The following is a 57,671-nucleotide window of genomic DNA, read 5'->3' as shown; positions in this document are numbered from 1 at the left end:
ACGATGGGCGGGAACATGGTGTGGCGTTCGAGCATCAGCTCCTCGTACGCGTCGAGGGCGTTCTTGGCCATGCCCACGGCGAGCGCCGCGTCCTCGAGGATCATGAAGCTCAGCGGTCCGCCGCCGTACGTCGGGTTGCCGTGCAGGACCCGGCCCGGAGTGCCGCCGCTGACGTCCACCTGGCTCATGTGGGTGTCCAGCGTCAGGTGGGCGGGGACACGGCCGTTCTCGATCCGGATGCTGTGCGAGCCGCTGCCGCGCAGGCCCAGCGTCCCGCTCCAGTCGTCGAGCCGGGTGAACTCGCTGCGAGGGGCCACGAACAGCATCGGGCGCGGCTCCCCGGCACCGTCGTCCACCAGGGTGTGGCCGATGAAGTGCGTGGCGTACGGCGAACCCGAGCAGTACTTCCAGGTGCCGTTCAGCACCCACTGCCCGTCCTCGCCGAGCTCGGCGGTGCCGCTCGGCGCGACCGTCGCCGGGGCGATGAAGTCGCCGCCGGCGAAGACCTCCGCCTGGGCCCGCTCGTCGAACAGCGTCGCCACCGCGTGGGAGTGCGCCGCGCCCAGGCAGAACATCCATCCCGTCGACGGACACCCGCGGGTCAGGGCGACCACCACGCGCATGAACGTGTCGACGCCGAACTCGTAGCCGCCGTAACGCCGTGGCACCAGGATCCGGTAGAAGCCGGCCCGCCGGAACGCCTCGTGGGTGTCCTCGGCGTAGAAGCCGCGCTGCTCCGTCTCGGCCTGGCGGCCGATCAGGTCCCGGGCCAGCGCCTCGGCCCTGGCCACGACCTCGTCCGCGGTCAGTCCGGGCTCGGGAGGCAGGACGATGGTCCGTTCGGGAGCACTCGCGGTGACTGTCATTGCTGCGCGGATTCCTTTGCTTCGGATGATGCCGCTGCGCGGGGCCACACCACCCGCGCCGCCGGCGCGCTGCGGCCGCGGCCCAACGGCCGACGGTGGCAGAGTCGCACCGCCCCGGGGCGGGCGCATCTCCTGGTTTGCGGCACCGGGCCGGTCCCGCCGGCCCGCGGCGACGGGGTTCGGCGAACAGCACACGGGAAGATGCCGGCCCGCGGCGGCGGATGCGATCGTCGGACCGCCTGGTCCGGTCCGCCGGCCGTACGGATCCTGCCAACCGACGCTCCTGGAGTTTCGTTGAGAACCGCGCACCGCACTTGCCCCATCTGTGACGCCGTCTGCGGCCTCAAGATCGAACTCGACGACGCCGGGAAGGTGCTCGGCGTCCGCGGCGACGCGGACGACCCGCTGTCCAAGGGCTACATCTGCCCCAAGGGCGCGAGCCTGGGCCGCATCGACGAGGACCCCGACCGGCTGCGCGTACCGATGATCCGCACCGGCGACCAGTGGCGCGAGGCGAGCTGGGACGAGGCCTTCGAAGCCGTCGAGCGGGGCCTCATGGGCGTCATCGACCGGCACGGCCGCCAGTCCGTCGCCGCCTACTTCGGCAACCCGACCTTCCACACCATGGGCGGGATCTTCTACCGCGGACCGCTCTCGCAGTCGCTGGGCACCACCAACCTGTACAGCGCCGGGACCATCGACCAGCTGCCCAAGCACGTGGCCGTCGGCCTCATGTTCGGCAGCGGCACGGCCATCTCGGTACCGGACCTGGACCGCACCGAGTACCTGCTCATCCTCGGCGCCAACCCGGCCGAGTCCCACGGCTCGCTCTGCGCCGCCCCCGACTTCCCCGGCCGCCTCAAGGCCCTGCGCGCCCGCGGCGGCAAGATCGTCGTGGTCGACCCGCGCCGCACCCGCACCGCGGACCTCGCCGACGAGCACCTGTTCGTGCGCCCCGGCACCGACTCCCTCCTGCTCTTCGCGATCGTGCACACCCTGCTCGCCGAGGACCTCGTCACCCTGCGCGTCGAGGCCGAGGGCCTGGAGGAACTGCGGGAACACGCCCGGCCGTTCACCCCCCAGGCCGTCGCACCCGTGTGCGGGGTGCCCGCCGGGGAGATCGTCCGCCTCGCCCGCGAACTGGCCGCCGCGCCCGCCGCCGCCGTCTACACCCGCATGGGCACCAGCACCGCGGACTTCGGCACCCTCACCCAGTGGCTCGTCGACGTCGTCAACACCCTCACCGGCAACCTCGACCGGCCCGGCGGGGTCATGTTCCCCAAGCCCGCCACCCTCGAAATGCCCTGGGGCCCCCGCCCCTTCACCTCGGGCCGCTGGCACAGCCGCGTGAAGAACTACCCCGAGGCCATGGGCGAGCTGCCCGTCGCCACGCTCGCCGACGAGATCGAGACCCCGGGGGAGGGCCAGGTACGGGCCCTGATCTCCATCGCGGGGAACCTCGCCCTGTCCGCGCCGAACGGCCCCCGGCTCGCGAACGCCCTCGGCGACCTGGAGTTCATGGTCTGCGTCGACCCCTACCTGAACGAGACCACCAAGTACGCCGATGTCATCCTGCCGCCCCCGCGCATGATGCAGATGCCGCACTACGACCTGCTGCTCCTGACCGTCACGGTCCGCAACTACACCCGCTTCTCGCCGCCCGTGCTGCCCCTGGAACCCGGACAGCTCTCCGAGGCCGAGATCATGGCCCGCCTCAGCCTCATCGCCGCCGGCGCCGGCGCACAGGCGGACCCCGCCCAGCTCGACGAGGCCGTCATCGGCCAGCTGCTCGGCATCGGCGCGCAGATACCCGGCTCGCCCTTCCACGGCATGGAGCCGGCCGAGGCCCGCGCGCTCCTCGACGGCGACAGCGGACCCGAGCTGATGCTCGACGCGATGCTGCGGCTCGGCCCCTACGGGCTCTCCCTGCCGGAGCTGCGCCGCAACCCCAACGGCATCGACCTCGGCCCGCTGGAGCCCCGCCTGTCCGAGGTCATCGACACCGAATCCGGCGCGGTACGCCTCGCCCCCGTCGAGCTCCGCCCCGAGATCGAACGCCTCGGCGTCCGGCTGGCCGCGCCCACCGCGCCGATGCTGCTCATCGGGCGCCGCCAGCTGCGCTCCAACAACAGCTGGCTGCACAACGTCCCGTCGCTGGTCGGCGGCAGCAACCGCTGCACCCTCCACGTCCACCCCGACGACGTGGCCCGGCTCGGCCTCGACACCCACGCCCGCGTCACCTCGGCGACCGGCGAGCTCGTGGTCCCGATCGAGCCCAACGAGGCGATCATGCCGGGCGTCGTCAGCCTGCCCCACGGCTGGGGACACGCCGGCTCCGCCCAGCGCACCGCCGCCGCCCACCCGGGCTTCAACGCCAACGCCCTGACCGACGACTCGACGATCGACGCCCTCTCCGGCAACGCCGTCTTCAACGGCGCCCCGGTCGTCGTCGTCCCGGCGCCCGCGCCCGAAGGCGGGGAGCCCCCCGTCCACGAGCCCGTCCTGCTGCCGGTCTTCGCCGCCTAGGCCGTCTCTTTCGGATCTTGCCTGGCCCGCGCCGCCCGGCACCGCACCTCGCCGCGCTGCCGGGGCACCCGGGTACGTCCAGTACGCGGGAGCCCCGGCAGCGTGGCGAGGCACGGCACCGGACGACGCGGGCCTGACCGGCAAGATCCGAAAGACACGCCTGAGCCGTCCCGGCCCTGCGAGAAGCAGCGCCGACCGCACCACAGCCCGCCCCCCCAATGGAGGACCCATGAACCCCGGCGCCCCGGACGAAGTCGTCGTCATCGAGGCCTGGCTCTCCGAGTTCCCGTTCCCCGACTTCCTGGAGCCGATCCGGGAACGCGCCCGGGAGTTCGAGAAGGCCCACCCCGGGTACCGGATCGACATGCGCGGCTACTCCTACGAGAAGCTCCCCGAGGCCGTCGCCGAGGCAGCGGCCCGGGGCGCCGCCCCGGCCATCGCCACCTACTACGCGGGCGCCTCGCAGCTGGCCCGGGACGCCCGCGCCCAGGACGGGTCGCCGCTGTTCGTCTCCGTCGAGAAGGCGGTCGCCGGCCGCACCGAGATCCTGGGCGAGCAGGTGGTCCTCGACGACTTCCTGCCGGGCGTGCGCGAGTACTACAACGTCGACGGCGACTTCGCGACCGTGCCGCTGACCCTCTCGACGATGCTGCTGTACGCCAACACCACCGTCCTGCGGCAGGCCGGCATCGAGTCCCTTCCCCGGACCTGGCAGGAGACCACGGCCGCGTGCGAGGCCGTGGCCCGGCTGGAGGACGGACCCGGCCACGGCATCGCCTGGCCGGTCGACGGCAAGTTCATGCAGCACGCCCTCGCCCAGCAGGGCGCCCTCCTCGCCGACGCGGGCAACGGACGCTACGGCCGGGCCACGGAGCTCGACCTGGACTCCGCGGCCCTCGCGGCCTACGTGGACTGGTGGCGGAGCCTGCACCGCAGCGGCCACTACCTGCACACCGGCGTACCGGAGGACTGGGCGGGCACCTTCAAGGCCCTGGTGAACCAGGAGGTGGCGCTGCGCTTCAGCTCCTCCTTCGACGCCAACTACATGGTGCGGGCCGCCGCGGAGGCCGGCTTCGACCTGGAGGTGGGCGTGCTCCCCCGCAACGGCGACATGCCCTGCGCGGGAAACTGGATCGGCGGCGACTCCCTCTGGCTCACCGACGGCCTCGACGAGGCGGTCCGGGACGGCGCGCTCGCCTTCATGCAGTACTTGAACAGCCCGCGGGCCGCGGCCGCATGGCACAAGGCGAGCGGCTCGGCCCCGGCGACGTACGGCGTGATCGCCCTGCTGGAGGAGGAGGGCTGGTTCGACCTGCACCCCCACCACCGCGTGACCGGCGAACAGCTCGAACTGCGCAGCGGGCCGCCGGAGGCGCACGGGGCGGTCCTGGGCGGCTTCCACGCCATCCAGATCGTGATGATGGAGGCCATGGCGGACGTCCTGGACGGAGCGGACCCGCGCGAGCGGTTCGCACGCGCCCAGAGGCGGGCCCAGAAGCTGCTGGACGACTACAACGCCTACGCGCAGGGCACCGGCCCGCTGACACCGGACTGCCTGACCGTCCGCATCTGACGCGGCCGGGGGCACCGCCCGGGCGGAGCCCCCACCCGCGAAGAGCACGGCGGGAGAAGACAGCCCGGCCCGTGCTCGTACAGGCTGATGGCGGCTCAGCACCGACCAGGGCACGGCCCGCCCCGAGGGGCAGCCCGCCCCTCCATGGAGGAATGACGTGACCGAGACGGACACCGCGGGCTTGGGACCCGCCACCATCACCGCCGACGACCCGCGCTATCCGAGCATGGTCCTCGGTACCAACCACAGGTACCCGGGCCGGCCCGACTACGTCCGCGTGGTGACCACGACCGAGCACGTGGTGGACGCGGTGACCGAGGCGGTGGCCGCGGGCAAGCGGATCTCCGTACGCAGCGGCGGACACGGCTTCGAGGACCTCACCGCCGCCGGCGTCGAGGTCCTCCTCGACATGTCCGAGATGACGGACGTCCGCTACGACGCCGACCGGCGGGCCTTCGCCATCGAGGCGGGCGCCACCCTGGGCCACGTCTACCGGGTGCTGTTCAAGGGCTGGGGCGTGACCATACCGGCCGGTGAATGCCCCGAAGTCGGCGTCGGAGGCCACATCGTCGGCGGCGGCTACGGGCCGCTCTCGCGCAGTCTCGGCGCGGTGGTCGACTACCTGTACGCGGTGGAGGTCGTGGTCGTCGGCGAGGACGGAACCGCCCGCGCGGTGGTGGCCACCCGCGAGTCCGACGACCCGCACCGCGACCTGTGGTGGGCGCACACCGGCGGCGGCGGCGGCACCTTCGGCGTGGTGACGCGCTACTGGATGCGGGCCCCGGGCGCGGACTCGCAGGACCCGGCCGAACTGCTGCCCAAGGCCCCCGGCCAGTGGCGCAGCGGCATGGTCGTCTGGTCCTGGGAGACGATGACCGAGGAGGCCTTCACCACCCTCCAGCGCAACTTCGGCTCCTGGTTCGAGCGCAACAGCGGCGCCGACTCGCCGTTCGCGCCCCTGGCGGGCTTCTTCCACGGCACGCACCGCTCCGGTTTCGGCCTGACGGTCGGCGCGCACGTCGACGACGCGGTGCCGGACGCCGAGAAGCTGATGGACGCCTTCTTCGACGAGGTCACGGCCGGCGTGGACGCCGCTCCGCTGTTCCGGAACCAGCAGCTCAGGCCCTGGCTGTACGCCTCCGCGTACCCGGGCTGGGGCGACCCCGGCGACCCCTTCACCCGCCGGATCAAGATCAAGGCCGCATACCTGCGCAAGGGCTACTCGGACCGTCAGGTGGCGGCCCTGTACCACCACCTGACCCAGACCGAGGACAACCCCGCCCAGCTCATCCTCATCGGCTACGGCGGCCGCGTGAACACCGTCGCCCCCGACGCCACGGCCGCCGCGCAGCGCGACTCGGTGCTGAAGGCGGCGTTCATGTCGGTGTGGCCCGGCGAGGACGCGGACGACACCAACATCAGGCTGCTGCGGGAGATGTACCGCGACGTCTACGCCGAGACCGGCGGGGTCCCCGTCCCGAACGAGGCCAACGACGGCTCGTACGTCAACTACGCGGACAAGGACCTGGCCGACCCCGAGTGGAACACCTCGGGCGTGCCCTGGCACGCGCTGTACTACAAGGACAACTACCCGCGCCTCCAGCGCATCAAGGCCCAGTACGACCCGCGGGACGTCTTCCGTCACGCCCTGTCCGTCCGGCTGCCCTGACCCGAGCTCCGGAACACGCCGGTGCCCGGCCCCCGCATCAGGGGGGCCGGGCACCGGCGTTCGCGTGCGGGGCCGTCAGGCGTCGGAGACCGAGGCCAGCACCCGCTCGCCGATCAGGTCGACCTGGCGCGGCTGGTCCGAGCCCTCGAGAATGCCGATCACCCGCTGCACACCGAGGCCGCCGAGGCCGCGCAGGACCCCGGCCAGCTCGTCCGCCGACGCCGCGTCGGACACCGAGAACGGCATGATGCAGGTCTTCTCGATGGCGTCGTAGTCCCGGCCCTCCGTCTCGCAGTGCCGGCGCAGCACGTCGAGCTTCCCGGGCAGGTCGGGGCCCGGGTACAGGTTGCAGGCGTCCGCGTGGCGGGCGACGAGGCGCAGGGTCTTCTTCTCGCCGCCGCCACCGATCATGATCTTCGGGCGGGTGAGGTTCTGGGGCACGTTCAGCGGCCGGTCGAGGCGGTAGTGCTCGCCGGTGAAGGGCTTCTCGTCGCCGCGCTCTCCGTCCCACATGCTCAGACAGATGCGCACCGTCTCCTCGAGCCGCTCGAAGCGCTCCGCCAGGGGCGGGAAGTCGATGCCGAGGCCGCGCGCCTCGTCCTCGTACCAGCCGGCGCCGATGCCGAGGTCGGCACGCCCGCCGGAGAGGACGTTGAGGGTGGTCACCGACTTGGCCAGCAGACCGGGGGAGCGGAAGTGGACCCCGGCCACCAGCGGCATGACGCGGATGGAGCGGGTCTGGGCGGCGATGGTCGCGAGCGTCGTGAAGCACTCCAGCATGGGCTGCTCGGGGCCGCCCATGTGGGGTCCCTGCCAGACGTGGTCGGCGACGCCGATGACGTCGAATCCCGCGTCGTCGGCGGAGCGCGATATCGACGCGAGGGTCTCTGCCATGCGGGGCGCTCCGCCTTCCCAGGCGAAGTCCGCGACGGCCAGGCCGATCTTCATGGCAGGTCTCCCAACAGGTGCTTGATGACAGGGACGGAGGAGGTGGTGACGGCCGGTCAGGCGGGGACGGAGCTGGTCAGGCCGCCGTCGATGACGAACTCCTGGCCGGTGATGTACGCGGAACGGGGCGACAGCAGGAAGAGCACCGCCTCGGCGATGTCCTGCGGGGCGCCCAGCTTGCCGAGGGCGACCTGGCCGCGGAAGAACTCGCGGATCTGCTCGACCGGGGCGACGGCGTCGAACATCTCGGTGCGGATGTGGCCCGGGGTGACGGCGTTGACACGGATGCCGTGCTCGGCCAGGTCCGGGGCGAGGGTGCGCGGAAGGTTGAGGACGGCGGCCTTGCTCGCCGCGTAGACCGAGCCCGCGCCCATGCCGCGGTGCACGAGCCAGGAGGCGTTCAGCACGATCGAGGAGCCCTCCGCCAGCAGCGGCAGAGCCTTCTGGACGGTGAAGAACGAACCCTTGAAGTTGGTGCCGACCACCTGGTCGAAGTCGGCCTCCGTGACGTCCGCGGTACGGGAGTTGAGGCCGATCCCGGCGTTCGCGAAGACGCCGTCCAGGCTGCCGAAGCGCACGCGGACCTGCTCGATGACCGCGTCGAGGTCGGTGGGACGCGCCACGTCGGCGGTCACGGCCAGCACCCGGTCGCCGCCGTCCAGCTCCTTGGCCGCCGTCTCGAGGCGGTCGGCGCTGCGGCCGACGATCACGACGTTCGCGCCCTCGTCGAGCAGGCGGCGGGCGGTGGCGAAACCGATGCCGCTGCCGCCACCGGTGATGAGGTAGGTCTTGTTCTCGAAGTCAGTCATGCGGTCAGGGTCGTGGCTGCGCTCGGCCCGGCGCATCTCCCGGATTGCGAAGTGGTCCGCCCTTCCGGCGAGGGCGGCCCGTCAGCTCGTCCACCGGCGTCCACTTCCGAAGTGCAGCAATCTGGAAGATGCGGCTCCGGGTCCCCGCGAGGAAGAGTGGCCGGGTGGACTTCACGACGGCCATGACCCGGCCGGCCGTGGCAGTGCGCGGACGAAGCCTGACAGGACGATGGAAGGAGAGCCACCATGGCTCAGTACGCGGTATTCATTTACGAGGCTGAGATCCCCGGCGGCTGGGAGAACGCCCCCGCGGAGCTGCTCGCGGCCCACGAGGCCTTCCCGGGCAAGGTCGAGGAGCTCGGCGGCAAGATCCTCAACGGTCTCGCCCTCCAGCCGGCCGGTACGGCCAAGGCCCTGCGCGGCGGCGTCGTCACCGACGGCCCGTTCGGCGACAGCAAGGAGTCGCTCGGCGGCACCTTCGTCCTGGAGGCCAAGGACATCGACCACGCGCTGGAGATCGCCAAGGTCGTTCCGGTCAACGACGGTGGCGTCGAGGTCCGTCCGCTGTTCGAGATCCCCGAGGCCTGATCGGGCCCACAGCCTTACCGTCCCCGCGCCATGGGGGAACGCCGCCGCGTCAGGGACGCGCCGTTCGCCGGGGACCGTGCAGGGGGAAACGACGGGGGACCCGGGGCCACGGCCTGCCCGACGACGGACGCGTCGCGGGGCGGGGTGGGGCGGGCGCGTGCGGCGCCCGACGAGGGCAGCGGGTACGACGGGGAGCGGGACGGGCCTGGAAAGGTCCCGTCCCGCTCCCGTCGTATGTCCGGACGGGCGCGTCCGGCAACACCGCAATCCGAGAGATGCAGCCGCCGAGCGGCCACCACGAAGCTGATCACGTCTCTTCGCTGACAGGCCGGCACGTCCCGTTCGCGTCCCGCCCGGTTCGTGAGCCGGGCGGCACCCGGGAACGCCGCGGAGACCTCGCTTGCGGCCTCCGGGCAGCTCACGGGCGCCACGGAGCCGCACCGGCATCCGGTGCCCCTCCCTTCTGAAAGGACGCGCACATGACCCACCCGACGACTTCCCCGGCCGTCACCGACCTCCTGGACGTCTTCGTGAAGGCGCCGGCCGACCGGCTGGAGGCGGAATTCGTCCGCCTGGCCGCAGCGGTGTGGGGCGGGGACGGACCGGCGGACGCCGCGACGGACGCGCTGCCCGCCCTCCTGGCCCTGCTGGACTCGGTGGACGACCAGCGCAAGGGTTACATCGCCGTCCTGCTCGGCCTGCTCGCCGAGTCCGAGTACCCCGTCACGGACGGCCCGCTGCTCACCGGCGTCCGCGCGGGCCTGGACCGCTACCTGGAGCTCCTGGGCTCCAGCGGCCAGGACACGCCCCTGACCTTCGCGCTGATCTACCTCCTGTCGCACTTCCCGGACGACCGCGAGCGCGTCCTGGCCGCGGCCGCAGTCGAGGAACTGGCGCTGGGGGAGAACGACCTCACCCGCCTGGAGCGGACGCTGCGCCGCCTGGACCTGGACAACCCCGACCTCGGCCGGTGCTGGCCCTCCCCGGCCGCCTGGCAGCTCAACGAGGACGAGCGCGGCTTCGACGCCGAGTGGATCCGCGACCTCTCCGTCGAACAGGCCACCACCAACTGGGACAACGACACCCGCACGGTGCTCGCGTACTCCGGCATGAAGGCGTACTTCGCCGTGCGCAACGGCGAGGCGCTGGAGACGGCCTACCCGATGCCCTCGGCCGAGTCGCAGGCCGCGGAGGTTCCCGGCCTCGACGGCGCGGCCTTCGCCCGGCACGCCGACGCGCTGCGCTGCCCCTCCTGCGCCGGACGCCTCGGCTTCGACGGCGGCGTCCGCTGCACCGAATGCGCCACCGCCTTCCCGCTCTCCCAGGGCCTGCTCGACCTGTCCGGCGGAGCGACCGGCTCCCAGGCGACCGACGAGGACGACACCGCCGACCTGCTGCAGAAGCTCGCCGCCATGCCGAGCATGGGCGTCTACTACGAGTCCGTCCTGCGTCCGGCGTTCCTCCGCGTCGCCGGTGTGAACTGGGACGACGCCCTGACCCCGGCCGACGAGGACGCGTACCTGGCCTCCCGCACCAGCCCGGTCGACGGCCCGGTGCTCGACCTCTGCGCGGGGGCCGGCCGGTGGACGGCCGTCCTGGAGCGGACCGTCGGCACCGATCGGCTGATCGCCCAGGACCTGGGCCTGCCGATGCTCACCGCTCTGCGCCGCGCCCTGCCCGAGGTCCCCGGCGTCATAGCCAGCGCCCTCACCCTCCCCTTCGGCGACGCCACCCTCGGTGCGGTCAACTGCTGGAACGCCCTGCAGGCCTTCCCCGAGCAGGCGGACATCGCCATCGCCGAGATCGGCCGTGTCCTCAAGCCCGGCGGCACCTTCACCCTCATGACCTTCCGCTGGGCCGACGACCCGATCGACCGCCACTTCCAGGGCTCCCACTTCTTCCCGAGCCGGCCCGCGGGCATGCTCCTGTTCGAACTGGACGAGGTGAAGAAGTGGCTCGCCGACGCCGGTCTGACGGTGCGTGAGGAGTCCGGCAGCGGCTCCACCATCTTCATCACCGCCGAACGCGCCGCGTAACGGCCCGCCGGCGACAGGCCCGGACCCCGCCCGACGACCCGTCGGCGGCGTCCGGGCCCGCGCGTTTTCCGGACCCGCCCCGCGGTGCCGGTCCCGCACGCCAGGAGATGCCCGCGCGGACACCCCCGTACGACGCTGGTCGGACGCCCGGGCCTCCGTGAAGGGTCCGGACGCCCGGGCGCCCGCACCGATCAGCGCGTTGGAGGAACACCACCCATGACCACGGTCCACGAACGCCCCGCGGACACCGCACCGAACCAGGACGCGTCCTACGAGGCCGCCACCCAGGTGTTCAACCTGTTCGCGCCCGTGGCCCCCGCGGCCGCCGTGGTGGCGCGCTCCGTCGAGGACGTACGCGCCGCCATCGCCCGGGCCGCCGCACAGGGCCTGGGCGTACGGGTGCTCGCGACCGGGCACGCCGCCGCCACCGCCCGGCCCATGGACGACGCGCTCCTGATCCGTACGGAACTGGACGGGGGCGTCGAGATCGACGCGGAGCGCCGGGTGGCACGGGTGCCCGCCGGCACCCGGTGGGGCGCCGTCGTGGAGGCGGCCGCCCCCCACGGGCTCGCCGCCGCACACGGATCCTCGCCCACCGTGGGCGTCGTCGGCTATCTGCTCAACGGCGGCCTGAGCATGTACGCGCGGTACTCGGGCCTCTCGGCCAACACCCTGCGGGCCGTCGAACTGGTCACCGCCGACGGCGAGCTGCGGCGCGTGGACGCGGCCACGGACCCGGAGCTCTTCTGGGCGCTGCGCGGAGGAGGCGGCGGTCTCGGCGTCGTCACCGCCGTCGAGGTGGAGCTGTTCCCCGCCGCCGGTGTGGTCACCGGCGCCTCGTTCTGGTCCGCCGAGCACGCCGCCCGGCTGCTGCCGCTGTGGCGCCGGTGGGCCGCCGACGCGCCGCGGGAAGCCACGACGTCGATCCGCGTGATGAACCTGCCCCGGCTCCCGGAGATCCCGGCCGTCCTGACGGCCGGGCCCGTGCTCTGCCTCGACGGGGTGTTCCTGGCACCGCGGGAGGAGGACCTGGACGCCGCCCGGCGGCAGGCGGACGAACTTCTGGTTCAGCTGCGCGCGGCGGCCGAGCCGCTGATGGACACCTGGCAGGAGGCCGGGCCGACGGCAGTGCCGGAGACCCACATGGACCCGCCCGACCCGGTTCCCGTCCTCGGCGACCACATGCTCCTGGACGAACTGGGCGACGAGGGCATCGAGGCGTTCCTGCGGGTGACCGTCGACCGGCCCGGCTCGGCCCTGACCGTCGCCGAACTGCGCCAGCTGGGCGGCGCCCTGGGGGAGCAGAACCCGAACGCCGGCGCCCTCGGGCACCTGGACGCCCGCTACGCCTACTCCGGCGCGGGCGTGCCCGGCGGTGGCGCCACCGAGCAGGAGATCCTCGAACACTGCGCCCTGGTGCGCCGCACGCTCGGCCCCTGGGACACCGGCCGCACCGCGCCCACGTTCGTGGCGAGCCTGGAGCAGCCCCAGGGCCACCTCGACCCCGAGTCCGTCCGCTCCCTCGACCTGGTCCGCGCGCGCGTCGACCCGTCCGGACTGTTCCGCGGCGACATCGCCCCGGGCTGCTCCGCCGGGAAGCCGGCCTGACCCCTCGGCGGCGGTACGCGGCCGCGAGCGCGTCGGGACCTGCCGGCCGGTCGACCGTGAGCCAGGACGGCGCGTTCCCGACGAAGCGGTCCTCGGCCTCCTGGTACCTGGCCCGGTAGGCCTCCTCGCCCTCCTTCTCGATGAGCCGCTGCTCCTCGGAGGGGGTGAAGAAGATCCAGGGCTCGGGGTCGGTCAGCCCCGGGGGCGGCTCGATCTCGGCGCCGGGGTGGGTGTAGCCGACGAGGAGGGCGTCGTCGAGCACGGCACCGAAGCGGTCGTACACGGCCGACAGACGCTCGGCCTGGCCGGTGAAGTCGACGAGCACCACGGGTCCGTCGACCTCGGCGGTAGCCAGCTCGTCGTAGGTGATGACGGTGTCGTAGTGGCCGAGCCCGCGGACGAAGCCGAGATTGCGGGAGGCGGTCACGCCGAGGGTGGTGACGTCCTGCCGGGGGGCCAGCAGGGCGGCCAGGCCCAGTGCGGTCTTGCTGGAGGCGCTCGTGATCAGCACGGTGCGCGGGGTGGTCTCGCGGCCCAGGAACTCGGCGAGGTTGAACGAGGCCGGGTAGAGCGGGCGCAGGAGGAGGCGGTGGTCGTCCAGCTCGTCCTGCTCGTCCTGCTCGTCCGGCTCGCCGGCGAGGAGGTACTCGCGGTACCAGGGGTGCAGGTACTCCCGTTCGGGAGCGGTGTCCGCGAATCCCCGGACCGTCGGCTCCGCGGTGAGGGTGACGTGGGTGGAGAGCGGCAGGAAGCCGAAGTAGCGGGTGCCGACGGCGATGTCGGGCCGGCGCGACTCCTCCACCCGCGCGTAGCCCCAGGTCGGGACGCGGCCGTGGCCCTCCGGGCCGGCGAAGGCGTCGAAGAAGGGCAGCTCGGACTCGCCGAGGCGGGCATAGGTGGCGGTGATGGCGGTCAACGCGAACTTCTCGGCCGCCAGGCGCACCTCGCCCTCCCGCAACGGGACCTTCGGAGCATGCCGGATCCCGGTCGCCGTGAGGTCGTCCCGCCGGACCAGTAGATCCCAGCTGTCCAGATCAGGCACGTACGTCTCCCCTTCATCGTCCGGTGCGGCGGACCTGGTTCGGCTCGCCGCGGCCATGGTCATCGGGCGGCCGCGGGCCGCGCATCTCCCGGGTTGCGGTCGTGGGCGCGGGCGCGCCCGGGATCCGCCCGGTCAGAGCACCCGCACCTCGGGCACGTACACGATCCACTTGCCGCCGGCCTCGCGGAACCCCTGCTCCTTCGCCATGATCTCCTCGGCGTGGTTCCAGGCGAAGAGCAGTGCGTAGTCCGGGTAGGAGGCGCTGAAGGTCTCCGGAGGCGTGACCGGGATGTGCATCCCGGGGCTCAGCAGGTGCTGCTTGCCCGGCGTCGTGTCGCACACGTAGGGGACCAGCTCGGGTCCGATGCCGCAGAAGTTGGTGACGGTCGCGCTCTTGGCCGTCGCGCCGTAGCCGGCGACCGTCTTGCCGCTCTCCCGCAGGGACCTCAGCAGGCCGGTGAGGTCGTCGCGGATGCGGAGCACCGAGGACGCGAAGCCCTTCAGCACCTCGGACTCCGCCAGGCCCAGGGCGTTCTCCTCGGCCAGCAGCCGGGCCACCGAGGCGGACGGCGTCCGGGCACCGGCACGCGCGATCGTGTAGCGCAGGCCCCCGCCGTACGTGGGGAGGCGCTGGGCGTCCACCAGCTCGAACCCGAACCGCTCGGCCATCGCCCCCACGGAGCGGACGGAGAACAGGTAGAAGCGCTCGTTGCAGATCTGGTCGAAGGAGGTCTTCTCGATCATGTCCCGCAGGTACGGGTCGTCGAAGACGAAGACGCCGTCGGGCCCCAGGAGGGCGGCGACACCGCGCAGGAGCGAGCCCGTGTACGGGATCTGGCTGATGGTGTCCGACGAGTAGATGACGTCGGCCGGCCCTTCGGCCTCGCGCAGGGCGGCGGCGGTCGACTCCTCGAAGAAGTCGGTGCGCACGCGCGCGCCCTTCTCCCGGGCGACGTCCGCCACCCCTCCGGAGGGCTCGAACCCCAGGTGACGGACACCGGACTCGGCGATGGTCCGCAGCAGGGTCCCGTCGTTGCAGCCGATCTCGACGAAGAACGGGTCCGCGGCCCTGGCGAGCTCGGTCTCGACGAAGCCCAGCGCGGTGCGGGTGAAGTGCTCCCGCATCGCCGCCGACCCGGCCGAGCGGTAGGGGTAGTCGTGGTGGAACACCCGCTCGCGCGGTATTTCCCCGGTCAGCTGGACCACGGTGCAGCTCGTGCAGCGGCCGACGGCGAGCCGGTGGAAGAACTCCCCGTCGGTGTCACCGGGGCGCAAGAACGCGTCGGGCAGGGGCTGGGGTCCCAGGTCCAGGAACTCCTCGACCGCGCCCTCGCAGATCCGGCACGCGGTCACTGGTCGCTCAGCCCCTCCGCGCGGACCACGGAGATGGACGGCAGCGGGAAGACCAGCTCTCCGCCCTCCGCCAGGAACTCCTGCTCCCGCTCGACGAACCCGTTGCGGTGCGCCCACGGCAGGACCAGCAGCTGGTCGGGGCGCAGGGCCTTGGCGTCCTCCTCGGAGACGATGGGGATGCCGGTTCCGGGCGTGAAGTTGCCGTGCTTCTCCGGGCTGACCTCACCGATGAGCGTCAGGTCCTCTGCGGTGATCCCGCAGTACTGGAGGACCACGTTGCCCTTGGTCGAAGCCCCGTACCCCAGGATGCGCTTGCCGGACGCCTTCGACGCGGCGATGAACGCGCGCAGGTCGTCGCGGTGTCCGGCGACGCGGCGCGCGAACTCCTCGTACGTGGCCATGGAGTCCAGTTCGAGTTCGGCCTCGCGCCGGCGGACCGCCTCGATCGACGCGGTGTCCACCGTGTGGAGGGCCGGGTTCTTGACCAGGGTCACGCAGAGGCTGCCGCCGTTGACGTCGGTGATCTCGGCCGTCGTCAGGGTGAGGCCGACGCGCTCGGCCATCCACTCGATCTGGCGCAGCGAGTAGTACTCGAGGTGCTCCTGGCACACGGCGTCGTAGGCCAGCGCCTTGATCATGGAGGCCAGGTCGCTCATCTCGAGCATCCACACGCCGTCGTCCGTGAGGATGTCGCGCACGTCCGCCATGAAGCCCGTCGGGTCCGGCAGGTCGTAGAACATCGCGATCGAGGTGACGATCTTGGCCTTGCGGTCGCCGTACAGCTCGGTGAAGGCCGCCTTCGAGAAGAAGTCCGGGATCAGCGCGATGTGGTCGGGGTAGTACTCGCGCCACTTCTCGCCCGTGGGGTCGATGCCCACCAGGGTGGGACCGTCGGACGGGTACGCCTGCAGCAGGGTGGAGTCGTTGCTGCCGATGTCGAGCACCAGGTCGCCGGCGCCGAGGTCGACCATGCCCGTGAGCCGCGACACCTTGCCGGTCAGGTGGTTGATCATGAAGGGCCGGATGCCCGAGCGGTACCCGTAGTGGTTGCCGTACATGAGCGAGAGGTCGGCGGTGTGCCGGAGCTGCACCAGTCCGCAGCCGTCCGGGGAGCACTTGACGAGCTCCAGCGGAGCCGTCGGCACCGGCTCGTCACGGGCGGGGAAGATGCCGGTCAGCGCCTGGGTTCCCAGATCGAGCACGGGCAGCAGGGTGCGGTTGCCGCAGATCCGGCACTCGGTGCACTCGGTGATGTTCATGATGCCTTCCACTAAGTTTTCAGCGAGGACGCGACGTGCGGTATTCGGCGGTCAGGTTCTCCAGTCCCCGCACGACGTCGTTGGGGCTCGGCATTGCTCGCACTTCGGCACGCAGCTGGGCGGCGTTCGCGGCGTACGACGGGTCGTCCAGGACCAGCTTCAGGCTGTCGCGCAGCGCGTCGGCGGTGAAGGTGCTGGAGTTTCCGGCGTAGACACCGGCGCCGCGGCTCTCCAGCCCGGTCGCGATGGCGACCGGGGCCCACCACTTCTCGACCTTGAAGTCGTTGGGCACGATGACCTGCGGCACGCCGTTCTCGAGCGCGGTCGCGAAACTGCCGACGCCGCCTTCGTGGACGATGGCCGAGCAGGTGGGCAGCAGCGAGGTGAAGGGGACGAAATCGACCGTGCGGACGTTGTCCGGGATCGCCGACACCGATTCGAGCTGCCTGGCGTTGAGGGTCGCGATGACCTCGACGTCGAGGTCGGCCACCGCGTCGAGGAGATCGCGGGTGGAGGAGGACACGCCGTCGATGGTGGCGTCCCGGTGCGAGATCCCCTGCGTGATGCAGACCCGCCTGCGGTCGGGCTGCTCGTACACCCAGCGCGGCGTGGACGCGGGACCGTTGAACGGCACGGCGCGCATGGGGAGGTAGTGCACGCCTTCCGGCTGCCAGATCCACGAGGGCACCGGGGAGATGCTCCACTGCCCGAGCACCGACGACTCGTCGAACTCGCAGCCGTACCGGTTCAGGATGGGCTCGAGCCAGTCCCGCATCGGGTCGGTGCCCGCGTCGAGCCGGGGCCGGCAGGCGGCCCGCAGCTGACCCACCCGGTCCACGCTGAGCATCATCCGCGCGTGCGCGGCACCGACGGCCCGGGCCGCCACCGCACCGGGGAACGCGGTCGGGTCCGTGATCACCAGGTCGGGGCGCCACTGGCGGGCGAAGCCCACCAGGTCGTCGAAGGTGGAGTCCGGGAAGAACACCTCGCGCACGCCGGTGGTGAGGTCCTCCAGCTCGGTGTACGGGTCGCCCCAGCCGAAGTCGCTCTGCACCGACCGGCCCGTGCGCTGCCCCCGCGGGTCGCACAGTCCCTCCGGCTCGGCGATGGGCTGGGCCTGTGCCATCTTCTTCTCGAGTTCGAGCGGTTCACCGATCGCTATGCCGGGCAGTCCGGTGCTCGCGATGGCATCGGCCATGTCCGGCGGTCCGGCGATCACCACCTCGTGACCCGCCGTACGCAGCGCCCACGCCAGCGGCACCTGGACATACAGGTGCGCCCTGAACGGGTTGGTGACGAAGAGAACGCGCATGGGAAACCTTCCGCCTAAATGATGAGACCGCTGTGCCGCGTCAGGCGCCCCAGCGGCGGCGGCCGGCCTGAGGGTCCCTGCGCACACGCCCGGGAACGGGGCGGGGCCGCGGACGGTCGCCGCGTCGGCGCGATGCGGCCGACCGGAATTCGATGCCGTCGGGAGCCCGTTGTGAGCGGGCCGACGGTCGCCACCCAGTATGGCGTCAGGCTTTAGCCCCTGCGTCTTCTGGATTGCGTGCTTGGACGGCGCCGGCGCACGCGCGCGGAGCGGTCCCGTGCGCCGTCATCCCCGGGCGAGGATGTCGCGCAGAACGGTGATGACCTTGTCCTGGAGGTCTTCCGGAAGCGACGGGTACATCGGCAGCGAGAAGATCTCGTCGGCCGCGGACTCCGTGACCGGGAAGTCGCCGGTGGAGTAGCCCAGGTGCGCGAACCCGTTCATGGTGTGCACCGGCCACTGGTAGCTGACGTTGAATTCGAAGTCGAACTCCCTCAGCGCCTTCAGGATCTCGTCCCGGCGGGGGTGACGCACGACGTACACGTAGTAGACGTGGTCGTTGCCCGGTGCCACCTGCGGCAGGACCAGCTCGGTGTCCCCGAGCCCCTCGGCGTACCGCTGGGCGATCGCGCGGCGGGCCGCTATGTAGTCGTCCAGCCGGCGCAGCTTGCGGCGCAGGATCTCGGCGTGCACCGTGTCCAGCCGCGCGTTGTGGCCGGGCGTGCGCTCCACGTAGTAGCGGTCCTCCATGCCGTAGTAGCGCAGCCGGCGCAGGTCCTCGTCGGCCAGCGCGTCGGAGGTGATCACCGCACCGGCGTCGCCGTACGCCCCGAGCACCTTGGTCGGGTAGAAGGAGAAGGCGCCCGCGTCGCCGACCGTGCCGGCCATCCGGCCGTTCCGGCGCGCGCCGTGTGCCTGGGCGCAGTCCTCGAGGATCTTCAGGCCGTGGCGGTCGGCCAGTTCCTGGAGCGGGTCGAGGTCCACGCACTGGCCGTAGAGGTGCACCGGGACCAGGGCCTTCGTCCGCTCCGTGATGGCGGCGGCCACCTGGTCGGTGTCCATGAGGTAGGTGTCGGGACGCACGTCCACGAAGACGGGAGTGGCGCCCACGCCGTCGATGGCCAGCACGGTCGGCGCCGCCGTGTTGGACACGGTGACGACCTCGTCACCGGGGCGGACGCCCAGGGCCTGCAGGCCGAGCTTCACCGCGTTGGTGCCGTTGTCGACACCCACGCAGTGCGCCGCGCCGTGGTAGCCGGCGAACTCCTCCTCGAAGCGGTGCACGCTCTCGCCGAAGACGAGCTTGCCCGACCGGAACACGGTGTCGACGGCGTCGAGGATGTCCTCGCGCTCGGCCTCGTACTCCTTGAGGTAGTCCCATACGTGAATGGCCATCAGATCCCTCTCATCCGCTGCGTGATCAGCTGTTTCTCAAATGCTGCGTGTGGTGTCGCCGCCGCGGCGGCGTGCCCCGGGGGGCCTCGTTCCGGGCTACAGGCCGTTCAGGCAGAAGAGCAGGGTCCGGACCTCGATCGCGAGGTAGTGGCTGTGCCGCTGCAGTGCCAGGAGCTGGTCGACCGTGACCCATGCGAAGTCCTGCGGTACCTGGAGCGGGAAGTCCTCTCCGGCCTCCACCACGAGGTAGCGGGTCTCGGCGTGGTAGAAGCGCCCGCCCTCCTCGGACTGCACGACGTCGTAGAGGACGCCCTCGTCCGCCGACAGCACGTAGTCGAGGAATTCCGGGCGGCGGTCGGCCGGGGTGCCGGGGTACTGGTCCACGTCGAAGCGCACGGTGGGGCCGAGCTCCACGGTGTCGCGGTTGCCCGGCAGGACTTCGGCGCGCACCAGCGCGTGCAGCTTGCCGCCGATGCGCCGGACGACGAGCCCGGCCAGGCCGAGGCCGTGCGGCGCGAGCAGCGGCTGCTTCCAGCTGTGCACCTCACGGGTACGGGCGTGCGTGCGGACACCGACGATGCTGAAGGTCCCGGCGTCCTCCGGGAAGACGCTCTCGGCGTCCCGGCGCCACCCCTTCAGGGAGTTCAGCGGAACCAGCCGGGCGTCCAGCTCGTACGCGCACTTGCGGCCGGTGAGCCAGCTGCCGACCTCCGTCATCGTGTGCAGGCCCTCGGGGTCAGCACCGCTCGCGGGGTCGGGGACGGACAGACAGCCGAGGACCGTCCGGGCGTCCATGTTGATGACGCTGCGCCGCTGGAGCAGCTGGTGGATCTGCCCGAGGGTCAGCCAGCAGTAGTCCTCGTGCAGCGGCACCTCGTCGGTGACGTGCACGACGATGTTGCGGTTGCGCTTGAGGTGGAACCAGGCACCCTGCTCCGCCTGGAGGACGTCGACGAGGACCCGGCCGCGGCCCGCCTCGGTGAAGTACTCGACGTAGGGCGTGCGCTTCCCGCGGTGCACCCGGGTGTAGTTGCTGGAGGTCGCCTGAACGGTGGGCGACAGCTGCACCAGACCGGCGTTGCCGGGTTCCATCTTGGCCTGGAGCAGGAAGTGCAGGACGCCGTCGAACTCCTTGGCGATGATGCCGAGGATGGCGATGTCCCGCTGCACGAGGATGGGCTGCCACCACTCCCCGGTGTGCCCCTGGTTCGTCCGGACGTGCAGTCCTTCGACCGTGAAGAACCGGCCGCTGTGGTGTTCGAGGTTCCCGGTGTCGGGCGCGAAGTGCCATCCCCCCGCCTCGACCAGCTCGTCCAGCGCGATGACGGCGTTCTCGAAGGGCTGCCTTCTCTTGCCCTCGAGCCAGGTTTCGATGTCCGGGCTCACGCGTGACGTGGTCGTCCGCGCCGACGCGGCGAGGCTCGTGGCGAGGCCGGCGGGCGTACTCACGTCGAGCTGATGGAGAAGGGCAGGCACCGGAGACGCTCCTGGGGTCGCATGTCTGCGCCCATCGTCCTGCGGACCCCGGACACGCCGCATCCTCTGGATTGCGGTGTGCGCCGGGGCGGTGGAGGGGGCCGCGGCGGTGAAAGGAGTACGGCGCCGAAAGGGGCCACAGCATCACAGGAGATGCGTCGCCCGCGCGCCGGTTGGCACGCTGGATCCGGAATGGTTCGTGCGGGATCGACCGCAGTGGCGGTCCTCGCTGGTACACGGAGGTAGCGGTCATGGCACGGGTAGTGGTCACCGGGGGATGCGGGTTCCTGGGCAGTCATCTCGTCGACGAGCTGGTCCGGCAGGGCAATGAGGTCACCGTGTTCGACGGCGGCACGCCGCCTCCCGGCCAGACGCCGCATCCGTCGGTCCGTTACGTGACCGGTGACATCCGGGACGCGAAGCAGCTGGCCGAAGTGGTGACGGACGGTGTGGACACCGTCTACCACATGGCGGCCGTGGTCGGAGTCGACCGCTATCTCGACCGTCCTCTCGACGTCATCGACATCAACCTGATCGGCACCCGCAACGTGCTGGACCTCGCCTCCCGGGCGGGCGCGAAGGTCGTCGTCGCGAGCACCAGCGAGGTCTACGGGAAGAACCCCGCCGTCCCGTGGCGGGAGGACGACGACCGGGTGGTCGGCAGCACCTCCGTGGACCGGTGGTGCTACTCCTCCAGCAAGGCGCTGGGCGAGCACCTCGCCTTCGCGTTCGCCCGCGAGCGCGGCCTCAAGACGGCCATCGTGCGCTACTTCAACGTGTACGGCCCGCGGCAGCGGCCCGCGTTCGTCGTCAGCCGGAGCATCCACCGCGCCCTGAACGGCGAGCCGCTCGTGGTGTACGACGGAGGTGGCCAGACGCGCTGCTTCACCTACATCGAGGACGCGGTCAGCGCGACGATCACCGTCGGCACGAACGAGGCCGCGGTCGGCGAGTGCTTCAACGTCGGCAGTTCGGTCGAGACCACGGTGGCCGAGCTGAGCGACCTGGTGGCGGAGCTGACCGGGGGCGGGGCCATCGTGCCGGTCGAAACGCGGGACCGGCTCGGCGACCGGTACCAGGACCTGCGCCGGCGGGTGCCGGAAACGAGCAAGATCAAAAGAGTGCTCGGATGGCAGACCTCGACGGACCTGCGCGAGGGGCTGTCCAGGACGATCGAGTGGGCGCGGCGCAACCCGTCGTGGCTCGCCCTGCCCGACAGCGGTGTGGCCCCCTTCGGGGACCCGGCCGAGCGGCTCCAGCCGGCCGCCGCGCGCTGATCCCGCGGGCGGTGCGGGCAGGGCGCCCGCGCCGCCCGGAACGCCGCCACCGCCTCACCCCCGAGCTCCGGGGTGGGCGGTGGCGGCGTTCTCGCGAGCGGCCCGTTCAGCTGGCCTCCAGGTAGCGCGTGCTCTCGGACCCGACGGGGGCGAGCTGCCGGGGCGTCCGCGCGGCCACCGGAGTGTCGCCGCGGCCGATGCCGCGGTAGGCGTAACCAGCCGCGCGCAGCTCGGCGATCTTCTCCTTCGGGTAATAGGCGCGGCCGTCGAACAGCAGGCAGGACTCGGCGACCGGGAGGGCGGCGAAGTCGATGTCGAGGAAGTCGCCGTGCAGGGCGAGCACCGCGACGCAGTCGGCACCGCGCACCGTGTCGTCGAGGGAGGTCTCCAGTTCCGTGCCGAACAGCGCGGCCGCGGCCTCCTGGTCGACCAGCGGGTCGTAGAGGCGCACGCGGGCGCCGCGGGCGGCCAGGTTCTCGACCACGCCCTGGGTCGGCGTGGCCCGCAGGTCACCGGTGTTGTTCTTGAACGCCAGGCCCAGCACGGCCACCGTGGACGTCGCCGGGTCCTTGCCGAGTCCGGCCAGCTCCTCGAAGATCAGCTCCGCGGCGTACTCCGGCATCCCGGCGTTGACCTGCCGGCCGGCCGCGGCGGTCTGGACGCGCACCCCGTGTTCGTCGGCGGTACGCCACACCATCCACGGGTCCTTCGTCAGGCACGATCCCCCGACGCCGACGCTGGGCAGCAGGATGTTGACGTTGCCGGTGCCCTTGGGGATGGTGTTCGCCGCCGAGATCACGTCGAGCACGTCCGCGCCGTACAGCGCGCACAGCTTGGCCAGCTCGTTGGCCATCGCGATGTTGAGGTCGATCCACCAGTTGTCGGCCAGCTTGACGATCTCGGCGGCCTCCAGGGTGTCCATCGGAAGGATGTCCACCCCCAGGGTGCGGCGCCACAGCTCGCCGACCGACGCCGCGCAGTCGGGCGTCAGACCACTGGTCACGATCGGGAAGGTGCGCAGCTCCGCGAGCGCGGTGCCCTCCGCGAGCCGCTCGGGGGTGAAGGCGAGGCCGAAGTCCTCGCCCGCCACCAGCCCGTGCGTCTCCAGCAGGGGACCGAGCACGTTGCGCGTGGTGCCGGGCGGCACGGTGGACTTCAGGACGACCAACTGGCCGGGACGCAGGTGCTTGCTCAACTCCAGTGCGGCTGCGCGCAGGTGCTCGTCGGCCAGCGAGCCGTCGTCGCGCACCGGCGTGCCGACGGTGATCAGCACGACGTCGGCATCGGCGACCGCCGCCGTGTCGGTGGTCACCCGCAGACGCCCGGAGTCCAGGCCGGAGAAGAGCATCCCGGCCAGGCCGCGCTCGTTGAACCGGCACTCCCGCCTGCTCAGCTCCTCGACCAGCCGGGGGTCGGTGTCCACTCCGATGACGTCGAATCCGCGCTCGGCGAGGGTCGCCGCGATGCAGGAACCCACGTACCCGAAACCGATGACGGCCACCGTGGGGGCCTCGTGGTCGGCGAGAAAGCGCATCTTGCGTCTCCATTCGAAGAGATTTGGTCCCACGCTGATGGTCCGCACCGTGCCGCGTACCGGGCATCTCCTGGTATGCCGTCGCCGGAAAGTCAGCAAGGCAGGAGTGGGTGCCCGTAGTCGGTGTCCCTACCGTGGGCGGCGACGGTCGGCGAACGAGGAACGGTGGAACGGCGATGGTCCAGCCCGCAGAGCCGGTGCCCGGCACGATCCGGACGGTCTCGTCCCGAGAGGTCTACCGCAACCGGTGGCTCTCGCTGCGCGAGGACGTCGTGGAGCGCCCGGACGGCACCCGCGGCATCTACTCGGTGGTCGACCGGACCGACTACGCCGTGGTGATCGCCGCCGAGCGCGGCGGGTTCCACCTGGTCGACCAGTACCGGTACCCGACCGGTGGGAGGAACTGGGAGTTCCCGCAGGGCTGTTTCCCGCAGGGACGCACCGGTACCGCGGAGGAGCTCGGCCGCGCCGAACTGGCCGAGGAGACCGGCCTGAGCGCGGAGTCGTGGACCGCGCTGGGCAAACCATACGGCTGGCACGGCGCCAGTGGACAGGCGTTCACCGTTTTCCTGGCCACCGGTCTGCGCGCGGACGCACCCCGGCGGGAGCACGAGGAGCAGGACATGCGCCACCGCTGGGTGTCACGCGCGGAGTTCGAGCAGATGATCCGGGAGGGCGCCATCCGGGACGATTCCACGATGGCCGCCTACCTGCTGCTGCTGTTGCACGAGCGGACGGCCCCGTAGCCGGTCCCGGTAGCGGATGACAGCACTCCAGAAGATGCGGGACGGCGCCCGGTCGCACGAGAATGATCGCAGCCATGCGACCCGATGAGAGCCTTCCGATGCCTGCACCCCTGAACCCGCCCGACGTGAGAACACCCGTCGACCGGCGGGTGCGCATCACCGCCTCCTCCGCATCGGCCCGGGCGGCCGGATCGACCCCGCCGCTCCCTTCCCTTCATCGCCGCCCCCGGCGACCCATACCCACGGGGCCGACCGCGCCCTGCCGAAATCGCTGCCGCACGACATGAGGAGACCTTTCATGGTGGAGAAGACCGACGTGGTCACCGAGCTGCGCGCCACGCTCAAGGGGCAGGTGCTCGTGCCCGGTGACGCCGGCTACGACAAGGCGCGCACCGTGTACCTGGGCGGGATGGACCAGCAGCCGGCCGCGATCGTGCAGCCGGCCGACGCCGACGACGTGGCCAAGGTCATCGGGCTGGTCCGCGACGGCGACGTGCCCTTCGCGGTCAAGAGCGGCGGGCACAGCGTGCACTGCCTCGTCGACGGCGGCATCGTGCTCGACGTGTCGTCCCTGCGCGACCTGCAGATCGACGTCGAGGCGCGCACCGCCTGGGCCGAATCGGGCCTGACCGCCGGCGAGTACACGAACGCCGCCGCCGAGCACGGTCTCGTGACCGGCTTCGGGGACACCGGCAGCGTCGGCCTCGGCGGCATCACCACCGGCGGCGGCATCGGCTACCTGGTCCGCAAGCACGGCATGACCATCGACGACCTGCTGGCCGCCGAGGTGGTCACCGCCGACGGCGAGCTGCACCGCGTCGACGCCGAGAACGAGCCCGACCTGTTCTGGGCGATCCGCGGCGGCGGCGGCAACTTCGGCGTCGTGACCCGGATGAAGTTCCGGCTGCACGAGCTGACCACCGTCCTCGGCGGCCTGCTGGTCCTCCCGGGCACCCCCGAGGTCATCACCGGCTTCGTCGAACTCGCCGAGCAGGCCCCGGACGAGCTCACCAGCATCGTCAACATCATGCCGGCGCACATCCTGCCGTTCGTGCCCGAGGAGCTCCACGGCACGCAGGTCGTCATGGCCACGATGGTCTACGCGGGCGAGGGCGAGCAGGCCGAGCAGGCCATCGCGCCGTTCCGCGCCCTGGCCACCCCCATCGCCGACTTCATCGCGGCGACGCCCTACCCGGCGATCTTCCCGCCGGAGGACGACATGCACCCGGTCGCCGCCGCCCGCAACCTGTTCGTGGACAACGTCACCGCCGAAGACGCCGCCCTGATCCTGGACCGGATCGCGACGTCGACGGCCATGGTCCCGGCGGTCCAGATACGCGTCCTCGGCGGCGCCATGGCGCGCGTGGCGCAGGACGAGACGGCCTTCGCCCACCGCGACCGCAAGGTGATGGTCAACCTGGCCGCGATGTACGGGGACCCGGGCGAAGCCGAGATCCACACCCGCTGGGTCGACGAGTTCACCGCCGCGCTGCAGAAGGGCGTCGGGGGCGTGTACGTCAACTTCCTGGCCGACGACAGCAAGGCCCGCATCCACGAGGCGTACCCGGAGCACACCTGGGCCCGCCTGCGCGAGATCAAGCGCGCCTACGACCCCGCCAACCTCTTCCGCTCCAACAGCAACATCCCGCCCGCCGACGCGTAACAACGACCGGCGGCACCCGGCGGCACCCGGCAGGACGCGACCATCGCACAGGGGGCGGTGGTCGCGTCCTGCTGCCGTTTCCCGGGTACCGCGGCCACGCCGCAGGGCGCCGCGACAGGTGTCGCAACAGCTGTCGCAACTCCAGCCGCAACACCGCACGTTGGGAGGTGCGGCCGCCTTCGGGGGGATGTCACATTCGGCATCGCCGACGACGAGTTCCAGCCGGTCGTCCCGCTCTGCCTCCCGAGAAGGTGTGCCTTGACGTCATCGACCACGGGGGACGGCATCGCCGTCAACCAGCCGACTCTGCTTCCCTCGCTGACGAGCCTCCGGTTCTTCACCGCGGTGATGATCTTCCTGTTCCACGCCACGAGCTACGTGGTGTTCGCCTCGCCCGGAGTGGGCGAGCGCTACCTCGGTCTGGTCACCATGGGTGGCTGGGCCGGAATGAGCTTCTTCTTCATGCTCAGCGGCTTCGTGCTGACGTGGGTGGCCCGCCCGAAGCTCGCGGCCGGCACCTTCCTGCGGCGCCGCCTGGTCCGCGTCTTCCCCAACCACCTGCTGATGTTCGCCGTCACCGCGGCCCTCTCGGTGCTCGTGCTGGACCAGGTCTTCGACGAGCGGGTGGCGCTCCTCAACGTCCTGCTGCTGCAGGCCTGGTCCCCGGACCTGATGGACCGGATCGGCTTCAACTCGGTCTCCTGGTCGCTCTCCGCCGAGCTGCTGTTCTACCTGTCCTTCCCGGTGCTGCTGCGCCTGGTGCGCAAGATCCGTCCGGAGCGGCTGTGGGCGTGGGCTGCCGGTCTGCTGGCGACGATCACGCTCGCCGTGCCGTTCGCCGTGAAGCTGCTGCCGGCCCAGCAGGCCATGCCCTTCCTCGAACTGACGCCGAACGAGTTCTGGGTCCTCTTCCACTTCCCGCCGGTGCGCATGCTGGAGTTCGTCCTCGGCATGCTGCTGGCCCGGATCGTGCTGAGCGGCCGCCGCGTTCCGGTCAGCTTCGGCGGGGCCGCGGCCCTCACCGTCGCCGCGTACTTCCTCGGCCCGCTGTTCCCCTCCAACTTCCGGATGGTGGCCGTGATGGCGGTCCCGCTGGCCCTGCTGATCGCCTCCGGCGCCGTCTCCGACCTCAACCGCAAGCGGCCGACGGTGCTCTCCAGCCGCCCGATGGTCTACCTGGGCAACCTGTCGTACGCGTTCTACCTCGTCCACATGCAGGTGCTCGTCTTCGGCGCCTACTGGCTCGGCACCGCCAAGCCCGGCAGCACGACGTTCGGGATCGGCGCGATCGCGCTGCTGTTCGCCGTGGCGCTCGTGCTGTCCTGGCTCATGTTCACGCTCGTGGAGCAGCCGCTGATGCGCCGCTTCGGTGCGCAGCCGCGCTCCGGCCGGACCGCCGCGCAGCCGGCCGCCCCGGCGAAGTCCGGGAACACCGCCGCCGCCCCGGCCGCGGAGAAGGCCCCCGCCGGCGTTCGATGACCGAGCGGCAGTCAGTGGCGGGGCCCGGTACGGGCCGCCGCCGCTGACGCGCGCGGTGCTCGCAGCACCGCGCTCGCACCACCGCGCAGGCCACCGGCACGAGAACGGCAATCTGGGAGTTGTCCGTCCGGTTCCGCGGGTGTGACGCTGGCCAGGGTCACCGGTGCCGTCTGCGCGGCCCCCGAACACCTCTTGAGACTGCTTGCGGGATCGTGCCGGCGAGAATCGGCGGGCCCGCCAGAGATAAAGGATCGACAGTGGTCCAGAACCTGCAAACGCCCCCGGCGCCGGTGAGCACAGGTCCGGCGAAGCCCGCCGCGACGGTACCGTCGGCGGCATCCGGGCAGACACCCGGACAGATACCCGCGCAGACACCCGAGCAGGCGCGCAGCTGGTGGCGACGCCCGTGGATCGGGCCGTTGTTCGTGCTGTCCGCGGCCTACATCGCCTTCACCGCGATGCCGTACCTCAACGAGGACACGGCGCCGCTGATGCCGCACGAGGGCTTCTCCGCGTACTACCCGGTGCTGATCACGCACATCGCCTTCGCCACCGTCGCCCTGCTGACCTCGATACTCCAGGTGTGGCCGTGGCTGCGCCGCGAGCACCCCGCCGTGCACCGGTGGGGCGGCCGCCTGTACATGGTGAGCGCGGTGGTCGCGGGGGTCCTCGGCCTGGTGATCGTGCCGTTCGCGATGCCGGTCGGCAAGGTCGGCGTCACCGTCGCGACCGTGCTGTGGCTCGCCTTCACGGTCATGGGCTACGTCAGGATCCGCCAGCGCCGCTACGCGGAGCACCGGCGGTTCATGCTCTACGCCTTCGCCATGGTCATGAACAACATCTGGGGTCTGCTCGTCGTCCTCGCCGCCGGCATGCTGCCGCCGACGATCGACTTCAACTACTACCTCGAGACGATCCGCTGGATCGGCTGGGTCATCAACCTGGGCATCGTGCAGTGGTGGCTCAACCGTACGGCCGGTCGCCCGGTGCGCTGACTGGGGGGCGTGGTGACGGAGGGCCCGGACGCCACCCGGCGTGAGAGGCCCGCCGTCCCGCGAACGCACCGTCACATCCATCTCGCAGTCCCGTGCGGATGCGTGCTCCAACACCCTCAAGGAAGGACGCTCGATGCAAACGAGCACCGAGAACGAACCGGCCGTCAAGGCGGGACGCCGGGAATGGCTGGGCCTTATGGTCCTCGTCCTGCCGGCGTTCCTGCTGTCCGTGGACATGTCCGTGCTGTACCTGGCCCTGCCGCACCTGGCCGAGGACCTCCAGCCGGGCAGTACCCAGCAGCTGTGGATCCTGGACATCTACGGATTCATGCTCGCGGGGTTCCTCGTCACGATGGGCACCCTCGGCGACCGGATCGGCCGTCGCAAGCTGCTCCTGATCGGCGGGGCGCTCTTCGGCATCGCCTCGGTGATCGCGGCCTACTCCACCAGCCCGGAGATGCTGATCGCGGCCAGGGCGCTGCTGGGCATCGCCGGAGCCACCCTCGCGCCGTCGACGCTCGCCCTGATCACGAACATGTTCAAGGACCCGAAGCAGCTCGGCGCGGCCATCGCGGTGTGGACGACCGCCTTCGTGGGCGGCGGCGTGTTCGGCCCCGTCATCGGCGGCCTCATGCTGTCGGCGTTCTGGTGGGGCTCGGTCCTGCTGCTGGCCGTTCCCGTGATGGCACTGCTGCTGATCGCGGGACCGCTGCTGCTGCCGGAGTACCGCAACGGTGAAGCGGGCCGCCTGGACCTCGTCAGCGTCGGGCTGTCCCTGCTGACCATTCTGCCGTTCATCTACGGCGTCAAGGAGATCGCCCACGGCTGGGACCCGGTGCCCGCCGCGGCGCTGGTCGCCGGCGCGGTCTTCGGCACGCTGTTCGTCCGCCGCCAGAGCCGCCTGGACAACCCGCTGCTGGACCTCGGCCTGTTCAAGATCCGCGACTACCGCGGGGCCCTGCTGCTCGGCCTGTTCGTCGGAACCGTCACCGGCGGCGCCCTGCTGCTGGTCAACCTCCAGCTGCAGATGGTCGAGGGCCTCTCGCCGTGGCAGACGGGCCTCTGCCTCGCGCCCAGCGCCCTCGGCGTGCTCCTCGCCATCTCGGTGAGCACCGGTCTGGCCCAGAAGGTCCGGCCCGCGGCCCTCATGGCGGTCGGCCTGCTCGCGGCGGCGGCGGGCTACGTCGTGCTCGCCCTGGCCCCCAGCACCGACAGCACCCTCATGGTCGTGATCGGAGCGATCCTGATCAACGCCGGGCTCGGCCCGACGGTGTCGCTCGGGTACGGCATGGTCCTCGGTGCCGCCCCGCCGGAGAAGACCGGTTCGGCGTCGGCGCTCTCGGAGACCAGCGGCGAGTTCGGAGTCGCCTCCGGCATCGCGATCCTGGGCAGCATCGGCACCGCCGTCTACACCAGCGAGCTCACGGTTCCCGCCGGCGTCCCGGCCGAAGCGGCGGAAGCCGCCCGGGACGGCATCGCCAACGCCGTGGCCGTGGCCCCGCAGCTCTCCGAGCCGCTGGCCGCCGAGCTGCTCACCTCGGCCCGCGAGGCGTTCACCTCCGGGCTCAACCTGGTCGGCGCCCTGGCCGCCGTACTGTTCGTCGCACTCGCGGGGCTCGCCTGGCAGTGGTTCCGGCACATGCCGCCCCACCCCAAGCCGGAAGCCGCCGCGGCGCAGGAGCCGGCGGAGGAGGCCGAGGGCGTCACGCCCGACCCGGTCGTGACCGATCCGGTCGTGCCCGAGCCGGTCCGCTCCTGACCGTGCACGCGACGACGCCGGCCGCCCGGTTCCCCGGGCGGCCGGCGTCGTGCTGACCTCTCCGCCGCGCTCACGTCCGCGTCGGGGAGCGTCAGCGTAGGGGGAGCGTCAGCGCGGCTTGCGCGCGCAGACCATGACGTACCCGATCTGGTCCTTGCGGGGCGCGAAGAACCCCCGGTGCACGCGGGAGAACTCGGCGAGCTGCTCCTCGCCGAACTTCTCCGCCACCTGCTCCCGCTGACCCATCGCGGCCTTCAGGTACTTGCCCTTCATGCCGAAGACCCGGGGGCCGCACTGGGTGAACTCCTCGACCGCGAAGCCGGCGGCGCGGGTCTGGCGCAGCCACTCCTCCAGGGTGGGGAGCACCGGGAGCTTCAGCGTCGTCATGAACTGCTCGACGCGCTCGGGTTCGCCCGGCTCGCCGAGGCTGAAGTCGGAGAACGCGATACGGCCACCGGGACGCAGCACCCGGTACAGCTCGCGCAGCACCTGCCCGAGGTCCGGGGCGTTCTGCAGGGACTCCAGCGCGAGTACGGCGTCGAAGGAGCCGTCCGGGAAGGGAAGGTCCATGTAGTCGCCGTAGCGGAAGTCCACCAGCGCCGACAGGCCCGCGTCCTCGGCCCGGCCGCTCGCGCGCTCCAGCTCGAAGTCGCTCACCGTCACGCCGGTGACCTCGACCCCGTGCTGCCGGGCCAGGAAGAGCGCCGCCTCGCCGGGCCCGCAGCCCGCGTCCAGGACGCGCTCGCCCGGGCGCAGCCCGAGGGTGTCCGTGAGCTTCTTGGTGACGCGGTGCACGGCCTCGGGCAGCGTGGCGTCGTCCTCGGCGTCGTACCAGTACCACATGTGCAACTGGCCGTCCCGGAACTCCTCACCGATGGGCGTGCGTTCGTCGTAGTGCCTTCCCATCTCCGCGAGCGCGTTCTCCGCACGTCCGTCCGCAAGGCCCGTCAGTACCTCTGTCATGAACCCGTATCTCCCCTCGCACGGCCGCACCGCGGTCGAGCGGCTCAGCCGCTGATCCTGCGGCCAGCACGCCGCGGGCGCATCTCCGCGGTTGCTGCACTGCCCGGACGGGTGCGGCCGCCAAGTCAGCAAGATCGAATACGGAGTGCGGGGGCTCCCGGTGCCAGGATCGATGCGGCGTCGCACGGTCCAGGACCGGCGGGGCCGGGGTGCCGAGCGGGCGCACCGCGAAGCGATGAGGGGATCACATGCTCAACAGACGTGGCGTCATGCTGGCAGCCGGCGGTGTGGCGGCGACCGGAGCGGCGCTTGCCTGGCCGATCACCGTGCTGGGCCGGACGGGCAGGGCGACGGCGGAGGCGTCGGCGCAGGCCGGACGGTCAGGGGCGGAGCAGCACATCATGCGGATCGGGATGGTCGCGAAGGCCTCCCCGGTCCAGGCCGCCGAGCCGTTCTCCGTACGGATGCCCGTGCCCGAGGTGGCCAGGCCCGTGAGCACCCGTGGCGGCACCGACGTCTACGAGCTCGCCCTCCAGCCCGCGCAGGCCGAGATCCTCCCGGGCAAGAAGACCCCGGTCCTGACGTACGGCGGAACCTTCGTCGGACCCACCATCAAGGCCCGGTCCGGGCGCAAGGTGCGGGTCAAGTACGTCAACAAGCTCGATGCCCCCGTCAACGTCCACCTCCACGGCGGGCACGTGCCCCCGGAGAGCGACGGCTACCCGATGGACCTCTTCGGGCCGGGGCAGACACGCACCTTCGAGTACCCCAACCAGCAGGACGGCTCGACCCTCTGGTACCACGACCACACCCACCACATGGAAGCCGAGCACGTCTACCGGGGCATGCACGGCTTCTACCTCATCGAGGGCCAGGACGAGCACCGGCTGCGTCTGCCCAGCGGCCGGTACGACGTGCCGATCATGATGCGCGACGCCCACTTCGACGAGGCCGGCGGCCTGATCCTCGACGTGGAGCACCCCGAGGCGCGCTCCACCCTGCTGGTCAACGGCCGTCCGCTGCCCTACTTCCCGGTTGCCGCGCGCAAGTACCGCTTCCGGCTCCTGAACTCCTCCATCCACAAGATCTTCGAGCTGGACCTCGGCGGCGTGGAGATGGTCCAGATAGCCTCCGACGGCGGTCTGCTGCCCGAGCCGGTGACCCGGACCAAGCTGACGCTCGCGCCGGCCGAGCGGATCGAGATCGTCGTCGACTTCTCCCGCCACGAGGTCGGCAGCAAGCTGGTGCTCACCGATGCCACGGGTCCCGTGATGCGTTTCGACGTCGAACGCCGGGCCCACGACAACAGCCGTGTGCCGGCCCGGCTGCGCGCGCTTCCCGCGCTGCCCGCCCCGGCCCGCACCCGCCGGATGAAGCTCGCCGTCGCCCCCTCGAAGATGGCCTACGCCATCAACGACCTGAGCTGGGACCCGGACCGGGTCGACACCGTCATCAAGAACGGCACCACCGAGGTCTGGGAGCTCTACAACGCGGACACGGTGGACTCCGAGTTCGGCGGCATCGACCACACCTTCCACCTGCACCTGGTGCAGTTCAGGGTCCTCGACCGCGACGGCAAGCCGCCGCTGCCCGGTGAGGCCGGGTTCAAGGACACCGTGCTGGTCCGGCCCGGCGAGACGATGCGCGTCCAGGCCACGTTCAAGGGGTGGCCGGGCAAGTACGTCTACCACTGCCACATGCAGGAGCACAACGTGGCCGGCATGATGGCCCAGCTCGAGATCGTGGAGTGACGATGAGAACCGTCGTCCGCGCGGTGCTGCGCGGCGCGCTGCGCGACATCCGCCACGTCGAGGCGGTCCCCCCGGGCCGTGCGCGGGGGGACGTCGCCCGCGTCTACGAGCAGGCCCGGCGCGACTTCGGCGTGCTGGCCCCGCCACTGGCCCTGCACTCGGCCGCCCCGCAGCCGCTGGCCGCGAACTGGCTGCTGCTGCGCGAGACGCTCCTGGTCGAGGGGCGGGTGGACCGGGCCGTGAAGGAGGCCGTCGCCACCGAGGTGTCCCGGGCCAACTCCTGCCCGTACTGCGTCGAGGTCCACCAGGCCACCCTGAACGCACTGCCGCAGGAGGCGGAGGCCGCGGCCACCGGCGCCGTGGCGCGGTGGATCCGGGCGGCGGCCGACGGGCTGGAGCCCGGCCCGGCCCCGTTCACCGCGGACGCGGCGCCCGAGATCCTGGGCGTCGCGCTCACCTTCCACTACCTCAACCGCATGGTCGGGATCTTCCTGGAGGACTCCCCGCTGCCCCCGCAGACCCCGGGCGCCGCCCGCGGCACGATCCTGCGCACCGTGGCCCGCGCCATGCGCCCGGTCGCCGGCCCCCCGGTCGCCGGCGCCTCCCTGGACCTGCTGCCCGACGCCCCGCTGGCGGCCGGCCTGGAATGGGCCCTGCCCGCACCGGCCGTGGCAGGAGCGATCGCCAGGTCGTCCGCCGCCGTCACCGATGCCGCGCGCTGGGTGCCGCAGCCCGTACGGGACCTCCTGGCGGCGCGCCTCGCCGCCTGGGACGGCGTTCCCGTCGGCATCGGCTCCGCCTGGCTGGACGAGGCCCTCGCCACGGTCACCCCGCCGCACCGCGCCGCCGCCCGGCTCGCGCTCCTGACCGCGTTCGCCGCGTACCGCGTCACGGACGGGGACATCGCGGCGGTGCGCGAGCACCACCCCTCCGACCGCGAGATCGTCGAACTCACCTCCTGGGCGTCGCTGACCACCGCGCTCCACCTCACGGCCCGCCTGGGCGCCGGCTTCACGGCGGCCCCGCGCACCTGACCCGCGGCGCCCGCGACATGCGACGGCCCCGGTGCCTCCCCTCGACGGGGCGGCACCGGGGCCGTCGTTCGTGTGGCCCGCGGTCCCCGCTCAGGCGGCCGCCGGCTCGATGTCGATGCGGATCTCCTCGCGGGACAGGCGCTCGCACAGCTCGACCGCGCTGTCCGTGTCACCGGCGCGCACCACGACGCAGCCGAGCCGGTCCCAGTTGTCGCGCAGCGGGCGCACCGTGTCGCCCGGAGCCACGGAGACCTGGGCGATCAGCACGTCGTCCCGGGCCGCGACCTCCTCGACGCCGGACACCGCGGTGACGGTGCCCGGAGCGCGCAGCACGAAGCGCGTGCACGCCGCGCCCTTGGCGTCGGGGGCCGTTGCCAGTGCCTCGGTGAGGCCGACCGACCAGGCGGCGCCGTAGGCGACCATGTCGATGCCGTACGCGGCCTCGACCAGTTCGACGATGTGGTCGCCGCCCAGGCGGTTGTGGGACTCGATCACGACGGGGCCGCGGCTGCTGAGCCGGATCTCGGTGTGGCTGGGGCCGTCGGTGACCCCCATGCCGGTGAGGAACTCCTCGACGGCGCCGGTGATCCGGTCGCGGTCGCCGTCCGCGAGCCGGGCCGGAACCGCGTGGCCGAGCTCGGCGAAGTGGGACTCGTCCACGAGCTTCTCCGTGACCGCGACGACCACGTGCCGGCCCGCGAAGCTGAGCGCCTCGACGCTGAACTCGGGTCCGTCGATGTACGACTCCATGAGGAAGCCGTCCACCACGAACATGGTCGACCCGCGGTCGGTGCGGCCGCCGTCCAGCTCCTTCACGCGCGCCCAGACGCGGTCCAGGTCCTCGGGGCCCTCGGCCCGGATCAGACCGAACCCGGCCGTCGTGGAGACCGGCTTGACGATGTACGGGTAGCCGGCCAGCTCCCCGAACGCCTCCAGGGACGCCCGGCCCTCGACGCGGGCGACGTGCGGGGCGGGCAGCCCCTGCGCGATGAGGTGGCGCCGCATCAGCCACTTGTCGCGCATCCTGCGGCTCACCTCGTAGCGCCGGCCGTCGCTCAGGCCGAAGAGGTCGGCCAGCCGGGCCGCCGGGTTCAGGCCGGGCTCGGTGAGCGAGACCACGGCGTCGACGCCGTACACCGTGCGCGCCGCCTCGGCGAAGGGCAGGACGGTGTCCCAGTCGGTGTAGTCGACGATCAGGGTCACATCGGCGGTCCGCGTCTGGAACGCGGTGACCTTGTCGGGGTGCTGGACGAGGACGACGCGGACGCCGAGAGCCTTGAAGCGCTCCAGGTGGACGTCGACGCCGCCGATCAGCAGGACGGTGGGGGTACTCAACGGACGGTTCCCTTCGAAAGGACGGAGACGGGTTCCCGGACGACCACCCGCAGCTGCTCCCGTACGGAGGCGATCCGGACGGCCGCCTCCTGCGGTGAGGCACCGTCGACGACGACGTACCCGTGCCGGGTGAAGGAGTCGGTGGTGTGGGGCAGCAGGTCGCCTGGCTGGTACGGGAAGTGCAGGGCGTGCACGTACGGCAGGGCGCGGACCGGCTCGAGGCCGGTGACGGACTCCAGCGGTCCGGCGGGGAAGCGGAAGAAGCCGATGGCGGCAGTGCGGTGGGCCTGCGGCACGGGGACCGGCAGGCCCGCCAGGGCGCGGAAGACCGACGCCTCGATGTCGTAGCCGCGTGCCACTTCCACCAGCAGCGGGATGCGGTCGCCGCCCAGCCGGGCCTGCGACTCCACGATCCGCGGACCGTCGGCGGTGAGGATCACCTCGGTGTGCGCGGGCCCGAACCGGTGCCCCGCCAGGTCCAGCAGCCCGGTCACCACGGCACGCAGGGCGATCTCCTCGCCCGCCGGCAGCGGCGCGGGGTGGACGTGGCCGGTCTCGATGAAGCCCGGCGGACCGCTGGTCTGCTTGGCGGTGACACCGACGACGTGGTGGACGCCGTCCACGGTGAGGGTCTCGACGCTGAACTCGGGCCCCTCCAAGTACTCCTCGACGATGTACGGGCCGCCGAGGCCGGCGGCGGCCACCCTCTCGGCCCACTCGTCGACATCGGACGGCTCCCGGACCAGGGCGACGCCGCGGCTGCCCGAGGCGCCGGCCGGCTTCACGATCACCGGCCCCGCGAAGGAGCCGACGGCGGCCCGCGCGGCCGCCACGGACGCGGCGCGCTCGGCCCGCACCACCGATAGCCCGGCGGCGTTGAGCAGCCCGCGCATGGCGGCCTTGTCGTTGAGCAGGCGCACGGCCTCGGAGCCGTTGGGTGACAGGCCGAGCTCCTCCGCCGCGGCGACGGCCACGCCCATGGTGTCCTCGGAGCCCAGGTGCAGGACGTGGTCGACGGCGTGGGTGCGGGCGGTCTCGATGATCAGGTCGCGCAGGCCCTGTGCGTCGCCGAAATCGGTGAGCAGCAGTTCCCGGGAGTGGAGCGCCACCTCGTCCAGGTACGACTGCTCGCGCAGGGACGGGTCCCAGATCGACCAGACCTCGAAGCCGGCCTCCACCGCCTTGCGGACGAACTGGCTGTAGGGCATCACCATCAAGAGTCGCCGGGGCACGGCGGTGTGCGTCATCTGACTCGGCTCCGTTCGTCGGTTCGGGGGTGTCACGCGGCCAGGGAGGAGGCCGCTGCCTCACCCCGGGCATCCCGCGCCTGCTGGGCGGTGCGTGCCCGCAGCAGGGAGCGGTACAGCAGGATCGCGGCCAGGCCGGCGGTGCCGTAGAGAAGGCTCATGCCGATCGCGGGGACGAAGGCGCCGACACTCACGCACAGGGCGGCCACGAGCAGTCCGGCCCGGGCGTTGAGCGCGTAGGCGGCCATGTACTTCGTACGGGAGTGCGCGGGCACCAGGTCGGCCAGCAGGGTCTGGCGGACCGGGATGCTGGCGATCTCGCCCAGGGTCAGCAGCACGGCGGCGGCGATCAGGAGCCAGGCGGAGTTGCTGACGGCCCAGACCATGTAGCCGGCGCTGAACACGGCGATGCCCGCGTAGAGCCGGGTGCGCTCGGAGGTCCGTGCGAGGAGGCCCTTGGCCGCCAGCACCAGTGCGACCACGAGCGCGGCGTTCACGGCTCTCAGGATGCCGAGGATCAGGACGCCGTCGACGGCCGGTGCCCAGGAACCGATGGTGGCCAGGGTCTGGCGCGGGAACTCGTCGGCGAGCCGGACCGCGATGTAGTACCCGATCTGCATCTCGACGGCGGCGATCAGGGCGGCCGCGGTCAGCTGCTTGAGGAACAGGCGGTCGCGGGCGACGGCGAGGTAGCCGCGCAGCATGGCGCCGGGGCCGGTCGCCGCGTCCCTGGCGCCGGCGGGCGCGGTCTCGCTGATCCAGCGCCAGATCACGCCGGTGGTCAGGGCGCAGGCCACGGCCGCCGCGATCAGCAGCTGGGTGAAGTGGCCGTCGTAGAAGAAGCCGCCGATCAGGGCGCCGACGGTGAAGGCGACGTTGATCGACCAGTAGTTGATCGTGTAGACGAGCGGGCGGTTCTCGGGAGTCGAGACGTCGACCATCATCGCGTCGGCGGCGGGCGTGGCCAGCTGCGCGGCGCACGTGTTGGCCAGGAAGAGCAGGAACGTGGCCACACCGGAGGACCACCAGGGCGAATTGGCGAGCGCGAGCAGCGCGAAGCAGACCGTCGCACCGAACTCGCCGGCCACGAGCAGGGGCCGCCGGCCGTACACGTCGGCGAGATGACCGCCGATGAAGTTGCTGGCGATGCCCGCCGCGGCCACCGCGAGGGTCAGCGCGCCGGCCGTCGCGGCCCCGTAGAGGGCGGCGAGATGGATGACCAGGAGCGGCATCAGCATCACGGACAGCAGACGCTGGACGAATCCGACGCAGATCCTCAGCCGGATGTTGGGGTGCAGGTCGCGGAAGTTCATCGCGGAGTCCGGGGGGCCTGCGCCGGGTGTTCGTCGGCCAGGCGGCCGCCCTTGCCCCAGTGGCCGGGGTCGACGTCCCGGACGATCACGGTGACGGATTCCCGCGGACAGCCGGACACGCGCGTGACGACGTCGGTGATCCCTGCCACCAGTTCGCTGCGCGCGGCGCGGTCGTTGCCCTCCCACCAGTTGACGGTGATCACCGGCATGTCGGTGTTCCTCTTCTCTCCACGGGCTATTCCAGGGAATTGCCAGGACGGCGGCAGAGTGATTCCAGGCTTACCGAGGGGAGCACGAAGGGAGCCGGGGGACAAGAATTCGCGACGACGCGCTGCGACTTCGGCGACTTGGTGAAGTCGTCGTACTCCCCGTGGGTCTGTTGCCCCGTCAACGACCTCGTGGTTGGCTCGGCCCCGTTCTGTCCGGCAGGTCCCGTCCGACCTGCTGACCACCCCTCCGTGACCGGTGAGCGCCTGCGCTCAGTGGCGGGCACGGCGCGCCGGCACGGGGGGCGCAGGACCTCTGCCGCGCTCGGAAGGAATCTGGTGTCCACGTTCGACATACGAAAGATCGGCGGCCGTATCGGCGCGGAGGTGACGGGCGTCGACCTTTCCGCTGGTATTTCCGATTCTGTTTTCGGGCAGATCAATGAAGCGTTCCTGGAGCACAAGGTGCTCTTCTTCCGGAATCAGGACATCACCGACGACCAGCAGCTGGAATTCGCGGGCCGATTCGGTCCGCTCACCCAGAAGCACCCGCTGATGCGCACCGTCGACGGGGCCCCGCAGGTGCTCGCCGTCGACGGCGACGACCAGCGCGCCGATCACTGGCACACCGACATCAGCTTCACCACCGCCCCCTCCCTCGGGACGACGCTGCGCAGCGTCGTCCTGCCGCCGTACGGCGGGGACACCCTGGTCGCCAACGCGGCGGCGGGGTACAAGGACCTGCCGGCCGAGCTGCGCGAGATCGCCGACCGCCTGTGGGCCGTGCACACGAACCACGCCGAGCAGCCGAGGCTGGGCACCGAACGCGGCGACAAGGTCCGCGAGGCGTTCCTGGCCCGCCGGTTCGAGACCGCCCACCCGGTCGTGCGCGTCCACCCGGAGTCCGGCGAGCCGAGCCTGTTCCTGGGCGGCTTCGCCCAGTGGCTGGTGGGCATGGAGGTCCGCGACTCCCGCCCGATCATCGACGTCCTGCAGAGCTACGTGCGACGGCCGGAGAACACCGCCCGCTGGAGCTGGCGCCCGGGCGACGTCCTGATCTTCGACAACCGCAGCACCCAGCACTACGCGGTCAACGACTACGACGCCCACAAGCGCGTGCTGCACCGCGTCTCCATCAACGGCGAGGTGGCCACGGGCCTCGACGGCAAGCAGAGCTACGCCATCAAGGAGGGCGAGTGAGCACCCGGGGACCGGCCGGATTCGCCCGGCGGCTGCGCGGCCGCGAGCGGCTCGTCGGCTACTGGATCGCCTGCGACAACCCGGTGGGCACCGAGCGCATCGCGAGCCTCGGCTACGACTACATCGGCGTGGACGGCCAGCACGGCGTCATGCACCAGCCGGGCTGGCAGGCCGCGATGCTCGCGGTCGACTCCTGGCAGATCTCCGCCGGCCTGATCCGCGTTCCGTCCGCGGACCCGATCGCCATCGGTGTCGCACTCGACACCGGGGCGCGCGGCGTCATCGTCCCCATGGTCGACACCGCCGAGCAGACCCTGACGGCCGTGCGCGCCTGCCGCCACCACCCGGCGGGCACGCGAAGCCTCGCCGGGCCGGTCCGCGCCGAGCTGCGGGTGGGCTCCGTACCGTCCGACATCGACGGCGAGACCGCCTGCATCGTGATGATCGAGACGGCCTCCGCCCTGGAGAACCTCGAGGCCATCTGCGCCGTGCCCGGTCTCGACGCGGTCTACGTCGGCCCCGCGGACCTGTCCGCCGCGCTCGGCGCACGCTGGTTCGGCGACCCCTCGGCCGCCGCCGCACTGGAGGCGGCCCTGGAGCGCGTCACCGAGACAGCCCGCCGGGCGGGCATCGCCTGCGGCATCCACTGCCTCGACGGGGAGAGCGCGGCCAAGAGGCTGACCGAGGGGTTCACCTTCGCCACGGTCTCCAGCGACATCACCCATCTGCAGCAGGCCGCGGCCGCACATCTCGCCGCCGCGGGCGCATGACACTCCTTGGGGGAGCAGTGACGACGCAGACCGAACCGTGGTCCGCCGGCCCGGCCGCGGCCGGTCGGCTGCCCGTCCGCTCGCTGGACGAGCTGGTCGGCGGCACGCCGCTGCTGGAAGTGGACCTGGCGGGTCTGGCCCCGTCCGTGCGTCTGCTGGCCAAGCTGGAGATGTTCAACCCCCTGTTCAGCGTCAAGGACCGGGCGGCGCTCGCGATGCTGCGCGAGGCCGAGGAGTCGGGGCTGCTGCCCCCCTCCGGAGGCACCGTCATCGAATGCTCCTCCGGCAGCACCGGCATCTCGTTCGCGGCGCTGTGCGCCCGGCGCGGTCACCGCTGCGTCATCGTGATGCCCGACAACGCGAACGAGGAACGCCGCCGCGTCCTGGACATGCTGGGCGCCGAGGTGGTCCTCGTACCGCACCAGGACGGGCTGATGGCCGCCTGGGCGCACGCCGAGGCGCTCCAGCGGGCCACCCCCGGATCGTGGGTGCCGCACCAGGACCGCAACCCGGCCAACGCACGGTCCCACTACGAGAGCACCGGACCCGAGATCTGGGAGGCCACGGGGGGCGCGGTCGACGTGCTCGTGTGCGGGGTCGGCACCGGCGGCACCATCACCGGCACCGCCCGCTACCTCAAGGAACGCCGGGACGTCCACGTCGTCGCCGTCGAACCGGCCCGCTCCGCCGTACTGTCCGGCGGCGCGGCCGGTCCGCACGGCATCCCCGGAATCGGCGCCGGCTACGTCTCGGACATCACAGACCTCACCCTCATCGACGAGGTCGTCGCCGTGCCGGACGAGGCCGCAGCCGCCACTGCCCGCGAGATCGTACGTGCCACCGGCCTGCCGGTCGGCACCTCTTCGGGAGCCGCCGCCTGGGCGAGCTGCAGCGTCACCGCGCATCCGCGCTGGGCGGGTGCGACGGTGGTCACCGTCTTCCCCGACAGCGGGGAGCGCTACTTGTCCACGGCACGCGGCTGACCCGTCGTCTCCTCACGGAAAGACAGGCAGACATGTGCCGGATCTACGGCTACTTCAACGCGGCGGCGACGCCGCACGAGATGCGCACCGTCGCGGCGCTCCAGCGCCACGGCGGCCCCGACGCCACGGGCATCCGCCAGGAGGCGCTCTGGGGGCTGGGCAACAACCGGCTCGCCGTCGTGGACCTGGACGGCGGAGCGCAGCCCTACGGGCTGGGCGGCCGCATCCAGGTCGTCTTCAACGGGGAGATCTACAACCACGGAGCACTGCGCCACCGCCTCGAAGGCCTCGGCCACCACTTCGAGGACCGCTGTGACGGCGCCGTCATACCCGCCCTCTACCTGGAGTACGGGGACGACTTCACCGACCACCTCGACGGCATGTACTCCATCGCGCTCGTCGACCTGCGCGGCGAGGTGCCCCGGCTGCTGCTGGCCACCGACGAGATGGGCATGAAGCCCCTCTACTACCGGTGGGACGCGGCGGCCCGCTCGCTGCACTTCTCCTCCGAGATCCCGGCGCTGCTCGGCTTCGGCGGGGCCGCACCGCGGATGCGAGAGGAGTCCTTGGACGCGTACCTGGCCACCCGCACCCCCTTCGGCGCGCAGACGATGTTCGAGGGCGTCGAGGTGATGGCGCCGGCGACGACCATGGTGTGCGCCCTGGGCGGAGCGCCGAGCACCCGGCGGCGCCCGGCCGCCGCACTGCCGCAGCCCGGTCCCGGGGACGCGGCGGCCACGGCCGTACGGGTCCGGCGCGCCCTGCGCGAGGAGGTCGGCCGGCTGCTCGTCGCCGACGTGCCCGTAGCGCTGATCACCTCCGGCGGGCTCGACTCCAGCCTGGTGACCGCGCTGGCCGCCGAGCACGGCCCGGTGCACTCCTTCAACATCGCCTACAAGGGCTCCTGGCCCTTCGACGAAAGGCACTTCGCCCGGCAGGCCGCCGAACGCGCACGGGCCGTGTACCACCAGGTGGAGATCGACCCGGCGGACTTCCCGGCGCTGCTGGAGGAGACCGTCTGGCACCTGGGGCAGCCCAACGCGGACCCCATCGCCCTGAGCACGTACGCCCTGTTCAAGGCCGTGCGTGCGGCCGGCTTCACCGTCGCGCTGACCGGCGACGCCGCCGACGAGGTCTTCGGCGGGTACGGGCGGATGCAGCACGCCGCCGAGGCCGCGGCGGCCGGCGCCGCCTGGGCGCCGGGCTACCTCGACGCGCTGTCGGCCGTGCCGGCCGCCCTGCGCCGCTCCCTGTACACCGACGCCTTCCGCGAGCGCCTGCGCGAGGTACCGGCGCTGCCGTCCGACGCGGAGGCCGACCTGCTGCACGGCCCCGGCACCGTCCTGGAGCGCATCACCCGCTTCGAACTGGGCCACCGGCTGCCCGCCTACCACCTGCGCCGGGTCGACCACCTCAGCATGGCCGGCTCCATCGAGGTGCGCCTGCCGTTCTGCCAGAGCTCCGTCGTCGCCCTCGGCCGCTCGCTGCCCGACCGGCTGAGGCTGCACGACGGCCAGGTCAAGCGGACCCTGTACGCGGCGGCCGCCGGCCTGCTGCCCGACAGCGTGCTCGACCGCCCGAAGCAGCCGTTCACCCTCCCGATCACCGCGATGCTGCGCCCCGGGCAGCCCTTGTGGACCCAGGCCCGGGACCTGCTCACGCCCGCCCGGCTCGAAGCCGACGGCCGGCTCGACACCGCCGCCGTGCGGGCGCTGTTCACCGCGCAGGCCGAACGGCCCGGCGACACCACGGCCCTGGCCCTGTGGTCGCTGCTCGTGCACGAGGTGTGGCGCGAACAGTTCCACCCGGCCCGCACGGCAGCGCACCCCGCCGCCCGGCCCGCGTCCGTGGCGGTGGCCGCGTGATCGGCCACCTCGCCTACGCCGCGGGCAGCCCCTGCCCCACCTTCGTCCTCGACGCGGCCCGTCTGCCGCGCGAGGAGACGGCCCTGCTGGTGCACCTGGCCGAGGCCCGCCGCTACCTCGCCTCCGCGGGCGGCGCGCACGTCCTGAAGATCGCGCTGGTCGAACCGTCCGCGCACCCGATGTTCGACCTGGACTACCGGTTCGTCCAGGCCCTGCCGGGAGCGCCCGACCAGTTCGACCTGCGCGGCTCCTGCGGCCACTCGATCCTGTCGGCGGTCGTCGCGGCGGCCCGCTCGGGGATGCTGGAGCGCCTCGTGCCGGGCGTACGGATCCGCGTGAACGTCCTCAACAACGGGGACAGCGTGGTGTGCGAGGTCGACCGGGTCGAACGCGACGAGGTCCGCTTCACGGTCACCTTCGTCCAGCCCCGGCCGGTCCCCTTCACCGAACTGCTGCCCACCGGCCTGCCCCGTACCCTGCTCGACACCGGCGGGGAGCGCCACGAGGTGTCGATGGTGGCCAGCGCCAACACGTACGCCTTCGTCGACGCCCGCACCCTGGGGATCGCGGACACCGCCGCCCTGTTCGGTGCCGGGGACGACCTGCTGCGCCGCCTGGAAGGCATCCGGGGCGCCGCCGCCGACCTGCTGGGATGGCGCCGCGACGGGGCCTTCCCCAAGATCGCCGCGATTCTTCCGGGGGAGGACGGCGGCCTCTCCGCCCGCGCGGTCACCGTGCCCGGCTGGCACCCGACGATCGCGCTGACCGGAGCCGTGTGCCTGGGCACCGCCGTCCGCATCCCGCACACCGTGCCCTGGCGGATCGCGCGCGAACAGGGCGCGGCGGACGGCCTGGTGGACATCACCACGCCCGGCGGCCGCACGGCCGTCTCCGCCGTGACCGCGCTGCACCGAGACGGAACCGGAGACGGAACCAGAGACGGAACCGGAGACGGAACCGGAGACGGAACCAGAGACGGAACCGGAGACGGAACCAGAGACGGAACCGGAGACGGCGCCCTGTTGTGGTCGAGCGTCGCGCGCAAACACGTCACCTTCCAGGGCTCGTTCGTCCTGGAACCCCTGAGTCACCTGCAATTCGAGGAGGTCGCCCAATGCCTGGCGCTGTCGGGAGCCGCATGAAAACGAGGCTCGGACCCGAGCTGCACCAGCTGCTCCACGCGTCCGCCGAGAAGTCGGCGGCGACGGGTGAGCCGGACGGCGAGGCCGTGGCGGCGCTGCGCGCCAGCGGGCTGCTGGCCACCGCGGTACCGCACGCCCACGGAGGGGCGGGCGGGGACGCCGGCGAGATCAACCGGGTCACCGCCGCGATCGCCGCGGCCAATCCGTCGCTGGCGATCATCGCGTTCCAGCACTTCGCGGTGAGCGCCCGGATCGCCGAGTGGGGCACCGAGGAGCAGAAGCGCGTCCTGCTGCCGCGCCTGGCGGACGGCAGCGTGCTGGCCGCTTCGTCGTGGAGCGAGCTCGGCGCGGGCGCGGCGAAGCAGAACCTGTCCAGTACGGGCGAACGCCGCTCCGACGGCGGCTGGGTGCTCCGCGGGGCCAAGACGTTCACCACGGGCGCCGCCGTGGCCGACCTCTACCTGGTCCTGGTGAGCACCGGCGGGTCCGAGACGGACGAGCGGGTCGTGTACGGGGCCGCCGGGCAGACCTTCTTCCTCGTCGGGGCGGACAACCCGGGTCTCGTCCCGGACCTGGGCCTGGACCTGGCCGGCATGCGCGGCTCCGCCACCGGACTGGTCACCCTCGACGACTGCGCCGTGTCCGACGGGGACCGCCTGGGCCCCGAGGGCCGGGCCGCGTCGATCATCGCGGGCGTCCGGGAGTCCGGGGCGACCCTGGGGGCGGTCTCGGCCGGCATCGCCCAGGCCGCCTTCGACCTCGCGCTGACCCACGCCCGCTCGCGCGGGCTGCTGGAGCTGGCCACCGTGCGCCACCGCCTCGTGGCACTGGCCACCCGGCTGGAGACCGTACGCGCGGCCGTGGAGCGGGCCGGTGCCCGCACCGCCCCCGACCCGGGCCTGGCCACCCTGCACAGCAAGCTGTACGCCACCGCCGCCGCCGAGGAGATCTGCCTCGACGTCGCGCGGATGCTCGGCTCGGCCGGCTACCGCGCCGGGGGCAGCGCGGACCGGCTGCTCGCGGACGCCCGCGGGGTGGGACTGATGGGGCCGACCAACGACCTCTGCCGGGAAGTGGTGGCGCTGTCATGGACCGCCTGAACCCCGCCGCCGGGGCCACCGAACTCGTCGTCAGCGGACGCCGCCTGATCACCCCGCAGGGGGTGCGCCCCGGCCACCTGCTGATCAGCGGCGGCCGGATCACGGACGTCTCGGACACCGACACGGCGCCCGCCTCCGTCCCCCGCGTGGACGCGGGCGACCACTACGTCCTGCCCGGCCTCATCGACACCCACGTGCACTTCCGGACCCCCGGTCTGACCCACAAGGAGGACTGGGAGCACGGCAGCCGCGCCGCCGTCCGCGGCGGCGTCACCACGGTGATGGACATGCCGAACACCCGCCCGCCCACCCTCGACCCCGAGGCCGTGCTGGCCAAGGCGGCCCTCGTGCAGGGCCATTCGCTCGTGGACTACCGGCTCCACATCGGCCTCGACCCCGACCACCCCGAAATCCTGGCGCACCTGGACCCGGACATCGCCACCAGCGCCAAGATCTTCATGGCGGGCCACCACACGGCGCCCACCGTGGTGCGCGACGCCGCGCAACTGGAGAAGGCCTTCGCCGCCGCCGCGGAGGGCGGTGTCCAGCTCGTCCTGCACGCCGAGGACGACGAGCTGTTCGCACTGCTCGACGCGTGGTGGGGCGAGCCCGACAGTTACCTGGAGTACGAGACGCGCCGCCCGCGCACGGGCGGCATCGTCGCCGTCGCGAAGATCATCGACCTGGTGCGGCGGTACGGCACCCGGGCCCACATCCTGCACCTGTCCAGCGTCGAGGAGGCGGACCTGGTCTGCGCGGCGCAGGCCGCCGGCCACCCCGTCACCTTCGAAGTGACCGGCCACCACCTGTCGTTCACCGACCAGGACACCCGGCGCCTCGGCGCCCGCACCCGGCTGTCGCCCTCGATCCGCGGCCAGGGCGACCAGGACCGGCTGTGGCAGGCCCTGTGGGGGGGCCAGGCGTCCACGCTGGGCAGCGACCACGCCCCGCACACCGTCGCGGAGAAGACGAGCACCCCCGCGCAGTCGCCACCCGGGCTGCCCGGAGTGCAGGAGCTCGCCGTCGCCGTGTGGACCGGCATGCGCCGGCGCCGGCCCGACGAGGATCCCGACATCGCGATCGCCCGTCTCGTGCACCACATGTCCGCCGTTCCCGCCGAGCTGTTCCGGCTGCCCGGCAAGGGACGCCTGGAGCCGGGTGCCGACGCCGACCTCGTCGTCTTCGCGCCCGACACGCCCTGGATGTTCTCCGCCCACGACGTGGAGAGCAAGTGCGGCTGGTCGGCGTACGAGGGCTGGACCTTCACCGGACACGTCGACAAGACCCTGCGCGCGGGCCGCACCGTATGGGACGCGGCCACAGGATCCTTCGGCGCGTACGACGGCCGGCTTCTGCGGGCGGCTCCCGCACCCACCAGACAGGAGAGCTGAAGCATGGTCAAGAGGAAGTCAGTCGTCATCGCGGGCGGCGGCATCGGCGGCCTGGCGGCGGCGGTCGCGCTGGCCGGCGCCGGCAACGGCGTCATCGTCGTCGAACGCTCCGGGCGGATGGGCACCCAGGGGTCCGGCCTGATGCTGTACCCCAACGGGGTGAGGGCCGTCGACGCCCTCGGAGCCCGGCTGGGAGCGCGCATCCGGTCGCTCGGCCACGTCACCCGGCCCGACGAGGTCCGGGTGCTGATGGACTCGGCGGGCACGGTCCTCGCACAGGAGCCGATCGGAGCGATGGGCGAGGAGCAGGGCGCCCCCCAGATACCGATGCTGCGCAGCGCCCTGCAAAGGGCCCTGCTCGACGAGGCCCTCGCCGCAGGCGCGGCCGTGATGCCCGGAGTCGCCGTCGAGGACTACACCTCGGCCGACGACTCCGTCTCCGTGCTGCTGTCCGACGGCAAGACGCTCGACTGCGGCGTCCTGGTGGGCGCGGACGGCATACATTCGGCCGTACGGCGCCGCATGCTCGTGGACGGGCCCGCGCAGTACCGCGGCTACTCCTCGGTGCGCGGCCGCACCAAGGGATCCGTACTCGGCCAGCGTTCCTACGTGGTCAACGGCCGCGGCATCCAGCTCTTCGTCGCCCCCGTCGGCGGGGACACCCTGTACTGGACCGCCAAGATCACCTCGCGCGCCGGGGCGTGGCCCGCCAAGAGCCCGGCCCGCGCCCAGGAGGACCTGGCCGCCGCCATGGCCGGATGGCACGCCCCCGTACGCGACCTGATCCGCGACGCGGACCCGCTCGACATCGTGGTGACCGACATCCACGACCGCGACCCGGCACCGCGCTGGGTCGACGGCAGGGTCGCCCTCCTCGGCGACGCGGCGCACCCGATGGTCCCCGCCCTCGGCCAGGGCGCCAACATGGCGCTGGAGGACGCGGTCGTGCTCGCCGACGCCATGGCCGCGCACGAGGACGCGGCGTCCGCGCTCCTCGCCTATGAGCACGAGCGCCGGGACCGGACGGCCGCCGTGGTCCTCAAGTCCCGTCGCCAGGGCGCCCTGGACCAGGGCGCCGGCCAGGCAGCGGAGGAACAGCGCAACGCCCGCGTGAAGGCCGAGGGCCGCAAGGACGCCGACACCGACGACGTACTCGGCTGGCGCCCGCTGGCCCGGTGCCGCGACCGGTCCACCGCGCCGACCGTGGCCGACCTGCCGGAACGGACCCGTGCGGCGGCCGCCGACGCACCGCACATCGTCCTCATCAGCGGATCCCTGCGCAGGGGATCCACCTCGGACCGCGTCGCCGACTGGTGCGCGCAGGGCTGCGGCGGGCAGGGAGCGACCACCCGCGTCTTCTACGGCGGCGACATCGACTTCCCCGCCTACCGGCCCGGCCTGGGCGCGACCCGGCCCGACGTCCAGGAGTTCCTGGACGAACTGCGCCGCGCCGACGGCGTCGTCCTGGTCTCGCCGACCTATCACGGAACCGTCTCCGGCCTCCTGAAGAACGCCGTCGACTACATCAACGACCTGGACGGGCCCACGCCCTACCTCGAAGGCCGTGCCGTCGGCTGCGTGGCCGTCGGCGCCGGAGCCCAGGGCGCGGTCTCCACGCTGGCCACGCTGCGCACCATCGGCCACGCGGTGCGCGGCTGGCCCACGCCGATCGGCGTGGCCGTCTCGCAGGCGCCCACGCCCCTGCCGGCGGGGGAGCAGCCGTCCACCCCGGACGGGGAGCGCCTCCTCCAGATGGTCTCCCAGGTCATGTGGATGGGCCGGGTACGCGTGGCCCAGAGGCCCGCGCTGCTCGGCGCCGCAGCCTGACCACTCACCCACCACACCCACAAGGAGCAGCATCCATGTCCGCAGCATCCATGTCCGCAGTACCTGCGACCGAGTCCGCAGCACCCGCGACGGAGGCGGCCTACCACGCGGTCCCGAGCCTGCTCGGACCCGTCTGGCGCGACGCGAACGTCCGGACCGGCCCGTCCCTGGAGAGCCCGGTCGTCGAGCTCCTGCTGCCCGACGCCGCCGTCAGCCACCGGGCGGAGGGCTGGCAGCTCGGCGACGAGGTGGTCGAGGGCGAGCACCGGGACGGCGTGATCGTCAGCTCCGTCTGGTTCAAGATCGACGGCGGCTGGTCGAGCGCCGTCAACTTCGAGCCGGAAACGGTCTCGACGGTCCTGGAAGAGCAAGATCCCACTCGATAGAAGGGGGTACGGACCGTGTCCGCACTCAGCAGGGAGCTCAGCGACCGCATCGCCACCGAGACCGGCACCGAAGCCCCGTCCACCGACGAGGCCGCCGAGTTCGAGGAGTGGCTCGAGGTCGTCAGGGTGTCTCACGAGGAGCTCTACGCCTGCGTAGCCGGTGAGATCGAATCGCACATCATGACGAAGGGCTTCTGACCGCCGGTGCGCCCGGGACCCGTCCCGGGCGCACCCGCACCGGCACCCGCATCCGGACAACGGCCGAAGGGGCCGCCGCCATGACCACCGCGTTCCCCTACCTGGGCACGGACCCCGACGCCATCGAGTCCCTCGCGCACACCCGCATCTCGTGCTGGGTGCACTGCCTGCGCGACGCCCTGTACGCCACCGGACTGCGCGAGACCGCGTCCGCCCTGGCGCAGCCGCTGGACTTCGTCGTCGAACGCACCGCGGACGGCGAACTGCTCACCCTGTACGGGGGCCAGGACGCCGACTACCACCACCCGCGCTTCCAGCGCGGCCTCGGTGCCCGCTGGGAGACCTCCCCGCAGGACGGGGAACGGGCGCTCGACCTGGTCCGGCGGGAGCTCGCCCGCGGCCACGCCGTGCCGGTCTCCCCCGATCTGCGCGGCATGCGGCACTCGGAGTTCTACCGCGTCCCCTACGTCGGCTACCCGCACACCTTCCTGGTGCACCGGGTCGGCCCGAGCACCTCCCTGGCCGCGGACCGCAACACCCGTGCGAGCAGCGGCTTCACCGACAACCGGGGAACCGTCCCCACCGACGAACTGCGCCGGGCCATGGCCGGAGCACCCGTCCTGGTCTGGGACACGGGGCCGCCCACGGCCGACTGGCCCGACGAGCTGAACGGGCTTCTGGAGCGCTCCGTACGCCGGATGACCGAGCCGGGCCGGGCCGAGGCAGGTCTCGCCGGACTGCTGGCCCTGCCCGGCGTACTGGAGGAACTGGAGCCGCACGCCGGCCGCGCGCGGCTGCTCCAGATGCGCGTCGCCGGGCCGCTGCAGCGCCAGGTCGCCGGTGACCGCCTGCTCCTCGCCCGGGTCCTCGCCACGGACCCGTGGCTGGGGGAACGCGACCCGCGTACGGCGGCGCTGGCCGCCGAGTGCGCCGAGCTGACCCGGGCCTCCTCCGACGCACTCGTGGACCTGGCCCGCGCCGTCTTCCTGCTCAGCCGCTCCTGGTCCGCCGACACCCTGCGGCTGTGCGCGCGGCGCGCCGGCCGGGTCCACGAACTCGACGCCCGGTCCGTGGACCGGATGAGCGCGCTCGGCGCGGCCCTCAGCGGTCGACGGCGGAGACCACGAGAACCGCGTTGTTCCCGCTGAACCCGAAGCTGTTGACGAGCGCGTGTTCCGCCCGCGCCGCGGGCACGGCGGTGGTGACCGGTCTGACCCCGTCCGGGACCTCCATCGGGCTGCGCAGACCCGGGGTTCCGGGCACCCAGGCATCCCGCAGGAACCCCGACGCGGCGACCACCCCGGGAAACGCCGAGGCGTGCAGCAGATGTCCGACGGCCCCCTTGTGGGAGCTCACCGGCACCGGGCCCCAGCCCAGTGCCCGGGACACCTCCCCTACGGCGGCCACCTCCGCGGCGTCCCCCTGGGCGGTCCCCGTGGCATGCGCGTGGACGTAGTCGACACGGCCCACGCCCGCGTCCTCCAGCGCGGCCAGCATGCAGTCCCGGATCGCCGCGGGCTCCGAGGCCACCGCGCGGGTGGAGTCGACCAGGCAGGCGGCGCCGCTCAGCAGGGCCTGCGGCCGGTGGCCCCGGTCGACCGCGGCGGCCCGGGTCTCCAGAAGGAACGCTCCGCCGCCCTCGCCGACGGTCAGTCCGTCCCTCGCGGAGTCGAACGGCCGCGCACCGGCCGGGCTCAGCGTCCTGACCACGTCCATGCTCTCGTACTCGTACGGGTTGAGCGCGCTGGCGCCCACGACCAGCGCGGTCGTACCCAGACCGGACAGCAGCCACTCCCGCGCGAAGGCGGCGCCGAAGGCGGCGGACGCGCACGCGTGCGACAGATGGACCACCGCGGTGGCGCCCGGCGCGGCTCCGCACGCCGCGAGCAGCACGTCCGGGTCGGGACCGGTGAAGTCCCCGCCCCGGCCGGCGAAGTCTCCGACCGCGGCGGCGAAGTCCCCTCCGGGACCGGTGGCGTTCCGGCCGTGGCCCGGTGCCTCCGCGGAGAGCTCCAGGGCCTGGGACACGATCACCACCAAGGAGCCGTCCGGGAGCCGCCGCAGACCCGCCGCGCGCAGCGCCTGCCGGGCCGCGGTCAGCGCGAGGCGCTCCTTGCGGCGCCCGGGAGCCGCCGGGCAGTCGGCGGACCGCACCGCCGCCACCGTCCGGCTGCGGAAGTCGCCCTCGAAGGCCGTCAGCGGCCCGAACGGCCGCGCGCCGCGCCGCAGTCCGTCCCAGAACGCCCGCGGCCCGCAGCCCAGCGCCGTCACCAGACCCGTCCCGGCCAGCGCCAGCGCGGTCACGCCGCGGCCTCCCCCGCCGCCCACGCCCGCAGCCGCACCCGGTCGTGCTTGCCGCTTCCGGTGCGGGGCAGCGCCGTCATGACGCGTACCGCACGCGGCCGGATCTGCGGGGGCAGACTGCGCCGGCAGACCTCGGTGACCCGCCCCGCCACCGCCCCGCGGTCCCCGTCCGCGCTCTCGACGAACGCCCACACCACATCGCCCCGGTCCCCGCCGCGGACCCCGACCACCGCGGCGTCGAGGACCCCGGCCGCACTGCGCACCGCGTCCTCGACCACCGTGGGCGCCACCGTCTCGCCGTGGACGACCAGCACCTCCTTGATCCGCCCGCTGACGGTCAGCCATCCGCCGTCCGCCAGGCACCCCGTGTCCCCGGTGCGCAGCCAGCCGTCCCCGGTGAAGGCATCCCGTGAGAGCTCGCCCGACTCCACGCGGAGATAGCCGAGCATCAGGCTCGGACTGCTCACCTGGATCTCCCCCGCGGGTCCCGCGATCCGGACCCGGACACCGTCGACGAGCCGCCCCACCGATCCCCGGCGCACGTCCCCCGGGGCGTTCAGGGCGACATTGGGGCCCGCCTCGCTCAGCCCGTACCCGTCGTGCAACGCGCCCCCGGTGACGCGCAGGAAATCGTCGTAGAGCGCCGGAGTCAGTACGTCCCCGCCGCACCCGCGGATCCGCAGGGACCCCAGCCGCCGTGCCACGTCCCGGTCCTTGACCGCCTCGGCGGCCAGCATCCGGTACATCGAGGGGACCCCGTCCAGGGAGGTGACCGCCTCCTCGCCGAGCAGCGACAGGACCCGCCGCAGATGGAAGCCGCTCTCGGCGAACAGGTGGGCCCCGGTGGCACGCCAGACCTGGAGCACGCTGAACCCGTACGCGTGCCGCAGCGGGAGCGGCAGCACCAGTCCGTCGCGCGAGGTGATGCCCATCCGCCGCCCCGTCGCGCCGCCCTGGTGGACGAGGGCGGCGCGGGAGACGGCCACGGCCTTGGGATCCCCGGAGCTGCCGGAGGTCCAGAACACCGCGGCGGTCCGCTCGGGCAGGGCCGTCGCCGCCCACAGCGGGGCCGGCCCCACGAGGGGCTCCCCGCCGGCCCCGCAGGTGATCACGGCGGCGGGCGCGATCCTGCGCACGGGCGCCGCGCCGTCCAGCAGCAGCGGGGCCCCCACGCGCTCGGCGGCCACCGCGGCGGCCACGGCCGTCAGCGGGTGGTCGCAGGCCAGCGAGACCCCCCGGCCCGGCCCGGCACCGGCCGCCACCAGGGCCGCCGCCGTACGGGAGACCAGGCGGGCCAGGTGGGCGGGCGCGACGGCCTCGCCGTCCACGGTCAGCGGCGGCAGGGCGCCCTCCGCCGGCCACGCGGCCCCGCTCACGCGGATTCCCCGGGCTCGTCGGCGAACAGGCCCCGCACGCCCACGGGGACGTCCGCGTCGCGGACCGGGACGGTGATCACGGCCAGGCGCCCGGCCCGGGTCACGTCCCGGGCCTCCTTCAGCGCCGCGGCGAGCTCCGACCCGGTGGTGCACCGGGCGGTCCAGCCGCCGGCGGCCGCCACCGCCGCCGGTACGTGCCCGGGGGCCGTGAACCGGGTCAGGCCGTCGGGCGCGTCCTCCGCGGCCCGCATGAAACGGGGCCAGCCGTAGCCGCCGTTGTCCAGGACGAGCACGGTGATCCCCAGCCCCTGCTCCACGGCCGTGGGCACCGCGGCCAGGCTCATCTCCAGCGCCCCGTCCCCGCACACGAGGACGGTGTCCCGGTCCGGGGCGGCCAGCGCCGCACCCACCGCGGCGGGCAGCCCGAACCCCACCATCGTCTGCTCGCCCGGGGTGACGACATGGGCCCGGTCGCTGACGGACACCACCGGGAAGTGGTAACCCCACATGTCGTGCAGACCGTTCTCCTGCACCAGGGTCGCGTCCCGGGAGAACGCGTGCTGCACGGCGCGCAGCGCCGCCGGCACGGTCAGCTCCTCCGCGTCCCCGTACGCGTCCGCCCCGGCGGAGTAGCGGGCGTGCAGCTCCTCCCGTACCGCCCGCACCCGGGCCGCCCCGGCCCGGGCCCGCCCGGCGCGGGCCGCGTGCCCTTCCTCCAGTACGGCCGACAGCTGCTCCAGGACGACACGGGCGTCGCCGAGCAGGGCCGCCTCCGGCTCCACGGCGGTGAGGAAGACCGCCGGATCGATGTCGACGTGGACGAGCTTCGCGGAGTCCAGGGAGTCCCAGCCCATCCGGGCCGTCTCCTCCAGCCGCGAGCCGACCGCGAGGACCACATCGGCGCCGGCGAGCAGGGCGTCTGCCGGGGGAGTGGTGTACAGCCCCACCAGACCGCAGGCCAGGGGGTGTTCCTCGTCCACGGTCCCGCGGCCCGCCGCCGTGGTGAAGACGGGCGCGCCCAGCAGTTCCGCGAGCCTGCGCACGGCCGGACCGGCGCCCGACGGCTTGCAGCCGCCGCCCGCCACCACGACGGGCAGCTCGGCGGCGGCCAGCAGCCCGGCCGCGCGGCGCACCTCGTCGGGGTCGGCGCCCGCACGGATCCGGTGCACGGCCCTGCCCCGGTCCGCCCCCGCGGCCGCCGGCGCCGCGCGCACCACTTCGTCGGAGATCTCCACGAGCACCACGCCGGGGCCGCCGTTGACGGCCAGGTGCACCGCCCGCCGCAGCGCCCAGACCAGCTGTTCCTCCCGCTCCACCAGGAAGCTCCACTTGACCAGCGGACCGGCCATGGCCGCCTGGTCGGTGTACTGGAAGCCGCCGCGCCCGATCCCGCTGACCGGCACCCGGGTGGTGACGACGAGCACCGGTGCCCCCAGGGAGGAGGCCTCCAGCAGCCCGGTGAGGGAATTGGCGAAGCTGGGGCCCGAGTTGACGGCCAGGACGGCGGGCCGCCCCGAGACGGCCGCGTGCCCGATCGCCGCGCAGGCCGCGACCCGCTGGTCGCGTACGGGGACGACCCGGAGGCCCGGCTGGGACCCGGCCGCGTCCATCAGGCCGGGCTCGTCCGAAGGAAGTCCGAAGACGGCGTCGCAACCGGCGTCCACGAGGGTTCGGGCGACGACGTGCCAGGTGTGGTGGTCAGTGGTCACAATGCTCCTCGGCGGGTCGGGACGGATCAGGTGGTGCGGGCGATCTGGCGCAGGTACGCCCGGGCGACCGCGCTGCGCTCCCACAGCGCCGCGCCGATGCCGGGCGGCACCGGCGCGGACACCGGCACCGGCGCGGGCCCCCGTACGGGCGGGGGGACCGGCGGGCCGGCCGGTGAAACCCGTGTGGCCACGGCCCAGAACGCCCCGGTGTCCGGGCGCCGCAGCACCTCGCAGACGTAGACGGACGGGGCGCGGCCGGAGCTCGCCATCACCCGTGCCAGCCGCACGGCGGCCGGTCCGTCGGCGGGGCGGGAGCCGAGCACGTACCCGGGCCCCTGCCAGCCCGTGGTCGCGATGAAGCGCTGGAGCAGCCCGGAGGGTTCGAGGGCCACGGAGTCGCAGGGGCGCAGCCGTCTGCCCGGGTCGTCGCGCCGCGCGACGAACTCGTCGGCGGCGTACCCGGTGTAGTCGGTCGCCGCGAGGATCACCGGCGCGACCCGGCCACCGCCCGCGGCGCCCGCCGCCGACGGTTCGTACAGCTCGGACAGCGCCGCGCACACCGCGTCCGCGGCGTAGGGATCCGCGAGCAGGCGGCGCGCCCCGACCGCGGGCACCGGCGGATCGCCCTGCTCGCGTCCGCGGACGACGGGGGGACTCAGCACGGACGTCAAGGGCGGGCTCTGCGTCCGGCCTCGGCGGACAGCAGCAGCGGGCGTCCGCTGACGCCCCCCGACCGGCGGACGCTGCTGGCCCGCGGACCGTAGCCGCCGAACGGGCGGTTGCCGTCCTCCACGTCGAAGGTGATGCGTTCCTGGCACACCACGCTCGTCGAGATGCGGGTCTGTGCCAGCCCCGGCTCGCCGAACACCGACACGTACATGCCGCGGGCCGTCTCCTCGGGGGAGTGCAGCCACTGCCGGATCTGCCCCGCGTGCTCGTACTCCATGGTCAGGACGACGGGGGAGAAGAACTCCGGCGGGTGGAAGGCGTCTTGCCACGGCATGTGCAGCAGCGACGGCTGGACGACGCCGCGCACGGGGTCCACGTGCCCGCCCCGTACGACGGACTGACGGTGCACGGAGAGGAACGCGGCCGCCCCCTCCACCGCGTCGGGATAGACCAGCGGAGCCACCTTCGTGGAGGGGGAGCGGCGGTCGCCCACGCGCACCGCCGCGAGGGAGTCGGCCAGTCGGGTCACGACCTCACGGGCCACCGACCGGTGTACGAAGACGATGTCGGTGCACAGACAGTCCTGACCCGAGTTGTAGAGGCGTGCTTCCAGCACGCTGCCGCAGGCCGCGTCCAGATCCGCCTCCGGGCCGATCACGAAGGGGTTGGGCCCCGACCCGAAGGCCAGGAACAGTGCGTCGTCCGGCAGCCCCGCAGCGACGCTCCCGGCGTTCTCGGGCTGCCCGGTGAACACCACGGCGTCCGAGGAGGCGCAGTCGGCGAGGAACGCGCGCTGCGACACGGGCGCCATTTCCACCCGGCCGCCTCGCGCCCGCACGGCCGGACCGATGATCTCGTGGACGGCCATCGCGGACCGCGCGACGCGCGCCGAGGGCCGGATCCGTATCTCGTCGGTGTAGAGGGACGGAATGACGCCGAAGAGGATGTACGAGTAGAGCAGGTTGTTCGACGGAAGGAACGTCGCGAGCCGCCGCAGCCGTTGCGGGGAATTGCGCAGGATTTCCCAGGGAGCGCCGGAGAGGACGCGCAGGGAGCGGAAGAATTCGTCCTCCGCCGCCTGCCGGGTGGCGACCCCGGTGAGGACGGACATCAATTCCTCCCGCCGGTCCAGGAGCGCGCCGGCCAGTGCCGGAATGACCTCGTCCAGCCCCTCCGTCGTGGCGCTGACCTGCTCTGCATCGATGACGCCGCTCCGCATCGCACACCCCCCTCAGCCCATGGCCATGACTTCCAGGCTCCCGAGGAGGGTCACCCCGGGAAGCGGGAATCCGCATCTCGCGACGTGCTCTCTTTTCGGGAATCCCGGCGGGCCGGACAGAGCAAGAAAACAAAACGTTCACCCCGGAAAACCGGGTGAACAGGGGCTCGGTCGGACCCGTGGTGGACAGCATTTTCGGAGAACGCCGCGGCTCTGGAGGGCCAGTAGCATCCGGGACGACCGAAGGCCGATCCGATCGAAAGGAGTCGCACGCAGTGTTTCCCGTGGAATACCGCCCCGCCGCTTTCCTTTCGGCGGCCGGCCCGGCACCGGAGGATTCGTCGCCCGGTGGGCCACTCGTGAACCACGGTGGCCCGGCGCCCGTCGACGAGCTCCCCCGGCACGGCCTCTGCCCGCGTGAGAGCAGCCGGGGCCGCCGACCCGTCCCTCAGAAAGGGGACCGCAACCCAATGACTCTGCCCCAACACCTCGCCGTGAAGAGTGCGGCCGAGGTCCCGCTGGACAACCTCGTCGACTTCGTCAGGTCCTACGAGGAGAGCATCACCGGCATCGCCTCGTCCACCCGGGAGGACCTCCTCCTGGAGACCAGCCACCCGGGCTACGACCCGCTCCGCAACAGCTGGTGCCTGACCCGCCCGCAGGGCGACGTCATGGCATGGGGCGGGCTGACCGTACGCGGCGGCGCCTCGCTGGACGGCGCGCTCACCGTACTGCCCGGCCACGACGGTGACACCGCCGCGCGCGAGCTGCTGGAGCGTCTGCTGCAGCGCACGGACGAGCTGGCAAGGGAGAACGGCTCGGAACCGGAGATCACCATCGGCGGTGTGCTGACGGGGGATCCGGTCGTTCCGCGGGTCCTGGAGGCCGCGGGATTCCGCCGTCAGGTCAGTTTCACGCAGGCCGAGATCGACCTGACCGAGCCGCCCGTCGCCGCGGTCCTGCCCGAAGGGGCCCGCGTACGGCCGATCACCACGCCGGACGACGTGCGCGCCGCGCACCGGCTCCACGTCCAGACCCGTACCAAGGGGACCAGGACGCTCGACTACGAGACCTTCCGCACCCGGCTCGAGCAGTTCGGCGTCGCGACCGAGCAGGGCGTCGGAATCGCCCTGCTCATCGAGATCGCCGACCAGCCCGTCGGACACGTCCTCGCGTACGCCGGGGAGGGCCACGGACGGATCGTCGACGTTGGAGTGTCGCCGGCCTCCCGCGGTCTGGGCATCGGCCTCGCCCTCATCACGACAGCCCTGGCGGGCCTCAGGGAACTCGGCTGCCACCGGGCCCTGCTGGCTCTGGACTCCTCCCGGATACAGAACCTCAACGGTCTGTACACGCTGCTATCGGTGACGGGTTCCCGCGCCGTCACGCACTACGTCAAACGCCCGTCCTGACACCGCCCGTGCTGGTTCAGGAAGACACCGTAAGCATGGTCTACCCGGCGGGAGCAGTCCAGCCGGAGTTCCGAAAGTATCCGTATCCCACCGGGATCAGCCGACACTCAGCCAAGTCTGGTGGAGGTCCTCAAAGAACAGGTTCGGAGAACACCCCATGAGCGTCCGTTTGTTCACCTCGGAGTCCGTGACCGAGGGTCACCCCGACAAGATCGCCGATCAGATCAGCGACACCATTCTCGACGCGCTGCTCCGTGAGGACCCGACCTCGCGGGTGGCCGTGGAGACCCTGATCACCACGGGTCTCGTCCACGTCGCGGGGGAGGTGACGACGAAGGCGTACGCGCCGATCGCGCAG

Annotated in this window: 46 protein-coding genes and 1 pseudogene (2 of these 47 running past the window's edge); 27 read left to right on the top strand and 20 right to left on the bottom strand. The window is 72.5% G+C overall.

Annotated features, from left to right (window positions below; translation table 11 throughout):
• A protein-coding gene (locus tag AC061S_RS12310; protein ID WP_478685939.1) for an acyl-CoA dehydrogenase family protein crosses the window boundary here: on the bottom strand, nt 1-866 show its 5' portion. Its footprint begins 382 nt before the window's first position; only the first 866 of its 1,248 coding nucleotides appear in the window; it begins with the start codon at nt 864-866; the stop codon falls past the left edge of the window.
• Nucleotides 867-1,160: 294 nt separating this feature from the next.
• Here AC061S_RS12310 and AC061S_RS12305 point away from each other — a divergent pair, with 294 nt between their 5' ends.
• The 3 genes from AC061S_RS12305 to AC061S_RS12295 all read left to right on the top strand — a co-directional run bounded on the left by AC061S_RS12305 (nt 1,161) and on the right by AC061S_RS12295 (nt 6,634).
• A complete protein-coding gene (locus AC061S_RS12305) occupies nt 1,161-3,392 on the top strand; it encodes a molybdopterin-dependent oxidoreductase (protein WP_478685938.1) in 2,232 nt (743 codons plus the stop codon).
• Between the two features lie 229 nt (nt 3,393-3,621).
• Nucleotides 3,622-4,965, top strand: coding sequence for an extracellular solute-binding protein (locus AC061S_RS12300; RefSeq protein ID WP_478685937.1), 1,344 nt, complete (start codon nt 3,622-3,624; stop codon nt 4,963-4,965).
• Between the two features lie 157 nt (nt 4,966-5,122).
• On the top strand, nt 5,123-6,634 hold the full coding sequence (locus AC061S_RS12295; RefSeq protein WP_478685936.1) for an FAD-binding oxidoreductase: 1,512 nt from the start codon (nt 5,123-5,125) through the stop codon (nt 6,632-6,634).
• Between the two features lie 75 nt (nt 6,635-6,709).
• Here AC061S_RS12295 and AC061S_RS12290 read toward each other — a convergent pair whose 3' ends face one another.
• Both AC061S_RS12290 and AC061S_RS12285 read right to left on the bottom strand, forming a co-directional pair.
• The gene (locus AC061S_RS12290) at nt 6,710-7,582 is read right to left on the bottom strand and encodes an LLM class F420-dependent oxidoreductase (protein ID WP_478685935.1); all 873 of its coding nucleotides are present in this window, start codon (nt 7,580-7,582) and stop codon (nt 6,710-6,712) included.
• 56 nt (nt 7,583-7,638) lie between these two features.
• Nucleotides 7,639-8,391, bottom strand: a complete 753-nt coding sequence (locus AC061S_RS12285; protein WP_478685934.1) for an SDR family NAD(P)-dependent oxidoreductase — start codon at nt 8,389-8,391, stop codon at nt 7,639-7,641.
• A gap of 246 nt (nt 8,392-8,637) precedes the next feature.
• Here AC061S_RS12285 and AC061S_RS12280 point away from each other — a divergent pair, with 246 nt between their 5' ends.
• The 3 genes from AC061S_RS12280 to AC061S_RS12270 all read left to right on the top strand — a co-directional run bounded on the left by AC061S_RS12280 (nt 8,638) and on the right by AC061S_RS12270 (nt 12,623).
• Nucleotides 8,638-8,979, top strand: a complete 342-nt coding sequence (locus AC061S_RS12280) for a YciI family protein (protein ID WP_478685933.1) — start codon at nt 8,638-8,640, stop codon at nt 8,977-8,979.
• A gap of 479 nt (nt 8,980-9,458) precedes the next feature.
• Nucleotides 9,459-11,015, top strand: coding sequence for a methyltransferase domain-containing protein (locus AC061S_RS12275; protein ID WP_478685932.1), 1,557 nt, complete (start codon nt 9,459-9,461; stop codon nt 11,013-11,015).
• Between the two features lie 216 nt (nt 11,016-11,231).
• Nucleotides 11,232-12,623, top strand: coding sequence for an FAD-binding oxidoreductase (locus AC061S_RS12270; protein WP_478685931.1), 1,392 nt, complete (start codon nt 11,232-11,234; stop codon nt 12,621-12,623).
• Nucleotides 12,624-12,690: 67 nt separating this feature from the next.
• Here AC061S_RS12270 and AC061S_RS12265 read toward each other — a convergent pair.
• From AC061S_RS12265 to AC061S_RS12240, 6 genes and pseudogenes are all read right to left on the bottom strand, one after another.
• Nucleotides 12,691-13,722, bottom strand: a pseudogene (locus tag AC061S_RS12265) (DUF2855 family protein); the annotation flags it as partial.
• A gap of 75 nt (nt 13,723-13,797) precedes the next feature.
• Entirely contained in the window at nt 13,798-15,018 is a 1,221-nt protein-coding gene (locus tag AC061S_RS12260; RefSeq protein ID WP_478685930.1) for a methyltransferase domain-containing protein, read from the bottom strand.
• Nucleotides 15,015-16,277 (bottom strand): class I SAM-dependent methyltransferase, encoded by a 1,263-nt coding sequence (locus AC061S_RS12255; protein WP_478685929.1) that lies wholly within the window; start codon nt 16,275-16,277, stop codon nt 15,015-15,017. Before AC061S_RS12255 ends, AC061S_RS12260 begins: the two co-directional genes overlap by 4 nt.
• 19 nt (nt 16,278-16,296) lie before the next feature.
• Entirely contained in the window at nt 16,297-17,589 is a 1,293-nt protein-coding gene (locus AC061S_RS12250; RefSeq protein WP_478685928.1) for an activator-dependent family glycosyltransferase, read from the bottom strand.
• Nucleotides 17,590-17,874: 285 nt separating this feature from the next.
• The gene (locus AC061S_RS12245) at nt 17,875-18,984 is read right to left on the bottom strand and encodes a DegT/DnrJ/EryC1/StrS family aminotransferase (RefSeq protein ID WP_478685927.1); all 1,110 of its coding nucleotides are present in this window, start codon (nt 18,982-18,984) and stop codon (nt 17,875-17,877) included.
• Between the two features lie 96 nt (nt 18,985-19,080).
• Nucleotides 19,081-20,433, bottom strand: coding sequence for an NDP-hexose 2,3-dehydratase family protein (locus AC061S_RS12240; protein WP_478685926.1), 1,353 nt, complete (start codon nt 20,431-20,433; stop codon nt 19,081-19,083).
• 278 nt (nt 20,434-20,711) lie between these two features.
• Between AC061S_RS12240 and AC061S_RS12235 the strand changes: the two genes are divergently transcribed.
• Nucleotides 20,712-21,737 (top strand): NAD-dependent epimerase/dehydratase family protein, encoded by a 1,026-nt coding sequence (locus tag AC061S_RS12235; RefSeq protein ID WP_478685925.1) that lies wholly within the window; start codon nt 20,712-20,714, stop codon nt 21,735-21,737.
• Nucleotides 21,738-21,843: 106 nt separating this feature from the next.
• Here the strand turns inward: AC061S_RS12235 and AC061S_RS12230 are convergent, their stop codons facing one another.
• Nucleotides 21,844-23,271 carry a nucleotide sugar dehydrogenase gene (locus tag AC061S_RS12230; protein WP_478685924.1) on the bottom strand — a complete coding sequence of 476 codons (1,428 nt, stop codon included), beginning with the start codon at nt 23,269-23,271 and terminating at the stop codon, nt 21,844-21,846.
• A gap of 176 nt (nt 23,272-23,447) precedes the next feature.
• On the opposite strand from AC061S_RS12230, the gene AC061S_RS12225 reads away from it, so the two are divergent.
• From AC061S_RS12225 to AC061S_RS12205, 5 genes are all read left to right on the top strand, one after another.
• On the top strand, nt 23,448-24,017 hold the full coding sequence (locus tag AC061S_RS12225; protein ID WP_478685923.1) for an NUDIX domain-containing protein: 570 nt from the start codon (nt 23,448-23,450) through the stop codon (nt 24,015-24,017).
• Between the two features lie 298 nt (nt 24,018-24,315).
• Nucleotides 24,316-25,680 carry an FAD-binding oxidoreductase gene (locus AC061S_RS12220; RefSeq protein ID WP_478685922.1) on the top strand — a complete coding sequence of 455 codons (1,365 nt, stop codon included), beginning with the start codon at nt 24,316-24,318 and terminating at the stop codon, nt 25,678-25,680.
• Nucleotides 25,681-25,938: 258 nt separating this feature from the next.
• Complete coding sequence (locus AC061S_RS12215) at nt 25,939-27,159, top strand: acyltransferase family protein (protein ID WP_478685921.1); 1,221 nt, start codon at nt 25,939-25,941, stop codon at nt 27,157-27,159.
• Between the two features lie 257 nt (nt 27,160-27,416).
• Nucleotides 27,417-28,154, top strand: coding sequence for a DUF2306 domain-containing protein (locus AC061S_RS12210; RefSeq protein WP_478685920.1), 738 nt, complete (start codon nt 27,417-27,419; stop codon nt 28,152-28,154).
• 133 nt (nt 28,155-28,287) lie between these two features.
• Complete coding sequence (locus AC061S_RS12205; protein WP_478685919.1) at nt 28,288-29,913, top strand: MFS transporter; 1,626 nt, start codon at nt 28,288-28,290, stop codon at nt 29,911-29,913.
• A gap of 108 nt (nt 29,914-30,021) precedes the next feature.
• Here AC061S_RS12205 and AC061S_RS12200 read toward each other — a convergent pair whose 3' ends face one another.
• Complete coding sequence (locus AC061S_RS12200) at nt 30,022-30,876, bottom strand: SAM-dependent methyltransferase (RefSeq protein ID WP_478685918.1); 855 nt, start codon at nt 30,874-30,876, stop codon at nt 30,022-30,024.
• 248 nt (nt 30,877-31,124) lie between these two features.
• On the opposite strand from AC061S_RS12200, the gene AC061S_RS12195 reads away from it, so the two are divergent.
• Nucleotides 31,125-32,627: a multicopper oxidase family protein gene (locus AC061S_RS12195; protein WP_478685917.1), complete on the top strand. Its 1,503-nt coding sequence runs from the start codon at nt 31,125-31,127 to the stop codon at nt 32,625-32,627.
• A 2-nt stretch (nt 32,628-32,629) separates the two neighbouring features.
• Complete coding sequence (locus AC061S_RS12190; RefSeq protein WP_478685916.1) at nt 32,630-33,661, top strand: carboxymuconolactone decarboxylase family protein; 1,032 nt, start codon at nt 32,630-32,632, stop codon at nt 33,659-33,661.
• Nucleotides 33,662-33,751: 90 nt separating this feature from the next.
• On the opposite strand, the gene AC061S_RS12185 is transcribed toward AC061S_RS12190, so the two are convergent.
• The 4 genes from AC061S_RS12185 to AC061S_RS12170 are packed head-to-tail and all read right to left on the bottom strand — an operon-like array spanning nt 33,752 to nt 37,765.
• Nucleotides 33,752-34,996, bottom strand: a complete 1,245-nt coding sequence (locus AC061S_RS12185; RefSeq protein ID WP_478685915.1) for an ATP-grasp domain-containing protein — start codon at nt 34,994-34,996, stop codon at nt 33,752-33,754.
• On the bottom strand, nt 34,993-36,243 hold the full coding sequence (locus tag AC061S_RS12180) for an ATP-grasp domain-containing protein (protein WP_478685914.1): 1,251 nt from the start codon (nt 36,241-36,243) through the stop codon (nt 34,993-34,995). Before AC061S_RS12180 ends, AC061S_RS12185 begins: the two co-directional genes overlap by 4 nt.
• Before the next feature lie 32 nt (nt 36,244-36,275).
• Nucleotides 36,276-37,556, bottom strand: coding sequence for an MFS transporter (locus tag AC061S_RS12175; protein WP_478685913.1), 1,281 nt, complete (start codon nt 37,554-37,556; stop codon nt 36,276-36,278).
• The gene (locus tag AC061S_RS12170) at nt 37,553-37,765 is read right to left on the bottom strand and encodes a tautomerase family protein (RefSeq protein WP_478685912.1); all 213 of its coding nucleotides are present in this window, start codon (nt 37,763-37,765) and stop codon (nt 37,553-37,555) included. Before AC061S_RS12170 ends, AC061S_RS12175 begins: the two co-directional genes overlap by 4 nt.
• Before the next feature lie 336 nt (nt 37,766-38,101).
• Here AC061S_RS12170 and AC061S_RS12165 point away from each other — a divergent pair, with 336 nt between their 5' ends.
• From AC061S_RS12165 to AC061S_RS12115, 11 genes are all read left to right on the top strand, one after another.
• Nucleotides 38,102-38,962 carry a TauD/TfdA dioxygenase family protein gene (locus AC061S_RS12165; protein ID WP_478685911.1) on the top strand — a complete coding sequence of 287 codons (861 nt, stop codon included), beginning with the start codon at nt 38,102-38,104 and terminating at the stop codon, nt 38,960-38,962.
• Nucleotides 38,959-39,732 (top strand): HpcH/HpaI aldolase family protein, encoded by a 774-nt coding sequence (locus AC061S_RS12160; protein WP_478685910.1) that lies wholly within the window; start codon nt 38,959-38,961, stop codon nt 39,730-39,732. The genes AC061S_RS12165 and AC061S_RS12160 overlap by 4 nt, the downstream gene beginning before the upstream one ends.
• Nucleotides 39,733-39,800: 68 nt before the next feature.
• Nucleotides 39,801-40,715 carry a PLP-dependent cysteine synthase family protein gene (locus tag AC061S_RS12155; RefSeq protein ID WP_478685948.1) on the top strand — a complete coding sequence of 305 codons (915 nt, stop codon included), beginning with the start codon at nt 39,801-39,803 and terminating at the stop codon, nt 40,713-40,715.
• Between the two features lie 32 nt (nt 40,716-40,747).
• On the top strand, nt 40,748-42,580 hold the full coding sequence (gene asnB / locus AC061S_RS12150) for an asparagine synthase (glutamine-hydrolyzing) (protein WP_478685909.1): 1,833 nt from the start codon (nt 40,748-40,750) through the stop codon (nt 42,578-42,580).
• Nucleotides 42,577-43,722, top strand: a complete 1,146-nt coding sequence (locus AC061S_RS12145) for a PrpF domain-containing protein (protein ID WP_478685908.1) — start codon at nt 42,577-42,579, stop codon at nt 43,720-43,722. The genes asnB and AC061S_RS12145 overlap by 4 nt, the downstream gene beginning before the upstream one ends.
• Nucleotides 43,719-44,822 carry an acyl-CoA dehydrogenase family protein gene (locus tag AC061S_RS12140; protein WP_478685907.1) on the top strand — a complete coding sequence of 368 codons (1,104 nt, stop codon included), beginning with the start codon at nt 43,719-43,721 and terminating at the stop codon, nt 44,820-44,822. The genes AC061S_RS12145 and AC061S_RS12140 overlap by 4 nt, the downstream gene beginning before the upstream one ends.
• Nucleotides 44,810-46,213: a dihydroorotase gene (locus tag AC061S_RS12135; RefSeq protein WP_478685906.1), complete on the top strand. Its 1,404-nt coding sequence runs from the start codon at nt 44,810-44,812 to the stop codon at nt 46,211-46,213. The genes AC061S_RS12140 and AC061S_RS12135 overlap by 13 nt, the downstream gene beginning before the upstream one ends.
• A 3-nt stretch (nt 46,214-46,216) precedes the next feature.
• A complete protein-coding gene (locus AC061S_RS12130) occupies nt 46,217-48,040 on the top strand; it encodes an NAD(P)H-dependent oxidoreductase (protein WP_478685905.1) in 1,824 nt (607 codons plus the stop codon).
• Between the two features lie 35 nt (nt 48,041-48,075).
• Entirely contained in the window at nt 48,076-48,426 is a 351-nt protein-coding gene (locus AC061S_RS12125) for a hypothetical protein (protein ID WP_478685904.1), read from the top strand.
• Between the two features lie 15 nt (nt 48,427-48,441).
• Entirely contained in the window at nt 48,442-48,624 is a 183-nt protein-coding gene (locus AC061S_RS12120) for a hypothetical protein (RefSeq protein ID WP_478685903.1), read from the top strand.
• Between the two features lie 80 nt (nt 48,625-48,704).
• Nucleotides 48,705-49,772, top strand: coding sequence for a hypothetical protein (locus tag AC061S_RS12115; protein ID WP_478685902.1), 1,068 nt, complete (start codon nt 48,705-48,707; stop codon nt 49,770-49,772).
• Here the strand turns inward: AC061S_RS12115 and AC061S_RS12110 are convergent.
• The 5 genes from AC061S_RS12110 to AC061S_RS12090 are packed head-to-tail and all read right to left on the bottom strand — an operon-like array spanning nt 49,726 to nt 55,901.
• Nucleotides 49,726-50,928: a beta-ketoacyl synthase N-terminal-like domain-containing protein gene (locus tag AC061S_RS12110; RefSeq protein WP_478685901.1), complete on the bottom strand. Its 1,203-nt coding sequence runs from the start codon at nt 50,926-50,928 to the stop codon at nt 49,726-49,728. The two genes, AC061S_RS12115 and AC061S_RS12110, sit on opposite strands and share 47 nt — an antisense overlap.
• On the bottom strand, nt 50,925-52,304 hold the full coding sequence (locus tag AC061S_RS12105) for a class I adenylate-forming enzyme family protein (RefSeq protein WP_478685900.1): 1,380 nt from the start codon (nt 52,302-52,304) through the stop codon (nt 50,925-50,927). Before AC061S_RS12105 ends, AC061S_RS12110 begins: the two co-directional genes overlap by 4 nt.
• Complete coding sequence (locus tag AC061S_RS12100; RefSeq protein WP_478685899.1) at nt 52,301-54,013, bottom strand: thiamine pyrophosphate-binding protein; 1,713 nt, start codon at nt 54,011-54,013, stop codon at nt 52,301-52,303. Before AC061S_RS12100 ends, AC061S_RS12105 begins: the two co-directional genes overlap by 4 nt.
• A 26-nt stretch (nt 54,014-54,039) precedes the next feature.
• The gene (locus tag AC061S_RS12095; RefSeq protein WP_478685898.1) at nt 54,040-54,675 is read right to left on the bottom strand and encodes a hypothetical protein; all 636 of its coding nucleotides are present in this window, start codon (nt 54,673-54,675) and stop codon (nt 54,040-54,042) included.
• Nucleotides 54,676-54,680: 5 nt separating this feature from the next.
• Nucleotides 54,681-55,901 (bottom strand): aldehyde dehydrogenase family protein, encoded by a 1,221-nt coding sequence (locus AC061S_RS12090; RefSeq protein WP_478685897.1) that lies wholly within the window; start codon nt 55,899-55,901, stop codon nt 54,681-54,683.
• A 470-nt stretch (nt 55,902-56,371) separates the two neighbouring features.
• On the opposite strand from AC061S_RS12090, the gene AC061S_RS12085 reads away from it, so the two are divergent.
• Nucleotides 56,372-57,313, top strand: coding sequence for a GNAT family N-acetyltransferase (locus tag AC061S_RS12085; RefSeq protein WP_478685896.1), 942 nt, complete (start codon nt 56,372-56,374; stop codon nt 57,311-57,313).
• 157 nt (nt 57,314-57,470) lie between these two features.
• On the top strand, nt 57,471-57,671 hold the start of the coding sequence (gene metK / locus AC061S_RS12080) for a methionine adenosyltransferase (protein WP_478685895.1). It continues 1,023 nt past the right edge of the window; the window shows 201 of its 1,224 coding nt (coding positions 1-201); it begins with the start codon at nt 57,471-57,473; its stop codon lies off the right edge, out of view.

It is taken from the genome of Streptomyces sp. CA189, assembly GCF_056428985.1.
The sequence above is the reverse complement of the archived record's forward strand: the minus strand, read 5'-3'. Positions and strand labels throughout refer to the sequence as shown.

Excerpts from the sequence above, each read along its gene's own strand:
- AC061S_RS12130 (WP_478685905.1), top strand. The coding sequence starts at position 46,217 with ATGGTCAAGAGGAAGTCAGTCGTCATCGCGGGCGGCGGCATCGGCGGC.
- AC061S_RS12255 (WP_478685929.1), bottom strand. The coding sequence starts at position 16,277 with ATGAACATCACCGAGTGCACCGAGTGCCGGATCTGCGGCAACCGCACC.
- AC061S_RS12225 (WP_478685923.1), top strand. The coding sequence starts at position 23,448 with ATGGTCCAGCCCGCAGAGCCGGTGCCCGGCACGATCCGGACGGTCTCG.
- AC061S_RS12250 (WP_478685928.1), bottom strand. The coding sequence starts at position 17,589 with ATGCGCGTTCTCTTCGTCACCAACCCGTTCAGGGCGCACCTGTATGTC.
- AC061S_RS12285 (WP_478685934.1), bottom strand. The coding sequence starts at position 8,391 with ATGACTGACTTCGAGAACAAGACCTACCTCATCACCGGTGGCGGCAGC.
- asnB (WP_478685909.1), top strand. The coding sequence starts at position 40,748 with ATGTGCCGGATCTACGGCTACTTCAACGCGGCGGCGACGCCGCACGAG.
- AC061S_RS12175 (WP_478685913.1), bottom strand. The coding sequence starts at position 37,556 with ATGAACTTCCGCGACCTGCACCCCAACATCCGGCTGAGGATCTGCGTC.
- AC061S_RS12195 (WP_478685917.1), top strand. The coding sequence starts at position 31,125 with ATGCTCAACAGACGTGGCGTCATGCTGGCAGCCGGCGGTGTGGCGGCG.
- AC061S_RS12180 (WP_478685914.1), bottom strand. The coding sequence starts at position 36,243 with ATGACGCACACCGCCGTGCCCCGGCGACTCTTGATGGTGATGCCCTAC.
- AC061S_RS12270 (WP_478685931.1), top strand. The coding sequence starts at position 11,232 with ATGACCACGGTCCACGAACGCCCCGCGGACACCGCACCGAACCAGGAC.
- AC061S_RS12280 (WP_478685933.1), top strand. The coding sequence starts at position 8,638 with ATGGCTCAGTACGCGGTATTCATTTACGAGGCTGAGATCCCCGGCGGC.
- AC061S_RS12200 (WP_478685918.1), bottom strand. The coding sequence starts at position 30,876 with ATGACAGAGGTACTGACGGGCCTTGCGGACGGACGTGCGGAGAACGCG.
- AC061S_RS12135 (WP_478685906.1), top strand. The coding sequence starts at position 44,810 with ATGGACCGCCTGAACCCCGCCGCCGGGGCCACCGAACTCGTCGTCAGC.
- AC061S_RS12190 (WP_478685916.1), top strand. The coding sequence starts at position 32,630 with ATGAGAACCGTCGTCCGCGCGGTGCTGCGCGGCGCGCTGCGCGACATC.
- AC061S_RS12090 (WP_478685897.1), bottom strand. The coding sequence starts at position 55,901 with ATGCGGAGCGGCGTCATCGATGCAGAGCAGGTCAGCGCCACGACGGAG.
- AC061S_RS12205 (WP_478685919.1), top strand. The coding sequence starts at position 28,288 with ATGCAAACGAGCACCGAGAACGAACCGGCCGTCAAGGCGGGACGCCGG.
- AC061S_RS12235 (WP_478685925.1), top strand. The coding sequence starts at position 20,712 with ATGGCACGGGTAGTGGTCACCGGGGGATGCGGGTTCCTGGGCAGTCAT.
- AC061S_RS12220 (WP_478685922.1), top strand. The coding sequence starts at position 24,316 with ATGGTGGAGAAGACCGACGTGGTCACCGAGCTGCGCGCCACGCTCAAG.
- AC061S_RS12140 (WP_478685907.1), top strand. The coding sequence starts at position 43,719 with ATGAAAACGAGGCTCGGACCCGAGCTGCACCAGCTGCTCCACGCGTCC.
- AC061S_RS12290 (WP_478685935.1), bottom strand. The coding sequence starts at position 7,582 with ATGAAGATCGGCCTGGCCGTCGCGGACTTCGCCTGGGAAGGCGGAGCG.
- AC061S_RS12115 (WP_478685902.1), top strand. The coding sequence starts at position 48,705 with ATGACCACCGCGTTCCCCTACCTGGGCACGGACCCCGACGCCATCGAG.
- AC061S_RS12245 (WP_478685927.1), bottom strand. The coding sequence starts at position 18,984 with ATGGCCATTCACGTATGGGACTACCTCAAGGAGTACGAGGCCGAGCGC.
- AC061S_RS12125 (WP_478685904.1), top strand. The coding sequence starts at position 48,076 with ATGTCCGCAGCATCCATGTCCGCAGTACCTGCGACCGAGTCCGCAGCA.
- AC061S_RS12170 (WP_478685912.1), bottom strand. The coding sequence starts at position 37,765 with ATGCCGGTGATCACCGTCAACTGGTGGGAGGGCAACGACCGCGCCGCG.
- AC061S_RS12085 (WP_478685896.1), top strand. The coding sequence starts at position 56,372 with ATGACTCTGCCCCAACACCTCGCCGTGAAGAGTGCGGCCGAGGTCCCG.
- AC061S_RS12275 (WP_478685932.1), top strand. The coding sequence starts at position 9,459 with ATGACCCACCCGACGACTTCCCCGGCCGTCACCGACCTCCTGGACGTC.
- AC061S_RS12230 (WP_478685924.1), bottom strand. The coding sequence starts at position 23,271 with ATGCGCTTTCTCGCCGACCACGAGGCCCCCACGGTGGCCGTCATCGGT.
- AC061S_RS12300 (WP_478685937.1), top strand. The coding sequence starts at position 3,622 with ATGAACCCCGGCGCCCCGGACGAAGTCGTCGTCATCGAGGCCTGGCTC.